53 protein-coding genes (1 of these 53 running past the window's edge) are annotated in these 57,671 nt (G+C 48.6%); 20 read left to right on the forward strand and 33 right to left on the reverse strand.

Features of this window, described 5'->3' with window-relative positions; all coding sequences use genetic code 11:
- Positions 1–423: carboxypeptidase-like regulatory domain-containing protein (locus ACYVFD_RS20530; RefSeq protein ID WP_461092376.1), on the reverse strand; the 423-nt coding region annotated here is incomplete at its 3' end.
- A 449-nt stretch (positions 424–872) separates the two neighbouring features.
- On the opposite strand from ACYVFD_RS20530, the gene ACYVFD_RS20535 reads away from it, so the two are divergent.
- Complete coding sequence (locus ACYVFD_RS20535) at positions 873–1,154, forward strand: hypothetical protein (RefSeq protein WP_461092377.1); 282 nt, start codon at positions 873–875, stop codon at positions 1,152–1,154.
- A gap of 184 nt (positions 1,155–1,338) precedes the next feature.
- Here ACYVFD_RS20535 and trxA read toward each other — a convergent pair whose 3' ends face one another.
- Together trxA and ACYVFD_RS20545 are read right to left on the reverse strand one after the other, a co-directional pair.
- On the reverse strand, positions 1,339–1,659 hold the full coding sequence (trxA, locus tag ACYVFD_RS20540) for a thioredoxin (protein WP_461092712.1): 321 nt from the start codon (positions 1,657–1,659) through the stop codon (positions 1,339–1,341).
- Positions 1,660–1,729: 70 nt separating this feature from the next.
- A complete protein-coding gene (locus tag ACYVFD_RS20545; protein WP_461092378.1) occupies positions 1,730–3,037 on the reverse strand; it encodes a bifunctional 3,4-dihydroxy-2-butanone-4-phosphate synthase/GTP cyclohydrolase II in 1,308 nt (435 codons plus the stop codon).
- 206 nt (positions 3,038–3,243) lie between these two features.
- On the opposite strand from ACYVFD_RS20545, the gene ACYVFD_RS20550 reads away from it, so the two are divergent.
- From ACYVFD_RS20550 to ACYVFD_RS20560, 3 genes are all read left to right on the forward strand, one after another.
- Positions 3,244–5,253 (forward strand): T9SS type B sorting domain-containing protein, encoded by a 2,010-nt coding sequence (locus ACYVFD_RS20550; protein WP_461092379.1) that lies wholly within the window; start codon positions 3,244–3,246, stop codon positions 5,251–5,253.
- Positions 5,254–5,330: 77 nt separating this feature from the next.
- Positions 5,331–5,660, forward strand: a complete 330-nt coding sequence (locus ACYVFD_RS20555; protein ID WP_461092713.1) for a YbaB/EbfC family nucleoid-associated protein — start codon at positions 5,331–5,333, stop codon at positions 5,658–5,660.
- An 88-nt stretch (positions 5,661–5,748) separates the two neighbouring features.
- On the forward strand, positions 5,749–6,801 hold the full coding sequence (locus tag ACYVFD_RS20560) for a glycosyltransferase family 2 protein (RefSeq protein ID WP_461092380.1): 1,053 nt from the start codon (positions 5,749–5,751) through the stop codon (positions 6,799–6,801).
- Between the two features lie 50 nt (positions 6,802–6,851).
- Here the strand turns inward: ACYVFD_RS20560 and ACYVFD_RS20565 are convergent, their stop codons facing one another.
- Complete coding sequence (locus ACYVFD_RS20565; RefSeq protein WP_461092381.1) at positions 6,852–7,073, reverse strand: PspC domain-containing protein; 222 nt, start codon at positions 7,071–7,073, stop codon at positions 6,852–6,854.
- A gap of 340 nt (positions 7,074–7,413) precedes the next feature.
- Between ACYVFD_RS20565 and ACYVFD_RS20570 the strand changes: the two genes are divergently transcribed.
- Positions 7,414–7,614: a cold-shock protein gene (locus tag ACYVFD_RS20570; protein ID WP_461092382.1), complete on the forward strand. Its 201-nt coding sequence runs from the start codon at positions 7,414–7,416 to the stop codon at positions 7,612–7,614.
- A 106-nt stretch (positions 7,615–7,720) separates the two neighbouring features.
- On the opposite strand, the gene lysS is transcribed toward ACYVFD_RS20570, so the two are convergent.
- From lysS to fucP, 5 genes are all read right to left on the reverse strand, one after another.
- Positions 7,721–9,475, reverse strand: coding sequence for a lysine--tRNA ligase (gene lysS, locus ACYVFD_RS20575; RefSeq protein WP_461092383.1), 1,755 nt, complete (start codon positions 9,473–9,475; stop codon positions 7,721–7,723).
- 223 nt (positions 9,476–9,698) lie between these two features.
- Positions 9,699–10,718 carry a zinc-binding alcohol dehydrogenase family protein gene (locus ACYVFD_RS20580; protein WP_461092384.1) on the reverse strand — a complete coding sequence of 340 codons (1,020 nt, stop codon included), beginning with the start codon at positions 10,716–10,718 and terminating at the stop codon, positions 9,699–9,701.
- 79 nt (positions 10,719–10,797) lie between these two features.
- Positions 10,798–11,589, reverse strand: a complete 792-nt coding sequence (locus ACYVFD_RS20585) for an SDR family oxidoreductase (RefSeq protein WP_461092385.1) — start codon at positions 11,587–11,589, stop codon at positions 10,798–10,800.
- Between the two features lie 208 nt (positions 11,590–11,797).
- On the reverse strand, positions 11,798–12,181 hold the full coding sequence (locus ACYVFD_RS20590; RefSeq protein WP_461092386.1) for a sugar 3,4-ketoisomerase: 384 nt from the start codon (positions 12,179–12,181) through the stop codon (positions 11,798–11,800).
- Positions 12,182–12,225: 44 nt separating this feature from the next.
- Positions 12,226–13,479, reverse strand: a complete 1,254-nt coding sequence (gene fucP / locus ACYVFD_RS20595) for an L-fucose:H+ symporter permease (RefSeq protein WP_461092387.1) — start codon at positions 13,477–13,479, stop codon at positions 12,226–12,228.
- Positions 13,480–13,805: 326 nt separating this feature from the next.
- Here fucP and ACYVFD_RS20600 point away from each other — a divergent pair, with 326 nt between their 5' ends.
- Both ACYVFD_RS20600 and ACYVFD_RS20605 read left to right on the forward strand, forming a co-directional pair.
- Positions 13,806–14,654, forward strand: a complete 849-nt coding sequence (locus tag ACYVFD_RS20600) for an SPFH domain-containing protein (RefSeq protein WP_461092388.1) — start codon at positions 13,806–13,808, stop codon at positions 14,652–14,654.
- Between the two features lie 102 nt (positions 14,655–14,756).
- Positions 14,757–14,948, forward strand: coding sequence for a type II toxin-antitoxin system antitoxin (locus tag ACYVFD_RS20605; protein WP_461092389.1), 192 nt, complete (start codon positions 14,757–14,759; stop codon positions 14,946–14,948).
- 34 nt (positions 14,949–14,982) lie between these two features.
- On the opposite strand, the gene ACYVFD_RS20610 is transcribed toward ACYVFD_RS20605, so the two are convergent.
- The 6 genes from ACYVFD_RS20610 to rpmH all read right to left on the reverse strand — a co-directional run bounded on the left by ACYVFD_RS20610 (position 14,983) and on the right by rpmH (position 20,122).
- A complete protein-coding gene (locus tag ACYVFD_RS20610) occupies positions 14,983–15,669 on the reverse strand; it encodes a hypothetical protein (protein ID WP_461092390.1) in 687 nt (228 codons plus the stop codon).
- 370 nt (positions 15,670–16,039) lie between these two features.
- Complete coding sequence (locus ACYVFD_RS20615; protein ID WP_461092714.1) at positions 16,040–16,822, reverse strand: type III pantothenate kinase; 783 nt, start codon at positions 16,820–16,822, stop codon at positions 16,040–16,042.
- 156 nt (positions 16,823–16,978) lie between these two features.
- Positions 16,979–17,668, reverse strand: a complete 690-nt coding sequence (gene tsaB / locus ACYVFD_RS20620) for a tRNA (adenosine(37)-N6)-threonylcarbamoyltransferase complex dimerization subunit type 1 TsaB (protein WP_461092391.1) — start codon at positions 17,666–17,668, stop codon at positions 16,979–16,981.
- A gap of 75 nt (positions 17,669–17,743) precedes the next feature.
- Complete coding sequence (locus ACYVFD_RS20625; RefSeq protein WP_461092392.1) at positions 17,744–19,405, reverse strand: S41 family peptidase; 1,662 nt, start codon at positions 19,403–19,405, stop codon at positions 17,744–17,746.
- A gap of 70 nt (positions 19,406–19,475) precedes the next feature.
- Complete coding sequence (locus ACYVFD_RS20630) at positions 19,476–19,889, reverse strand: ribonuclease P protein component (protein WP_461092393.1); 414 nt, start codon at positions 19,887–19,889, stop codon at positions 19,476–19,478.
- A 65-nt stretch (positions 19,890–19,954) separates the two neighbouring features.
- A complete protein-coding gene (gene rpmH, locus ACYVFD_RS20635) occupies positions 19,955–20,122 on the reverse strand; it encodes a 50S ribosomal protein L34 (protein ID WP_020600134.1) in 168 nt (55 codons plus the stop codon).
- Positions 20,123–20,321: 199 nt separating this feature from the next.
- On the opposite strand from rpmH, the gene ACYVFD_RS20640 reads away from it, so the two are divergent.
- Complete coding sequence (locus ACYVFD_RS20640; RefSeq protein WP_461092394.1) at positions 20,322–21,881, forward strand: M61 family metallopeptidase; 1,560 nt, start codon at positions 20,322–20,324, stop codon at positions 21,879–21,881.
- A 580-nt stretch (positions 21,882–22,461) separates the two neighbouring features.
- On the forward strand, positions 22,462–22,860 hold the full coding sequence (locus tag ACYVFD_RS20645; RefSeq protein WP_461092395.1) for a hypothetical protein: 399 nt from the start codon (positions 22,462–22,464) through the stop codon (positions 22,858–22,860).
- A 169-nt stretch (positions 22,861–23,029) separates the two neighbouring features.
- On the opposite strand, the gene ACYVFD_RS20650 is transcribed toward ACYVFD_RS20645, so the two are convergent.
- The 5 genes from ACYVFD_RS20650 to ACYVFD_RS20670 form a co-directional block, all read right to left on the reverse strand.
- Positions 23,030–23,350 (reverse strand): hypothetical protein, encoded by a 321-nt coding sequence (locus ACYVFD_RS20650; RefSeq protein ID WP_461092396.1) that lies wholly within the window; start codon positions 23,348–23,350, stop codon positions 23,030–23,032.
- Between the two features lie 274 nt (positions 23,351–23,624).
- Complete coding sequence (locus ACYVFD_RS20655; RefSeq protein ID WP_461092397.1) at positions 23,625–25,082, reverse strand: capsule assembly Wzi family protein; 1,458 nt, start codon at positions 25,080–25,082, stop codon at positions 23,625–23,627.
- A 147-nt stretch (positions 25,083–25,229) separates the two neighbouring features.
- Positions 25,230–25,580 (reverse strand): hypothetical protein, encoded by a 351-nt coding sequence (locus ACYVFD_RS20660; RefSeq protein ID WP_461092398.1) that lies wholly within the window; start codon positions 25,578–25,580, stop codon positions 25,230–25,232.
- A 31-nt stretch (positions 25,581–25,611) separates the two neighbouring features.
- A complete protein-coding gene (locus tag ACYVFD_RS20665) occupies positions 25,612–25,974 on the reverse strand; it encodes a LytR/AlgR family response regulator transcription factor (protein WP_461092399.1) in 363 nt (120 codons plus the stop codon).
- A gap of 251 nt (positions 25,975–26,225) precedes the next feature.
- Positions 26,226–26,642: a hypothetical protein gene (locus ACYVFD_RS20670; protein ID WP_461092400.1), complete on the reverse strand. Its 417-nt coding sequence runs from the start codon at positions 26,640–26,642 to the stop codon at positions 26,226–26,228.
- Between the two features lie 601 nt (positions 26,643–27,243).
- On the opposite strand from ACYVFD_RS20670, the gene ACYVFD_RS20675 reads away from it, so the two are divergent.
- A complete protein-coding gene (locus ACYVFD_RS20675; RefSeq protein WP_461092401.1) occupies positions 27,244–28,254 on the forward strand; it encodes an SMP-30/gluconolactonase/LRE family protein in 1,011 nt (336 codons plus the stop codon).
- A gap of 19 nt (positions 28,255–28,273) precedes the next feature.
- Here the strand turns inward: ACYVFD_RS20675 and ACYVFD_RS20680 are convergent, their stop codons facing one another.
- Complete coding sequence (locus ACYVFD_RS20680; RefSeq protein ID WP_461092402.1) at positions 28,274–29,038, reverse strand: cupin domain-containing protein; 765 nt, start codon at positions 29,036–29,038, stop codon at positions 28,274–28,276.
- Positions 29,039–29,184: 146 nt separating this feature from the next.
- Between ACYVFD_RS20680 and ACYVFD_RS20685 the strand changes: the two genes are divergently transcribed.
- From ACYVFD_RS20685 to ACYVFD_RS20700, 4 genes are all read left to right on the forward strand, one after another.
- Complete coding sequence (locus ACYVFD_RS20685; protein WP_461092403.1) at positions 29,185–29,712, forward strand: DinB family protein; 528 nt, start codon at positions 29,185–29,187, stop codon at positions 29,710–29,712.
- A 245-nt stretch (positions 29,713–29,957) separates the two neighbouring features.
- Entirely contained in the window at positions 29,958–30,320 is a 363-nt protein-coding gene (locus ACYVFD_RS20690) for a hypothetical protein (RefSeq protein ID WP_461092404.1), read from the forward strand.
- A gap of 6 nt (positions 30,321–30,326) precedes the next feature.
- Positions 30,327–31,160 carry a hypothetical protein gene (locus tag ACYVFD_RS20695; protein WP_461092405.1) on the forward strand — a complete coding sequence of 278 codons (834 nt, stop codon included), beginning with the start codon at positions 30,327–30,329 and terminating at the stop codon, positions 31,158–31,160.
- An 80-nt stretch (positions 31,161–31,240) separates the two neighbouring features.
- A complete protein-coding gene (locus ACYVFD_RS20700; RefSeq protein ID WP_461092715.1) occupies positions 31,241–32,272 on the forward strand; it encodes an SDR family NAD(P)-dependent oxidoreductase in 1,032 nt (343 codons plus the stop codon).
- Between the two features lie 92 nt (positions 32,273–32,364).
- On the opposite strand, the gene ACYVFD_RS20705 is transcribed toward ACYVFD_RS20700, so the two are convergent.
- Positions 32,365–32,622: a DUF6582 domain-containing protein gene (locus tag ACYVFD_RS20705; protein ID WP_461092406.1), complete on the reverse strand. Its 258-nt coding sequence runs from the start codon at positions 32,620–32,622 to the stop codon at positions 32,365–32,367.
- A 201-nt stretch (positions 32,623–32,823) separates the two neighbouring features.
- Between ACYVFD_RS20705 and namA the strand changes: the two genes are divergently transcribed.
- Positions 32,824–33,894, forward strand: coding sequence for an NADPH dehydrogenase NamA (gene namA / locus ACYVFD_RS20710; protein WP_461092407.1), 1,071 nt, complete (start codon positions 32,824–32,826; stop codon positions 33,892–33,894).
- 104 nt (positions 33,895–33,998) lie between these two features.
- Positions 33,999–34,841 (forward strand): KPN_02809 family neutral zinc metallopeptidase, encoded by an 843-nt coding sequence (gene ypfJ / locus ACYVFD_RS20715; protein ID WP_461092408.1) that lies wholly within the window; start codon positions 33,999–34,001, stop codon positions 34,839–34,841.
- Positions 34,842–35,040: 199 nt separating this feature from the next.
- Here the strand turns inward: ypfJ and ACYVFD_RS20720 are convergent, their stop codons facing one another.
- Both ACYVFD_RS20720 and ACYVFD_RS20725 read right to left on the reverse strand, forming a co-directional pair.
- The gene (locus ACYVFD_RS20720) at positions 35,041–35,952 is read right to left on the reverse strand and encodes a hypothetical protein (RefSeq protein ID WP_461092409.1); all 912 of its coding nucleotides are present in this window, start codon (positions 35,950–35,952) and stop codon (positions 35,041–35,043) included.
- Between the two features lie 94 nt (positions 35,953–36,046).
- Positions 36,047–39,754 (reverse strand): PAS domain S-box protein, encoded by a 3,708-nt coding sequence (locus ACYVFD_RS20725; RefSeq protein ID WP_461092410.1) that lies wholly within the window; start codon positions 39,752–39,754, stop codon positions 36,047–36,049.
- Between the two features lie 647 nt (positions 39,755–40,401).
- Between ACYVFD_RS20725 and ACYVFD_RS20730 the strand changes: the two genes are divergently transcribed.
- From ACYVFD_RS20730 to ACYVFD_RS20740, 3 genes are all read left to right on the forward strand, one after another.
- The gene (locus ACYVFD_RS20730; protein ID WP_461092411.1) at positions 40,402–40,737 is read left to right on the forward strand and encodes a PKD domain-containing protein; all 336 of its coding nucleotides are present in this window, start codon (positions 40,402–40,404) and stop codon (positions 40,735–40,737) included.
- A gap of 3 nt (positions 40,738–40,740) precedes the next feature.
- Positions 40,741–41,937 carry a hypothetical protein gene (locus tag ACYVFD_RS20735; RefSeq protein ID WP_461092412.1) on the forward strand — a complete coding sequence of 399 codons (1,197 nt, stop codon included), beginning with the start codon at positions 40,741–40,743 and terminating at the stop codon, positions 41,935–41,937.
- 113 nt (positions 41,938–42,050) lie between these two features.
- Positions 42,051–42,872, forward strand: a complete 822-nt coding sequence (locus tag ACYVFD_RS20740) for a hypothetical protein (RefSeq protein WP_461092413.1) — start codon at positions 42,051–42,053, stop codon at positions 42,870–42,872.
- Between the two features lie 4 nt (positions 42,873–42,876).
- Here ACYVFD_RS20740 and ACYVFD_RS20745 read toward each other — a convergent pair whose 3' ends face one another.
- From ACYVFD_RS20745 to ACYVFD_RS20775, 7 genes are all read right to left on the reverse strand, one after another.
- Entirely contained in the window at positions 42,877–44,307 is a 1,431-nt protein-coding gene (locus ACYVFD_RS20745; protein WP_461092414.1) for a WG repeat-containing protein, read from the reverse strand.
- A 207-nt stretch (positions 44,308–44,514) separates the two neighbouring features.
- Entirely contained in the window at positions 44,515–45,117 is a 603-nt protein-coding gene (locus tag ACYVFD_RS20750) for a retropepsin-like aspartic protease family protein (protein WP_461092415.1), read from the reverse strand.
- A 45-nt stretch (positions 45,118–45,162) separates the two neighbouring features.
- Entirely contained in the window at positions 45,163–46,734 is a 1,572-nt protein-coding gene (locus tag ACYVFD_RS20755; protein ID WP_461092416.1) for a hypothetical protein, read from the reverse strand.
- On the reverse strand, positions 46,731–47,579 hold the full coding sequence (locus ACYVFD_RS20760) for a hypothetical protein (protein WP_461092417.1): 849 nt from the start codon (positions 47,577–47,579) through the stop codon (positions 46,731–46,733). Before ACYVFD_RS20760 ends, ACYVFD_RS20755 begins: the two co-directional genes overlap by 4 nt.
- Before the next feature lie 128 nt (positions 47,580–47,707).
- Positions 47,708–48,991 (reverse strand): caspase family protein, encoded by a 1,284-nt coding sequence (locus tag ACYVFD_RS20765; protein WP_461092418.1) that lies wholly within the window; start codon positions 48,989–48,991, stop codon positions 47,708–47,710.
- Positions 48,988–50,628 carry a M48 family metalloprotease gene (locus tag ACYVFD_RS20770; protein WP_461092419.1) on the reverse strand — a complete coding sequence of 547 codons (1,641 nt, stop codon included), beginning with the start codon at positions 50,626–50,628 and terminating at the stop codon, positions 48,988–48,990. The genes ACYVFD_RS20765 and ACYVFD_RS20770 overlap by 4 nt, the downstream gene beginning before the upstream one ends.
- 20 nt (positions 50,629–50,648) lie before the next feature.
- Complete coding sequence (locus tag ACYVFD_RS20775) at positions 50,649–52,241, reverse strand: caspase family protein (RefSeq protein WP_461092420.1); 1,593 nt, start codon at positions 52,239–52,241, stop codon at positions 50,649–50,651.
- Positions 52,242–52,707: 466 nt separating this feature from the next.
- Here ACYVFD_RS20775 and ACYVFD_RS20780 point away from each other — a divergent pair, with 466 nt between their 5' ends.
- Positions 52,708–54,495 (forward strand): purple acid phosphatase family protein, encoded by a 1,788-nt coding sequence (locus tag ACYVFD_RS20780; RefSeq protein ID WP_461092421.1) that lies wholly within the window; start codon positions 52,708–52,710, stop codon positions 54,493–54,495.
- A 166-nt stretch (positions 54,496–54,661) separates the two neighbouring features.
- On the opposite strand, the gene ACYVFD_RS20785 is transcribed toward ACYVFD_RS20780, so the two are convergent.
- Together ACYVFD_RS20785 and ACYVFD_RS20790 are read right to left on the reverse strand one after the other, a co-directional pair.
- On the reverse strand, positions 54,662–56,014 hold the full coding sequence (locus ACYVFD_RS20785) for a hypothetical protein (RefSeq protein WP_461092422.1): 1,353 nt from the start codon (positions 56,012–56,014) through the stop codon (positions 54,662–54,664).
- 130 nt (positions 56,015–56,144) lie between these two features.
- A protein-coding gene (locus ACYVFD_RS20790) for a hypothetical protein (protein WP_461092423.1) crosses the window boundary here: on the reverse strand, positions 56,145–57,671 show its final stretch. The gene runs 1,908 nt beyond the window's last position; the window shows 1,527 of its 3,435 coding nt (coding positions 1,909–3,435); the start codon falls outside the window, past its right edge — the gene reads right to left on this strand; its stop codon occupies positions 56,145–56,147.

Raw genomic sequence — 57,671 nt, forward strand, 5'->3', positions numbered from 1 at the left:
GGTGGAGGGAACGACTTTTAACTGCGCCGGTTTAACGGTCGAGACGGCGCCGGTCACATCCCGTCGGTTTTCGGTAGAGTACCCGGTGACGACCACTTCGCTCAGGGCGGTGGCTTCGTCTTCGAGTCTGACTTCCAGGCTGGTTCGGTTGCCGATGGAGACTTCCTGGGTTTTGAAACCGATAGCGGAAATTACCAGTACGGGGTCTGTTCCTCTGATATTCAACGAAAAGTTACCATTAGCGTCGGAGGAGGTACCAACTTGGGTGCCTTTGAGGACGATGTTGGCTCCGGGTACGGCCCCATCCGAACCTGTGATTGTACCCGTCAATCGACGGTCTTGGGCTGAAGCGTGGAGGCTCCAAAGCAGTAGGACTGCACCCAGAAAAGCGGTCTGCAGAAACCTGTAGAGCGATGCTTTCATGAAATTTAGGTTGGTTTGAAAAAAATTGAGTAAGCACTTTACTATTAAAGTAAGCGCATCAATATTAAGTTGGTTAAATTATATTTCAAAAGGGGATCGTGATAATTCTATTTTAAAAAATGGAATAAAAAGTATTAATTATAAAAAAAATTAAATTAATACGAGATTAAAAGGCTGTTGTTCAATACTTTATGTGATAAATTATGTTAATAAAATTAAGTTTCTCTGAAAAAATTAAAGATAAATTAAATTTAATTTTAAGGGTAAAATATTTGCCTTATTTCTCTATAAATTAGTCCCCGGAAAACTAATTAAATTGACTTAAGAAAACGTAATTGAGTATATTTATTTTTACTGTAGTATTATTACTCAGTTAAATTACTTAGGCAAAATAAATTAAACTACTTAATAAAAATTGACTATTGTGAAACCATAACTCGACGTGAAAAATGGAGACCTATTATTTCTATGCGTACTACCGAAATCCCAAGGTTACTATTCATAAAGCGGCCTGTCGTTTTTGTAACCAGGGTAAAGGCATGCAGACCCACAAGTATGGGTGTTCGACAGGGCGTTGGCGGGGGAGCTTTTCGAGCTTCGAGTTGGCTTTAGGAGCCGCTCAGGAAATTGGTAAAGGATTAGGGGTAGAGCCAACGTATTGTCAGCGTTGTCTGTCGGAGGCAATGGAACTGACCACTAAGGAAGAGCTAAAGTTGGAATTGCTCGCTTGAGTAGTTTGGGCGAAGTGGCAGTATAGTATTTTGTTGACTATTCATGAAAACGTCCTGTTTGTCTGGATTGACCGCAAACAGGACGTTTTCATGTAACATGGGTAGAAACCCGAGATTTTAAACTATATAGCGCGGGTTTCCGCCCACGTTACATAGGTCTATTATATATAGGTACTGATAAGTACTAACTGGCAAACTGTTTCACTAAACCTTCCAGCGTATGTAAGGGCTGAACGCCCGATTGCCGCCAGACTATCTTCCCATCTTTGAACAAGATCATAGTCGGAATACTGCGAACCTGATATTGTTGTGCGGCAGCCTGTGCTTTGTCGACATCAATCTTAATAACACGGACCTTATCGCCCGCCCGGTCGGTGAGTTGTTTAAGGATAGGAGCCTGTTGCTTACAGGGACCACACCAGTCAGCATAGAAATCGACCAGTACGGGTTTGTCGCCGTTGATTAGGTCTTTAAACGATTGCTTATTCATAGTAGTTTGTTTCAGGTTTCATGTTTCAAGTTGGTTCAAGCAAGAAGAGTTCTCGTACCAGCTAACCTAAAACTTGAAACAGGTTTTATTGTTCCTCATTTACCGGTTCATTCAGAATGGTGTGACCCATTTTGTCCCGTTTGGTTTGGAGGTAGCGTTTGTTATGCGGATTGGATGGAATTTCAATGGGTACCGTATCGACAATTTCAAGTCCATACCCCATAAGCCCGGCCCGTTTTTTCGGATTATTGGAAATCAGCCGAAGTTTTCGAACGCCCAGGTCGCGCAGAATTTGAGCCCCAACCCCATAATCACGGGCGTCCATCGGCAGGCCAAGTTCCAGGTTCGCTTCCACGGTGTCGCGGCCCATTTCCTGAAGTTTATACGCTTTTAGCTTATTCATCAGGCCAATGCCGCGCCCTTCCTGAAACATGTATACCACAACACCTTTGCCCTCGGCCTCTACCATTTCCATAGCAGCATGGAGCTGAGGGCCGCAATCGCACCGGCAAGACCCAAAAATATCGCCCGTTACACAACTGGAATGGACACGAACCAGCACCGGTTCATTAGGCTCCCAGGTTCCTTTGATAAGGGCCAGGTGCGTATCGCCCGTGTTGCTTTGCTTATAGGCAATCAGATCGAAATGACCCCATTCGGTTGGTAAGTCAACACCAATTTCACGATGAATCAGTGTTTCAGTACGAAGTCGGTATTCGATCAGGTCCTGAATACTGACCAGTTTCATCCCGAAGCGGTCGGCCATCACGCGCAGTTGAGGCAGGCGGGCCATGGTTCCGTCTTCGTTCAGTACTTCGATAAGTACACCAGCGGGTGAAAGTCCTGCCAGCCGTGCCAAATCGATAGCTGCTTCGGTATGGCCCGACCGCCGGATGACTCCGCCTTCGGCTGCTCGTAACGGAAATATATGCCCAGGTCGGCCCAGGTCATCAGGGGTTATGGTTGGGTCAACCAGTGCCTGAATAGTTTTGGATCGGTCGGAAGCCGAGATACCCGTCGTACAGCCATGCCCTAACAAATCGACCGATACGGTAAAAGGCGTTGTATGCACCGATGTGTTGCTGGTCACCATCATATCCAGCCCCAGCTCAGTGCAGCGCTCCTGCGTGAGCGGAACGCACATAAGCCCACGGGCTTCACGGACCATGAAATTGACCATTTCGGGCGTAACCATTTCGGCTGCGCAGATCATGTCGCCTTCATTTTCGCGGTCTTCGTCATCGACAACAATCACAATTTTACCCGCCTTGATATCGGCAACAGCTTCTTCAATACTGTCGAGCCGGATAGGGGCTGTGCCGGACGGGGGTAACTCATGGCCAGGGGTGATTTGTTGCCCGGTGGCGTCAGAGTTGGTACTATTATTGCTCATCTTTTTTGGTCTATGCGTGTCAGTGAAACTATCTTTGGTAGTGAATTACCGATTGACTAACTTTTCGGTACGGTAAAGCAGAGTTCCGTTTACGTGGAAAACTGAATTTTAGAAAGATACGTTTCGCTGGATGCGAAATTGTCCGTTAATCCGTTTTTAAGCATAGACGCAATAATTATAAAAGAACGCTAAAAAAGTTACCCTCTGTGCGAATTTTACGATTGTGGCTGATGGAATTTGGGGTGAAAACCAATGGATTAGTTCGTTGGAAGAAGCTGGCTTTACCTTTACTGTCGATATGCTGTAGCGCCCCGTTCGTACAAGGCCAGAATGTTTGTCAAAACCCAAGATTTCCCGGTGATTTTTCGGTCGATAAGGTTAAAGTGTGCGTTGGTTCACCGGTTAATGTTGTAGGAGTACCACCTAATTTAATAAGTGCTCAGTATAACTTTGAGTATGACGGTAAAAGTACGATCGACAAAGTAGCCCTTTCGCCGACCAAAGCGCATACGTATTCGACTCCCGGTTCATATACTATTATTCAGAGCGGTACCGGTAATGGAGCAGGTACCGGTACGATATTCTGTAAAGAAGTGACGGTAGTGCCGGTCGATCAGGTAAAATTTACGGTAAATGTTTGTTCAGGCCGCCGAGCCATTGTTGTGCCTGATGGCTCAACCTTGGGGCAGTATGACAGCTACGAGATTAGATGGGGTGATGGAACGGTTGAACGGAAAACTCGGGCTGAATTAACGAATCAGCCATCACATACATACGGTAACGCTGGGAATTTGGTCTATACCATCACCCTTCAGGGCGTTTATAATCCGCCTGCCGATTGCAAGTCGACCGTATCGCAGTCGACGCCAATCAGCCTGATCGGAACGCCGACCCAGCCTACTATTTCGGCGTTGAAAACAGTCGATGATAAAACGATCACGATTGACTATCAGGTTAATACAGGAATTACGGTCCAACTGTATCAGAAAATCAACGGTACATACTCGCCAATCGGTAAAACCAGTAACGGAGGAGGTACGTTTACGGTGCCAACGGATGCCAAACAGGTGCAGTGTTTTCAGGTGGTTACGCAGGACGCCTGCAACAGTGCGCCCGTAAAGTCAGACGAAGTGTGTAGTCTGGTGCTTGATGCAAAGGCGGAAAATAAACAAAATACCCTGAGCTGGCAACCTTATGCTGGAACCGCCACGCAGTTTCGCTTTTATCGTATTCGTAGAAATAATGCTGTAAACGGTCAGGTAACGAGTCGGACCACAGCGACCTACACCGACGCCAACAATATTGTTTGTGGAACGCAGTACTGTTACACGCTCGAAGCGACCGTTGGGCCGACAACCATTACCTCACAACAGACGTGTGTATCAGGTATTAATGACGGCACACCCGGTGATATTGAAGGGGTCGTTGTGTCCATTGAAAATAATCGGCCTCGTGTGGTGGCTAGCCTACCTGCCGCCAGTGGCTCGTCTACGTATACATTGGTGGTGAGTCGTGCCAGTGGGTCCTCGGGGACGTATCAACCGGTGGGTACCCTGGTCAACCAGAATTCGTTTGTGGACGACAGTGCCGACCCATCGGCAGGTTCGTATTGCTATCAGGTAAGTTATCAGAGCGCCTGCGGGCTAGCATCAAAACCCTCAGAACCAGTCTGTACGGTATTCCTGACATCGGAGTCGCCCAAGGGGATTGACTGGTCGGCTAATTCGCCATTTACCCCATCAAAGGTCGCCGAATATATCGTTGAAGTGATTGATTCGGTCAATAATACAAAACGGGAAATTCGGGTGAGTTCGAATACGCACCTTGATCTGACCGATGCCGATCTGGAATCGCAAACCCAAAAATATCGAATTATTACAGCATCGTCTGACGGAACGGTTAGTTATTCAAATTTCTACACCTTCCGAAGCGAAGCTAAAATATGGATTCCTGATGCCTTTACCCCCGATGGTGACGGCGTAAACGAAGTGTTTTTGGCGAAAGGTATTTACTTTGACCAGTTCCGAATGACCATTTTTGATCGATGGGGTGAAGTGGTCTTTACAACGACCAATAAACAGGAGGGCTGGGATGGTAACGTAAATGGTCAGCGTGCTCTTGAAGGACAATATATGTACCGGATTGAGGTAATCGACCAAACCGGCATGAAAACCGTACGGACGGGAGGATTGTTACTCATTCGAAGCAGGCGATAGCATCGTGGAAGGAACGTAATTGGCAGTACAACCGTATACGTTCATAATGATCCCTATAACTAACTAACTCAGGAATGATGAATATGATGGATATGTTCGGGAAGATGAAAGAGGTTCAGTCCCGAATGAAAGATGCTCAGGAAACGCTCGGTACGATCACCGAAGTGGGCGAATCGGGAGCAGGCTTGGTAAAAGTGACTGTAAATGGGCTGAAGAATGTCCTGAAAATAGAGATCGACCCCGATCTGATTAAGCCCGACGACCGCGAAATGCTACAGGACCTGATCGTAGCGGCTACCAACAAAGCAATGGCCAATATCGAATCAAAGTCGCGCGAACACCTCCGAAAAGCAACGGAAGGCTTACTCCCTAATATTCCCGGTTTAAATCTGGACGGGCTTATGTAAGGAAGAGTTTGTAAATTTGTCGTTCGTAGTTTGATGTTGACGATAAAGCGTAAGACGGCAGGCTACGAACGACAAACTGCGAATAGATTTGGATAGTCTTGCCATTGTTATTTTGAATTACAACGGGCAACCGTTTTTAGCGAAGTTCCTGCCTACCGTATTAGCGCATGCCGAAGGCCACCCGGTTTATGTGGCCGATAGTGCTTCTTCCGATTCTTCCGTTTCCTTTCTACAAACAACGTTTCCTACGGTTCGGGTTATTGAGCTTCCTCGAAACGAAGGCTATGCTGGAGGCTATAACCTGGCACTTGAACAGGTGCGTGCGCAGTATGGTGGAGCTACCTATTATGTCCTCTTAAATTCGGATATTGACGTAACGCCCAACTGGCTGTCGCCGGTGGTAGCTTTATTCGAGGCAAACCCTAAACTAGCTGCCTGCCAGCCTAAAATCCGATCGTATAGCCAGCCCGAGTTGTTTGAACATGCGGGTGCTGCTGGTGGCTTTGTCGATTGGCTGGGTTATGTTTTCTGCCGGGGGCGTGTCTTTGCCACCTTCGAGGCTGATCAGGGCCAATACGACGATAACCGACCCGTGTTCTGGGCAACCGGAGCCTGCCTGTTTGTCCGCTCATCCGTGTTTCATCAAACGGGCGGGTTCGATGCTTCTTTCTTCGCCCACATGGAAGAGATTGACTGGTGCTGGCGCATTCAACGGCTTGGTTATGAAGTATGGGCCTGTGGTGAATCGACAGTATACCATGTAGGCGGGGGCACGCTCCACAAATCTAACCCGCACAAAACGTTTCTTAATTACCGCAACAGCCTGTTCATGCTCTATAAAAACTGGCCTGCCGATGGCTGGTTATGGCCTAAAGTGTTGCTACGATTGGTATTGGATGGCGTGTCGTCGTTATTATTTATGCGGGAAGGGGAGTGGTCCGATGTATGGGCTATTCTGCGGGCACACGTTGCATTCTACGCTAAACTGCCCACCTTACACCGTCAGCGTAGGCTATTAAAACAGCAGCAAACAAAAGCCGTTCGACTCTATCCCAAAAACATTGTGTGGCAATACTTTGCCAAAGGCAAAAAGACGTTTGGGGAGATATGTGATGTAGGATATAGGATGTATGATGTATGATATAGGCTATCTGTTCCTGATACATCATACATCCTATATCCTACATAAAATTATAGTTCCCAGATGGTAGGGTGAGCGTGTCGACGAAGATGTTTTTTCATTTCCATCCAGAAAGCCAGGATCAGATAAAGCACAACTGGCGATCCCAACGTCAGAAAAGAGGTATAAATAAAATATAAACGGATGCTGCTAGCCGAGATATTCATTTTCTCGCCCAACCGCGCACATACTCCAAATGCCTGATTTTCAATGAAATAACGTATCTTGTCCATTTTCTTATGTATGAAGTGCTTAAAGGATCTGGGCAATGATAAGACGAAGAACTAACTGCGTTTTTGGTAGAATGTTTGCTCTTTGAATAAAAAAGCAATATAAACTTAGTGAAATTAGCTAAAAAGTGGTGGCAAAGTCATTGAAGTAGGAACATTTTTGTTTTCTTTGTGTTGTAACGGCTGTGGCGGTGCGTAAGTGCCGTTTTTTGCTAATCCTTTAACAAAGTTCGTTGATTATCAACTAAGTACCCTGGCAACGGGATGGTCTGGTATCTGTGTCCTGAATCTTTGTTAATAACTGACCCTTTAAATGTTTTAATTGTTTAATTGTTTAAGTTTTATGCAAACAGGTGAAGTAAAATTCTTTAACGAGAGTAAAGGCTACGGATTTATCGTTGAAGACGGTACCAACAGAGACATTTTCGTTCACATTACTGGTCTAAACGGAATTACCATTCGCGAAAAAGACCGGGTACAGTTTGAAGTGATTGACGGCAAAAAAGGACTTAATGCCGTAAAAGTGCAGAAGATATCCGAATAGGTTGCCAGAGAAGACGGGAAGAAGAAAGAATAAACATGAACAAAAGGCACTCAGTAGCAAATGCCTGGTTTAGTTCATCTTTACTTTTTCTTCTTCCGTCTGTGAATTAGCTTTCTATCCAGCCACGAACATCCTCAATACGAGGCATCGCTACGTCCATTTTCAGCTTTTTGCGAACGCCACCAAGATCATTGAAGAGCTTGTTGGGGTTAGTTGCCTTAAGCTGTTCAACGGTTAGGATACCGAGCTTTTGTAAGGCAGGCACCCATTCGGCCGGCACACCGGCAGTCACAAAATCTCCTTCCTCCGATTGTTCTACTTTCTTTTCTGGTCGCATCTGTGGGAAAAACAGTACGTCCTGAATAGAAGGCTGGTTGGTCATTATCATGGTCAGCCGATCAATGCCCAGCCCGACACCGGCCGTAGGCGGCATGCCGTATTCCAACGCCCGCAAAAAGTCTTCGTCCAGCGCCATGGCTTCTTCGTCGCCCCGTTCGGCCAGACGAAGCTGATCCTCGAACCGTTCCCGCTGATCGATTGGATCGTTCAGCTCCGAATAGGCGTTGGCAATTTCTTTGCCGTTACAGATAGCCTCGAATCGCTCGACCAGACCCGGCTTGCTCCGGTGCTTTTTGGTTAGGGGCGACATCTCAACGGGGTAATCCGTAATGAATGTCGGCTGAATCAGGTTGGGTTCGCAGGCATCGCCAAATAGCTCGTCGATCAGTTTCGACTTGCCCATGGTACTATCCACTTCAATGCCCCGGCTTTGCGCTACCTGGCGCAACTCACCTTCCTCCATCTCCGACACATCGACACCGGTATATTCCTGAATGGCTTCGAACATGGTTAGTCGTTTCCAGGGCCGTTTGAAGTCGATCACATTGTCGCCAACTGTCACTTTAGTAGTGCCAGCTACATCCAGCGCTACTTTCTCGACCATTTCCTCGATGGTGTCCATCATCCAGATATAGTCTTTGTAGGCTACGTAAAACTCAACCTGCGTAAACTCCGGGTTGTGCGTACGGTCCATGCCTTCGTTGCGGAAGTCTTTGGCAAACTCAAACACGCCATCGTAGCCGCCCACAATCAATCGTTTGAGGTATAACTCATTAGCAATCCGCATGTAGAGCGTCATGTCGAGCGAGTTATGATGGGTGCGGAAGGGCCGGGCCGTAGCGCCACCGTGAATTGGCTGAAGGATGGGCGTTTCGACTTCCAGGTACCCTTTATTGCTCAAGTACTGCCGGATCGAGTTGACCAGTTTAGTACGTTTAATAAATACATCCCGTACCTGCGGATTCACGATCAGGTCGACGTAGCGTTGCCGATACCGTTGTTCGGGATCCGTAAACGCGTCGTAGGTTTCTTTCTCGCCCTGCTCATTGACGACTTCCTTTACCACCGGCAGAGGCCGCAATGATTTATTAAGAATCGTAAATTCCCGAACATAAACCGATAATTCGCCGGTTTTGGTCGAGAACACGTTCCCACGAACACCGATGATATCGCCGATGTCCAGCAGTTTTTTAAAGACGGTATTGTACAGGGTTTTATCCTCTCCGGGGCACAGGTCATCGCGTCGGAAATAGAGCTGCATCCGCCCGGTCGAATCCTGCATTTCGGCAAACGAAGCATTGCCCATGATGCGGAAACCCATCAGGCGACCGGCCAGTTGAATATTCCCCCAGCGGCTATCGCCCGAGAGGTCCTGTTCGGGGTCGATGGTTGGGAAAGCGGCCCGGATGTCGGCAATGGTAGCCGTTACGTCAAACAGGTCGGCCGGGTAGGGGTCGATCCCCATCCGCATTAATTCTTCGCGTTTTTGTCGGCGATTTATTTCTTGTTCACTCAGGAGCATGATCGTCAATGGTTGGCCAACTAGTCGTTGACCAGGATTTTAGCCCGCAAAAATAGTGAAAAGGATTGGCGTTTGCAGAGTTAGCGTTAGCCGGAGTTCGGTTTTCTGCTTACATGGGCTATTGGCCACCATCGATAGGGTTTTATGTCGGGCGAAAACGAAACGTGGCTGGATAGGATCAACGACATCCTATCCAGCCACGTGATAACTTTCTAAACCTTGCTTACCCTTCCAGCGCCACCATCGCTTTGATGACGCCATTGGCGGGATCGAGCCAACTGGCAAATTCGTCGCGTACCTGCCCAAAGGCCACCCGGTGCGTAATGTAGGTGGTAGGATCAACCAATCCGGCTTTCATCGACGAAATAACATGTTCAAAGTCGGCACGGGTGGCGTTTCGGCTGCTCATCAGCGTGCCTTCCCGTTTGTGGAATTCGGGATGACTAAGGCTAATGTCGCCTTTCTGCAGGCCAATCAGCACGTATCGGGCGCCGTGGGCCATGTATTGAAACGAGTTGTTAATGGCGCGTAAACTACCGGTTGCGTCGATCACGACTGTCGGCATATCGCCGTTGGTGATAGCGGATAGCTGCTCATACACATCCGATGCGGTTGCCTGCACTGTATGCGCTACCTTCAATCGATTTTTGCAGAAAGTCAGCCTGGATTCGTTAATGTCCAGCGCAATCACGTTTCCTCCGGCAATGCGGGCAAATTCCATTACACCCAACCCGATCGGGCCCGCGCCAACGACCAGCACCCACTCGCCGGGTTGTACTCCCGCCCGACGGACACCATGAGCACCAATGGCTAAGGGTTCCACCAGGGCCAGCTCATCGAAACTAAGTCCGTTTCCATGAACGAGCGAATAAGAAGGGACTTGATAATACTCGACCATGCCACCGTCAATATGAACCCCACAGGTTTGAAGCTGGACGCAGCAGTTGCTTTTTCCCGATCGGCAGGCAATGCAATGACCGCAATTGAAATAGGGAATAAACGTAACGGCTTCGCCCGGTTCAAAACCCGGAGCATTGTCGGCTTCGACTACTTCGCCCGCCAGTTCATGCCCCAATATTCGGGGATAATTGAAAAATGGCTGAGTACCTTCAAACGCATGGAGATCGGTGCCGCAGATACCGATCCGACGAATGCGCAGAATGGTATGATCGGGTTGTAAATCCGGTTTTTCGCCCTGCTGGTAATCCAATTGGCCCGGCGTTATACAGACTAATGTTTGCATAAAGAAATGAGGTTTTGCTACGACGTAACGCGGACATCCTGTCCGCAGTACCAGTAACTAAGCGGACGGGATGTCCGCGTTACATTGCGTTGGCTAAGGCCCGGTCGAGGTGGACGTAGCCGCCGTCGACATAGAGGAGTTGGCCGGTGGTATGACTTGAACGGGGCGACAACAGGAAGACGGTTGTATTGGCAATTTCTTCGGCGGTGGTCATCCGGTTTTCGAGCGGGATATTAGCGACTATAGCAGCCAGTTTCTCTTCAGGATTTGGTAAAGTTTGAATCCATCGCTCATATAGAGGTGTCCAGCATTCGGCGACGATAATGGCGTTGACACGGATGCCATATTTGAGCAGTTCAACAGCCCACTCGCGGGTTAGCGCATTACGTCCACCATTCGCGGCTGCATAAGCCGATGTACCACCCTGTCCCGTTTCGGCTGTTTTGGAACTGATGTTTACAATGGCTCCTTTTGATTCTTTCAGGGCAGGCAAAGCATGGTGAACGATCAGGTAGTAGTGTACCAGATTCTTGTGCAGGGAGGCCATAAAGGCATCATAATTGCCATGTTCGAGTCCAACCCCATCGTTAACCCCCGCATTATTGACAACTCCATCAATGCGGCCGAACTGCTGCATAACGGCTTTTACCGCTTTTTCAGACTCTTCGGGCTGCGTGAGTTCGGCGGCTACCTGAAAAGCCTGCTGACCGGCAGCTTCGAGTTCGGCTACCACTTTCTGATTGTCGGCTTCATTGCGGCCAATAATTACCGGGATAGCCCCTTCGGCTGCCAGTACTTTCACAATCCCTTCGCCTATACCTTTGGCACCACCCGTAACGATAATAACCTTGTTTTGCAGTTGTAAATCCATATGTTTTGTTCGATAAGAATTGTCGGTAAAGTTAATTCTGTAGTTTAATGTTTCAGGTTCAATCTTTCAAGTTAGCTGACCTATGAACTCTTCCCGCGTCAGCCAACCTGAAACATTGAACCTGAAACTATTTATAAAAAGAAAGTCCTCACACAAGTCGGTGGGACTTTTCCAGAAAACCAACCTATAAAAAAACGCTCAATGTGTTTCAAGCCGGTTGTAAACACATTCCATTGAATTCGTCCTCGTAGATGTAATCGGCAGGATCATAGAGTTCTGAAGCCGCTACCAGCAACACAGTATCTGTGGCGAATCGAATTTCTTTCCACAACATGGGCGGAATGTACACCGCCTGGCCTGATTCGGTCAAGCGAAGTCGGGTTGCTTCCCCTTCCGTATTTTTTAAATCGATGATGAGTTGCCCTTGTAACAAAATCAAATACTCCTGACAGATCCGATGGGCATGAGTACCCCGGATGGCATCGGTCGGAACACCATAAATCCAGTATATTCGTTTCACTGGGAACGGAGCCTTATCAAGTAACGAAAGAGCATCCTTATTCGTTAAGTCAAGTTTATCTGTTGTGAGCATTGCTTTGGGTTAGACAATCGTTACCGTATTCCGTTCATATGGCCCTAATGAGAAGCCGTCAGGGACACATTCTTTACAGTGAAGTTTCTTACAGCGAAGTACAAAATCGGTAAAAAACAACAGGCCGGTACCAGATAGGCCGTTTGCATGGTGGTCAGGTCCGAAACCCGACCCATAATAACTGGGAAGAACGCTCCTCCCGCAATAGCCATTATAACAAGCGAAGACCCCAACTTAGTTTTCGATCCTAACCCTCGTATGCTCAATGCGAAAATTGTTGGGAACATAATCGACATAAAAAACTCGACACCAATCAAGGCATAAACCGGAACCTGCCCATGACCCGTTACAGCAATCGCTAACAAACCAATGTTAAGCAGGCTATATAAAGCCAGCAAACGCGGTGGGGTTATGAACCGCATCAGGAACGTACCGAAGAAACGACCGATCATAAAGCCTAACAGCGCAATAGATAGCAATTCGGCCGCTGGTTTTTCACCAATATTCGACGCCTGCCCAACGAAACGGATAAAAAAGCTGCTTACACAAACCTGGGCTCCCACATAAAAGAACTGAGCAATAACGCCTAATATCAGATTCTTCTCGTTCAGGATCGATTCCTGAGTTGTAGCAGGTGAATCCTCTTCATCGTTAATCGTGGGGAGAGTAGTTCGACTAAATAAGAGCGCAACCAGCAAGACTACACCACCGATGATCAGAAATGGAACCTGTACCGACGAGGCTTCTTCTTTCAGATAGGTCACAAGCTGATCGGAAGACATGGCCTGTTTGTCGGCAACCGAGAGATTTTTGCCGGATAGAATAAACCGTCCGCCAGCCAGTGGCGCCAGAAATGCCGCTAACCCATTGAACGATTGGGCGAAATTGAGCCGTTGCGTACCTGTATCGGCGTCGCCGAGTACGGTAATATATGGATTGGCGGCTGTTTCGAGTAACGTTAAGCCACTGGCAATCACAAATAAAGCGATCAGAAACAGGCTGAACTGGAGAGATTCCGCAGCCGGATAAAACAGAAAAGCACCTCCAGCAAACAGAAGAAGCCCCAGGGTGATGCCCGCTTTATACCCATACCGTTTCATAAACAGCCCGGCCGGTATAGCCATCAGAAAATAGGCGATATACGAGGCCGAGTCGATAAACGCTGATTGAACGTCACTTAACTGGCAGGCTTTTTTCAGGTGTGGAATCAGGATGGGATTTAAATTCAAGGCAAATCCCCACAGAAAAAAAAGTGCCGTAATTAAGGCAACAGCAAAACGATTCGTAGGTTTAGACACGGTACTTTTGAGGCTTAGGTGTAAATCCAGTTAAGATTACGTTGCAAAGAAACTCTATTTATTAACCTACATTTTGTAGGAATTTATCCAGATAGTCAGCTATTTTAGCATAGCCCCTGCACCGCTCCTGGGCACAAGACATTTCCAATAAAGTCTACATACCGAGCATACCTACTTACTTCTTAGTTATTGTTTGCAATCTGCTACCCCAATCAGCCGTTGGTGGAGTGGCCTGACCGTTCCTCTAGTTTCTGAACAATCAGCCCGATTGTATACTATCATTGTGCTATCAAAATGATAGTATATCTGAACTTAATTTTACGGTCATGGAAGAGAAAAAACTTACCTCAGTTTCGGGCTATGTGTTTATATTGATTGGCCTGATCTGTTTTGGTGCGGCTGCCATTTCAGTGCGCTATAGCCCTATTCTGGGAGGATTCCTGTTTTTGTTGGGCGGTTTTATTCTAAAAGGTATTATCGTCATCTACCCAAACGAGGGAATTGCCGCTACTTTTTTCGGGGATTATGTAGGGACCATTAAAGAAACTGGTCTCCGCTGGGTTAACCCGCTGTATAGTAAAACCCGGATCAGTCTTCGGGCGCGTAACCTGAACGGGCAACAGCTTAAGGTGAACGATAAAATGGGTAACCCTATTGAAATTGCTGCTGTGGTTGTCTGGCAGGTAGCCGATACGGCCAAAGCCCTGTTCGACGTAGATAACTACGCCAACTTTGTCCAGATTCAATCCGAAGCGGCTGTGCGGTTTTTAGCCAGCTCTCATGCCTACGATAACATGGAAGATGAACACGAAGCCGTTACTTTGCGCGATAATACCGGCCAGATCAATAGATTTCTGGAGCAGGAGCTGGATGAACGTCTTGGACAGGCGGGTGTTCGGGTGATGGAAGCGCGTATCAGCCACTTGGCCTATGCGCCCGAAATTGCCGGTGCCATGCTTCAGCGTCAGCAGGCTACAGCCGTAGTTTCGGCCCGCAAGCAGATTGTGGAAGGTGCCGTTGGTATGGTTGAGATGGCTCTGGCCAGACTCGCTGAAAAAGATGTAGTTCAACTGGATGAAGAACGAAAAGCGGCTATGGTGAGTAACCTGCTGGTAGTGCTTTGTGGCGAAAAAGCAGTTAGCCCCGTTGTCAATGCGGGAACACTGTATAATTAAGTATTGGGAGCGAGGAGTGAGGAGTGAGAATGCTGGCGCAGCAAGATTTATATGCGCCAGCATTCTCACTCCTCGCTCCTCGCTCCTCACTCCTAAAAAGAGATGGCTGCTGAAAAAAAAGCGTTTGTTTTACGGATTCAACCGGAGACCCTGAAAGAACTGGAACGATGGGCGCAGGAAGAGTTCCGAAGTGTGAATGGGCAAATAGAATACCTGCTCAACGAAGCACTTCGGAAGCGGAAAAAACGCGCTCAGCCAACGCCCAATGAGGAATCTACTACGTCCGACGAATAAGCAATGAGTTGTCGGACGTAGTTGGTCTATACGGTTATTCTTCATGCCCGGCACCTAATCCTTTAGTTGAAGCCGTTTTGGCATCCTGCTCAATCATCAGGTTATATTGATTAATCAACAGTAGTCGTCCAAAAAGTAGTCGGTCGTTAATATTGTGTGTGTCGATATACTTTTGGAGCTGTTTGTCGTAACGCGTCATTAGGGGTGCATACACATCAGCATAAAAGCGGTCAAGTGCCCGTAAACGACTACCATCGTTAGCGAAATACTCGAAATAGTCAGGGTTCCCGGCCATTGCCGGATGGTCAGCATAGTAAGCCGGATGCGTAAACGCAATTTTTCGAAAGCCGCGTCGCGCTCTTAGCCGTCTGACAACAGCCAGTGAGCCATCCTGACAGACCTCAAAAAATGCCTGTTTACTCGGGGAACGATCATTCTCATTCGTTAAGGCCTGGAACTCCCGGTACTTATGTACGCTGAAGTCGAACCAGCCAAACTGGCTGACCTGATTTGTGGAATACGCCTGCACCCGTCCGTCCGAAGTGCGAAACAGTACCATTTCGGTTAACCAGTTATAGCAAATGTCGCCCTCTATACTTGTTCTGTCCCAAAAGACCAGTTTCCCACGTTGCCAGACGGGTTTGGGTACCGAAGCCCGGATAGGAAAAGATAGAAAAAATACAATTAGTGTGATCAGTGTAAATACGTAACGAAATTTCATGACCCCTGCTGTTTGGTGAGAAGTTGCTTTTGCTGAACCCCGCCAGATTTTGACTTACAGCTCGGCTAGGCCCATGGTTGAAATTAATTATTTTGCAAACAGCTTGTTTTGCCGGATAAAATAGTGCAATTGGTTGTTTTTAAATTATATGTAGGTACAATAGAACGGATAAGGGAAAAGATAAAGATTATTCTATTTTTCTATAATTTGATTCAATTAACGTTAGGAGATAGATTTATCGAATGGTCCTTTAATTTTTTATATGATTTATCTCGTCTTGGTATAGTACAAAATAATAAGTCGCCAAGTAGTCTGCTTTAGTTAACAGATCACTTGGCGACTTATGGAAAAGTCAGGTTATTGTAAGACTTTATGAGCGGTCTGTAGACGTAGTTACGAACTGGCCGATTAATCGAATACCTTCCAGGGTTAGCGAAGGAACCATATCCGTAAATACGTCTTTTAAGGATGGAATTCGTTGCGACAAACCGCCTGTAGCCACGGCAATACAGTCGCCAGCCAGTTCGGTTTGAATGCGATTGACTAGCGTACGAACGAGCCCTTCATAGCCCAGCACGACCCCTGCCTGAATCGCATGGGTTGTACTCGTACCAAGGGCGGAAGAAGGCACCTCGATCGGGACTTCGGGCAGTTGGGCGGTATTGGCAAAGAGTGAACGAATAGCCGTTTTCAGGCCGGGGGCAATGGCGACACCCAAAATTTTCCCCTCACCCGAAACGGTTGTAAAGGTGAGTGCTGTACCAAAGTCGACGACCACGCAATTGCGTTTATACTGCATGTGAGCTGCTAATGCATTGGCAACCAGGTCTGTGCCAATCTCGTGCGGACGCAGGATTTCGAGGGGCAATAAGGGATAAACGCCCGGTCCAACAACCACAGGAGCAAAACCAAACAGCTCGGTCAACATGACCCGCATAGTGGGTGTAAGATCGGGCACTACACTGCTTAGTACCGTGGTCTCGATGGCACTGAGTGGAATATCGGCTTCCAGTAACCAGAGCCTGAGCCGACTTTCATACGATTCAGCGGATTCATCTTTTCGGGCAGGAGTGCGCCAGATGGTGTGCCAGACGGCTTGGTTATATAGGCCAAAAACGGCGTCGGTATTACCAATATCAACAATAATCTGCACAGGATGGGAGATAGACGGTTGTCGGGACGAAATAAGGACAAAAACCGCACATTCCCGCACATTATCCCAGACCGTTTTCTGACAGGATTCACAGGATAGATAGGATTTTTCGACTGCCTTAATTCTATTCATCCTGTGAACCCTGTCAGAAAAGACTTACAGTACCATCTTTTTAGGCTGCGTTGTCATGAAATCTTTGAGGTAAAACGGCTCAAAGGTAGCTACATCCTCAAATTGACCGGAAGTATAAGCCTGAGCAGCTAACAGCCCAACGGTACGTGCTGAAGGAACAAGATGAATCGTTGGGAAAACGGCGTTTGGGTGGTCGTTTAACAGGTTCTTGCATTTAGCGGCTCCATCGCCAAAGAATACAACAGGCCCTTGTTCAAGCCAGCTGTCGAACGACGTACCGTCGATGATTTGAGCCGCTGTTGGCTGTCGTTCCTGCCCGTTGGTATCGTATAAAGCACAATATACTTCCATACGTCGGGCATCAATCATCGGGCAAAGAAGATAGTCCGCCGGGTAAAACGCCCGGATTTGCTCAGCCATAGCGCCTAATGTATTAATGGCCAGCAAAGGTTTGTCCAGCGCGAAGCACAACCCTTTTGCCGTAGAAACGGCGATGCGTAGACCGGTATAGGAGCCAGGACCTTTAGCAATGGCAATCGCGTCCAGATTTGCCAGTTCATGACCTGCCTGCTGAACAACGTTCTGAATCAGGGTAGTGAGCATGGCCGCCGACGTGCGTTTCGTAAACAACTCGTAGCAGCCCAGCAATTGTGTATCCTGATGAAGGGCAACCGAACAGGCAGCAGTGGACGTGTCGATAGAGAGGATGAGCATGTTTAATGATGAATGATAATTGATGAATGAGCATCTGCTGACAATCATTCATCATTTATCATTCTTAATTCATCATTATTTTGATCCTTTTAGGATGGTAGAGTACCGGCCCATGTCTTTAAACAGGTCGAGGGCGGCTTTTAGCTCTGGATCGGTGGCAAAAGAAGCTTCTTTTATCCCTTTCTGCAGGTAATAATGCCCCGCAATCTCCTGTTCCAGCAATGTACGGATTTCAGTTTTGAAGGTATTCAGGTCAGCGTCTTTGCTGTGCGACATTTTCGTTTTAAGCGACTTCAACTGATCCTGAATCTGATCGAAATATTTCTCTTTCTTAGCCGATGCTTCCAGGGTACCCAAATCTTTTTCAACCTGAGTGGTATAATCATACTCTTTATCGGCTACCCACTTCGTAAAGTCCGCGTACTCGGCATCCGTTAGGTGGAACTCACGGGCGGGCTTGATGCTGGGATGATCGTGGTGGTATTTGACAGCGTAATCGAAGATTAACCCCTTGTTGGTCAGGCTAAGAGCAATAGGCGTAGGCGTTTGCGCGTCAATCACTACGTCGGGAAGAACACCGCCACCATCGTACACCACACGTCCAGCTTTGGTTTTGAAGGCCGTTTTCAGTGAATCCGGGATTTTGCCCACGCTTCCGTCGGGATTGCGGTGACTATAGTCGATCGCCTGAATGCAACGCCCGCTGGGGATGTAGTATTTGGCCGTGGTAATCTTGAGCTTGGTGTTGAACGATAGCTCCCGGGTAGTTTGTACCAGTCCTTTACCGTAGGTACGCTGGCCGATCAATACCCCCCGGTCGTAGTCCTGAATAACCCCCGACACAATTTCGGCAGCGGATGCACTATGGCTGTTGGTCAGGACGATAATCGGAATTTCGAGGTCCAGTGGAGGATTCAGGGCCGTATAGGTTTTGTTCCATTCGGTCACTTTCCCTTTCGTGGTTACCACTTCCGAATCTTTCGGGATGAATGTATTACAGATGTCGATGGCCATGTTGAGCAGCCCACCGGGGTTTTCACGAACGTCGAGCACCAGTTTTTTCATCCCCTTGCCCTTCAGTTCCTGAAATGCCGATCGAACTTCCCGCGATGCCGTTGCCGTAAAATCTTTCAGATCGATATAGCCCACATCTTCAGAAATCATACCATAGTAGGGTACGTTGGTCATTTTGACAACATCCCGAACCACGCTCAGGTCGACAGGGTTTTTCTCACCATACCGCTGTACTGTCAGTTTTACGGCTGTATTGTTCTGCCCTTTCAATAACTTACCGGGGTCTGAATCTTTCAGATTCTTCAGTGTGAAACCGTCAATTTTAACAACTTCATCGCCAATGCGTAGTCCCGATTTTTCGGCTGGGGTACCTTCATACACCATCAGCACGATGTGCTTACCCTGACGTTGGCCAATCAATGCGCCAATGCCGTTGTAGCGCCCGGTGGTCATGGTCATGTAATCCTCAATTTCGTCTTCAGCAAAGAAGTTGGTATACGGGTCGAGGGCTTTCAGCATCGCGTCGATACTGGTTTTGACCATGCGGTTCGGATTTACCTCATCGACATAATATAAATTCAGCTCTTTGAAGAGTGTGGCGTATATATCGAGGTTGCGAGCAATTTCGAAAAACCGGTCATCGGTCTTGAAGGAGAAGAAGCCAATGCCACCCGCTACCAGCGCCGACGAGGCTAAAAGAGTAAGGCGTTTAGAAAAGCGCATATTGAGTGAAGAATGTATAATGGACAATGTGTAATGGACAATGCGGTCGAAAAGCCCGTTGGGGCATTATTCATTTGGCATTATTCACTATACATTTAGCTATTGCTAATTTCATACCTTTTTCTATCTCTTCAAACGAAATTATCTGTTTGGCGGTATAAAGAAAGGCAATATATGCCGGTATAGACTGACCGGTTGATGGATTTTCTAGCTGAAACAGATGTTTATTCAGGCGGTAGGCTTCCCGTACCCGTCGGCGAATCAGGTTACGGTCAACAGCGCGCTTGAAGGTTCGTTTCGGTACGGTAATGACAATGGCAGGAAGCGAAACGTTGCTTGAAGAAATAGATTCGGGTTGGGGGAGATAAAGTACCCGAAATGGAAAAAGGTAGAACGTCCTAACAGCCGCACTACCCTTCTTAAATAATTCGCCGAGAATTTTTTTGCTGCAAAGCCGTTCCGATTTGGTGAAGGTTTGCTGCATAGAGTCGTCAGTGGTTAGTCATCATATTGGACAGTCACTGTCGATTGATGACTAACCACTATTAACTATATTTTAAAGCGATCGCCTTTTTTCTCGTCCGATACGGTCAGTTTATGCCGACCTTTAGCCCGACGGGCTGCTAATACTTTGCGGCCGTTGGCAGTAGCCATACGCTCACGGAAACCGTGTTTGTTTTTCCGCTTCCGGTTCGATGGTTGGTACGTTCTTTTCATGATCTATGTAGCCTAAAACTCTTGTTTTCCAAATGAGTCCGCAAAGATAACAGAATTGCATTAGTTTACCAAGCCCTTGTTTTAGATTTGTAATTGGTTAGTTGTTGATTAGTTAATTGGTTGATTGGTTCAGTAGTTTGTATGCCAATTTATTAGTCAACCCATTAACCAATCAACCGCTCAATCAGTTAACAAAGCTATGCATTATCGTCTGTCTGCCGACCCAGTTGCTCCTCATTATATAGCCGTTGATGCCCGGCTGACGGCTATCAATACAACTGAGGTTGAATTACAGTTGCCCGCCTGGCGGCCAGGACGATACGAGTTGCAGCAGTTTGCCCGAAATATCCAGCGATTTACGATCGTTGACGGCGATGGTAACCCGCTACCGTTTCGCAAAATCACCAAAGATCGGTGGCTGGTGCAAATGAATGGCGCAACTGAACTGACTGTTCATTACAATTATTACGCGCTGCTGTCGACCCCAAATCAACTGAATGCAGGCAGCAGTTTTGTGAGCGAAAGCCTCCTGTACGTCAACCCGGTCAACCTTTGCCTGTATGCGGAGGGGCGTATCACCGACCCTTGTACTCTGGAACTGGATATACCCGATGGCTGGACAATTGCCTGTGGCATGGAGAGGATTGGCAATAAAACCCTTCGGGCGGCTGACTTTTACGAGCTGGTCGACAGTCCGATTATTGCAGCTCCGGCGCTTCAGCATATTCAGTATGCTATTGGCGAAACCTCGTTTCATGTCTGGATTCATGGCGGGCGTCGGACGGATGGTAAACTTACCTTCAATGCCGATCGGATTGTGCAGGATCTCAGTCGGTTTTCGCAAAAGCAAATCGATCTTTTCGGTGAGTTTCCAGAAAAAGACTACCATTTTCTGACGCTGGTGCTGACCGTACCCTATTATCATGGTGTAGAACACCGAAATTCTACCGTATTGGTGCTGGGTCCGAATGACGAAGGGGAAGGGCTTTATCAGGATTTATTGGGTGTATCATCGCATGAACTGTTTCATGCCTGGAATATCATCCGTATTCGGCCCGTTGAGTTACTGCCTTACGATTTTACAAAGGAAAACTATTTTTCGACCTGCTTTGTGGCCGAGGGGGTAACCACTTATTATGGCGATCTGATGCTTCGGCAATCCGGTGTTTTTTCGGATGAAGCCTATCTGAAAGAGTTACAGGTGTTATTCAAACGCCACTTTGAAGCGAACGGACGGGCCTTTCAGTCGCTAACCGAATCGTCGTGGGATTTGTGGCTCGATGGGTATGAAAAAGGCGTACCCGATCGGAAAGTATCCGTCTACCATAAAGGCTCGATTGCGGCTCTGATTCTGGACCTGCACATTCGCCAACTGACGGACCATACCCGTTCGCTGGATGATGTTATGCGCCTGATGTGGCAGCAATTTGGTAAGCCGTTCGTAGGCTATACACTTGATGACTATCGAAGGGCGACCGAACGAGTAGCTGGCGAATCGCTGGATTGGTATTATAACCTGTGCATTTTTGGCAATCAGCCGCTGGAAACAACGCTCAATTCGTATCTGGCCTGGGTGGGTTTACAGATCGTTTATGAGGAACCGACACTTGAGCATCCGGGTGGTATTCGACTACTGGAGCTGGATGATGAAGCCGCAGCGCAACAACGGGCGAAATGGTTTGGCGGCTGGCTGACAGAAGCGCCACACGACGACCTGATACCAGAAGACAAGCTCGGTAAAAAAGTTGTTGCGAAGTGACATAGGCTGGCAAAATAAACCTGGACGATAGTTTGTGTGACCACCTGTTGCTTTTGATGAAACAAGCAAGCAGGGTAGTATTAATATGATTATATAGTAGGTTTTCGGGTAATCGATAGGACCGCCTTCGGCGCATTGTTGACCTCGAACTTTCCCTTTCCGTAGTCCCACGCATATATACCATTTTTGTCGCAAAGTGTCATGTCAAAATGCCTTTTCAGCAACTAGGTGAGTAGTTCATCTCGCTTCAGGTTGTTAATTGCTGACGGTTCAAAGTCCTAGTAGACAGGCGTTTGAGGTTTATAAAACATCTCAAACGCCATACCTGCTGCCAAAATGAGCCCTCTCACGAAGACAGGCGTTTAAGGCGGCATTTCCACAGACTAAAGACAACAATCAGAGAGGTTATATTAAACCCTAGACACTATATGAAATCTATAGTGCTGATAGCCAATAGATGTTTCCCGATAAGGGTTTGTTGGGAAGGCATTCTAGAGGTTTGTACCGGGTAGCCCCGAAACTTGTACTAATTAAGCCATAACCATGCACTAAGTGAACACTGCGTGCAGCATCCCATTTAATGAATAAAACAGAGCCTAATTCAGGAAGTCAGAAACTTAACTATCACTTAGAGTTACCCGCGCAGTTCGCCAGTTGGAACCAATTTTATGATGAGTTGATCCGGTTGGGACTAATTCAGCCTGCTACGTCTGTCGTTCGCATCAAGGTCTTTCGGGCAACCGATCGCGTTCAGGATGGCGAAAGTGTTTCTGTCTATTTATATTATGAGCGTCAGTATATTGAGCGGATGTGTCTGGAAGAATTTCGTCAAGAACGATCAAGCCATTTGTTGACAGTTGAGGAGTTAGAGCGACTGATTCAGATCGTGAGCAACCAAGCCTCACAATTAAATGACTGGGATTTACTGATCAAACTCAAAGGGCTATTTCATAATAAGGAGCACCAGGAGAAAAAATAAGCAACAAGCATGCAGAACGACCTACTCGTGTAGCGTGTTGACTTAATCTCAAGAATCCCTCTATCGAAATAGAAGAGCCAATTCTTAATAGCACTGTTTTAATTACCCCATAAAAAACGCAGCTACCTGAATGGGGCTGCGTTTTTTATGAAATCTATGAAATACTTTCCTAATCAACCCCAGCGGCTTTTTTGGTCCGATCCTTAGCGGCTGCTTTTAATTCTTTCGCATCGCTTTTCAATTCTTTCTTATGAGCGTGTTTCATCTTCCGTTCGGCTTTCGCATTGCGTGTAGCAGGGTCAGAAATCCCAGCAACCTCGATGCCTCTACCGCTTCGCGCATTGGCGTTGAGCTCATGGGCTTTTGCCACTTTCTTTTCGGCTTTCTGTTCCTTTTTGTTAGCCTTGGCTTCCTGAACAGCCTGACCGAAACTGGTTTGCGTTAGGGTTAACATGGCTACCACGGATGCCCCTACAATGATTTTGTTCATAACGTTTCTGTTTGAGTGAAAGGTATGCCTACCAAATTGTTTAGTTGTTTATACTTAACTAGAAATACTCACCTTGGTTTTCGGTTGCGCTAAAATTTAATTTTGGTATTAAAGCAGTTTAAACTTTTGCGGGTAGGCTAAAAATGAGCGTTTTTGTCATGCTGACGAAGGAAGCATCTTAAGGACTCTCATCTCTCAGGTAAACAACCCTTAAGATGCTTCCTTCGTCAGCATGACAAAAAGCCGTAAACCAAAAGTTTAAACAACTTCATTGTTAAAAATTTCCTGTTCTACGAACGCCCAAATAAAAGCCCATGGAATTATCATAGAGGTCCCCCATATCGGTCGCAATTGATGCACGGGCAGTCACTCCTTTCATGATAGCCACCGGAGACGATAGAGTCAATAAGGAGGAAAACTGACGGATTGGTGTGAGAAACGGCATTTCATAGGTGCCTAGATTTTCACTGTATGACGCTTTTAGCTGGAATGAAAAGAAGTCCAGTACCTGGCCTGATAGCCCAAGATGCATAACGGCCACACGATTATTATTGGTGAACCCATATTGCGGTAATTCGCTGCGGCTAGTCGGCGAAGGACTAATAAAGGGTGTGCCAATGGTTTGCCCATAACGCGACCAGCCATCCTGGTATTGGGAATGGTTGAAATAATTATCCCGGCCCCGCTGCTTATCGATGGTATCGACAAACAGGGATCCACCCTGGCTCTGGGTATAAAGATACTCCAGCAGCAGGTCCTCAATCCGAATCCCGGAGAGATTACGGGGGCGCCGGTTGCGGATGCGTAGTCCGTTGAGCCCATCCTGAAGGTTGGTCAAATAAAATAAGGAACCATCCTCATAGATATTCTGCCGGTAAGCAAATATCGAAAAGGACTGGCCAGTATACTCAATGGCCAGATCGACCGTACCCAGATGATTGCCAATCCGATTCTCCTGATCGAAATGACTAATCCGATTGGTATCGATATTGCCCTGGGTGTTGAGCGAGCGAGCTAATACGACGTTGACATAATCGCTGAACTGATTAGGGAGCTGGTTATTTTTAATAGTTGAGTTATTCGATAAGCGGTCGGTCCTGCCGCCCCACATTACCTGGTGATTCATGCCTGCGTAGAGTTTCAAACGCCAGTTGGGTTTGCCAAATCGGGCATAAAGCGCTTTTTGGTGCAGCATGGCATTGTTGACAAATCGTCCTGACTCAAACCAGCCGTGGGCGTAAAACCCTTTGAAACCTATGAATCCTTTGCGGGGAATATAGTCCTGTACGGCTACTTGTACTTTGGTTAAAGGTAAAGCATTGTCCGACCAGGCATAGGAGCCCGAGCTTAACGTTGAATCGACCAGGCCGATGATTTCCCGTCGTCGGCCGGCCCAGACTTCCACACTCCGCCCCAGTTTGAGTTTCAGATAGGCTTCAGGGATTAGTAACTGATAGCTGTAGCCTGCATTGATGACCGCCTGCGCTCCCCAGCCGAAACCAATCTTACGCCTGATGGCTTTTAGGCTATCTGCATGAGATAAGGTAGTCCGATAGTCTTGGCCAACGGTCTGGCGGAGGGTCATAAACGGGGTCTCATCGGGCACGATTCCATATTGATTACTGCGTAACCAGAAGGGTGTTTTTGAGGTAGATGCCCCATAGAAGCCCACTTCAGTTTGATACCGCACATGGCGTACGCTTTGCGCCAAACTTGTTCGAACAACTATCATAAAAAGTAAGCAAACTAAACTACAGGTAGAGGAAGTGGGCATAGGCGAATACGGAGGAAGTTGGCGCTGAAGAAGACTTCAGCGCCAACGAGACAGTGAATGGTGAGAGTGGAATCTAAAAATGAGCTAATCCAATCTATGGGCTAGCTAATTAAATCGGTGCGGACGAGTTCGTAGCGCAAAGCCTGGCTTGTTGCGCCTGTTGGTTGTGAACGACTTACTAAACCAGCCTGTCGACTGAGGATGAGTCTTGGCTTTAGTTGCGTCTGACAGCGAATAATGGGTCGGCTGGGCAGTTTTTAGCTTGGATTGAATAAACCGAAAGGAAACGTAACAATAGGCGATAATAACGCCCGCTTCCACGATGGTATCTAAGGGCTCCCGCTCATAGCGGCCTAGTTTGATATCCTGATACAAGTCCAGAAGTATCCAGCAGTAGCCCATAAAACCCAGCAGACCGGCCAGGATAATACTCATCATTAACAAGGACTGTCTCATAATCGAATGGATTTATCGGTATACACATCGATCAGCTCAAGTGGTTGCGGTGCTGTTTTAGCTGGAGTAGCACCGAATCAATGCGACGACGTGATACCTTAACAATTTGCTTATTGGGCATACTTACTTCCAGCGTCGTGGAATTATAGGAATCATACTTTAAGACAAAGCTGGGATTGATCAGATCCGATTTATGCACCCGAACAAAACCGGGTATCATCTCTTCAAACCATTTCAGGTTTTTCGTGGTCAAAATCGGTTTGGGATGGGTTTGAAGATGAAGCCAGGTATAATTACTCTCCCCTTGCAAGCGAATAATCGAGTTCAACAAGACGGGCTTTTCAACGCCGGGGACTTTAATAGAGCGGATGGTAGTGCTAACAGTAGGAATCATAACGAGTGAAATTGAGGATGTAACGAAGAAGTAATACAGGCACAACGGCCACTTGAGCCAACGTACCAAACCGATGGACACACGGGTTGAGACAGGAAGAACTTCCTGTCGCTCAGGACGATTTAAGCCAATTAGAGCAAATGCTGGCTGAACTGGACCATACCGATCCAATTAGCTGACCGAAGATAGCGGGTCAGCAACCGGGCTACTACTAGCCGGAAACCGCAGAAATTAAGACAAATAAAAGTGGCTCATAGTCGCCAGACAGCATGGAGCACTTGCGGTCGCCTACGTTTCAGGCGACGATGTATAAGAGACGCAAAAAATTGCAAAAAAAGAACTATAAACCAGTTAGTCGGCCAGATGAGCGGATGTTGATGGGGCGCAATAGCCTGATTCTCAAGTAGGGTTTCCTGTGAGTCAACCGCTGTTGGGTTCGGCGATTGAATCGGAGTAGTATGCACATAAGTATCATACTCATCGCCAAAATCATCACCTATGTCGCCCAGGTCAACTTCCAGGACGGCACACGAAAAAAATAGCCCCACCAGCGCCACCGTCAATAGACGAATCCAGCTAACTGGCATAAACTCCTGCCTGATAAACTCATTTAGAATGATAAGCTTGTTCAGCGACTTGTAATCGTTTAACCAGGATGGCTTTTGCATTGATTGATTAGGCAACGGCATTCTCAATAATGGGTTGGGGGTCATTACTGATAGCGTCGTCTTTGTGATCATTTTGTCAGCTAAGCATCCCTGTCGCATACAAGTAAGCAAACGATTAAGGTAATTATGGACGTTAGAGTGGGGAAGGGGATCTGGATAGGCTTCCAATTGGCAAAAGGCTTGCCAATCAGATTTATCCGTGTAACTACCTAGGTAATTTCAGTATCATAATACATGAAACAATCAACGTATTGACTGTTTTTGATTAACTATCTCCGTTTTTTTTCAAATTAGGGATTCCCAATGTTATTGTCTTCGTAGTTAGTTCTATGCCACGATGAGGAATAAGTTCTACAGGGTTGAGGAAGTAGTAGGTCACTCTAAAAATCATATGTATTTTTAATCAGTCTAGATTAACGATAGTTATATACGTTAATGATCATAATATCCTTTTTTTGATCAAAAAGATCGCTTCATTTAATACGGGGTTTTACGTAAGTCAATTTATTTGGCAACGCAACTAGTGTAAGCCTTAACAGTAGTTAATAACTTCCTGAAGTTTTATTTTTCAGGTAGTTATCTTGTAAATCCTCGAACACCTATGTATTCTGTTCGCTCGCTCGTAAGCTATGCGTTTATAGCTGGACAAACAGTTTTTTCTGCTTTGGGGCAGGTGCAATCATCAGTCACTGAAGCCCATCGCAGTCAGGTCGCCTTTCAACTGCCCGAAACCGGACTGATTACGGAGGGGGTTGCGCATGACCCTAAGACTGGATCGTTTTATATAAGCAGCGTCCATGAGCGAAAAATCATCCGCTATTCCGCCAAACAGATGCCTGCTGATCTCTCACAGCCGAAGGATAGTCTTTGGGGTGTTTTCGGAATGAAAGTTGATGCCGAACGTCGATTGTTGTGGGCGTGTAGTTCGGCATTGCCGCAGGCGAAAGGCATTACAACTACGACAAATGGTCGTTCAGCCCTGGTTGTGTATGACCTGAAATCGAATCGGCTGAAACGTACATACCCAATTCCCGATGATGGAAAGGCGCATCTATTGGGCGACCTTACGCTGGCCAAAGACGGAACGGTTTATAGTACGGATAGTCGTACGCCCTGGATTTATCGGCTGAAGGCAGGGACAACAACCGTAACTCCCTTTCTGACCGATACGTTATTTCGATCATTGCAAGGCTTGGCCTTGTCGGACGATGAGAAAACGTTGTTCGTTGCTGATTACCGACGTGGCCTGCTGGCGGTTGATCTGGCAACCAGACAGGTAAGGTGTTTGTCCTGCACACAATCGACAGACCTGAGCGGGATAGATGGGCTGTACTATTACCCAAATAGCCTAATTGCTATTCAAAATCGGCGTAAACCATATCGGATTTCCAGGGTTCGGCTAGCAGAACATGCACTGGCGATTGAGCAGGTCGATACGCTGGATAGCGACCATCCGCTTGCGAGCGAGCCTACACTGGGTGTTATCGTGGGAAATCAGTTTTACTACATCGCCAATAGCCAGTGGGATGCATTTGATGAGACAGGTAAACCCGTACCTGATTTCCCTGCCCAAAAACCGACTATTCTGGTGCTTCTACTAGATTCGAAATAATAAATACTGCTGCCGATTCTTATTCAAACTGAAAAGCAAAATACATACAGTTGCCCTGGCTCATATTCTGAAGGGCGTGGGGAACATTCGATTCCAGGAAGATCAGGTCGCCTTTGGTAGATGGGTACAATTTACTATTGATACTTTCCTGCGCATTGTTATCAACCATCAGCAGGATTTCGGCAGCTCGGTGTGTATGGGGCGCATGACTCCATAACCCTTCGCGTAGCGTGGTTACGTGCATCTCGAATCGTTTGGTCATCCCCGTAGCGCGGTCGAACATGCGTCGGATTCCACCTTTGTCGTGCGGTTGAAACGGAACCTCATTCCAGTCGATCCAGAAGGAGCCGCCCGCTTTTCGGCCCCGCTCCAGATCAACGGGTTGTCTGGACGTATATCGCATAACGTAATAGGTCGCCGGTACATCTTCTCTGTTGTCGAAACCGTGTTCGTCGCCGGGCATGATCAGGGCAATACTACCGGCTCCCAGCGTTTTTGATTTACCCTCAATAGTGATGGTCAGTTTGCCTTCTTTGATGATAATTAACTCCTCATCGTCATGTTTATGGGCAGGGTGTGGTGCCTGATGGGCTGGCAGCGTTGTCGCGTGAACTTCGAGATGGCTGAAATCCGTCGTATTTCCCTCTAGAATAGGCCGTTGTTCCACTCCTGCTTTTTTTACGACAGGGGCTTCTGCCCAGGCATACACCTTTGAGTCGATGGATTGACCCATGGCCTGATAAAAGCTGATGGCGAAGAAAACGAACGTGACAACTGATTTCATGGAGAGTGCTGATTGCTCATTACAAAAAGCCATGTTGTACAGCCGATTACTCGTACAGGTAAATAAATCCGTCGGTTGAGAATGGCTACTGACATAGGGCTGTCATAGGGAGGCTGTTACTTTGTACGTATAAAAACAAGCCGGATATGACATCGATAATCGAAGAAAAAACGCCCGTTACAGTAGCATCGCTGGTGCATGATTATGCCGCTTATAATGCATGGGCCAATAAGCGACTCGTTGATTGGCTCCAAACAAAACCAGCCGATCTGATGGAACAGGAAGTGCCGTCCAGCTTTCCAACGCTGAGAGAAACGCTGGTGCACATCTGGGATACTCAGCGTTTTTGGCTGGCGGTTGTACAGCAGGTGCCCATGCCAACCTCATTCCGACTGGAAGGCTTCCATGGTACACTGGACGATGTGTTTATAGGCCTTGTTACGCAATCGAACCAATTCGCTGAATATGTCAGGCGTCTGACCGAAGCGGAACTGGAGCAGGAAGTGTATTTCACAACGCCCTGGGTCGATGGCGTTCAAACGCGCCTATCGTTTATCCAGCATTGCCTGAACCATAGTACATATCATCGTGGACAGGTCGTAACCATCGGGCGCATGGTTGGCCTGACCGACGCTCCCATGACCGACTATAGCTTCTTCCGGCTCATCGGCTAGTTGTATTAAACACAGAGACGCAGAGTTCACAGAGAAATTTTAATATTTTTTGCTCTGTGAACTCTGTGCCTCTGTGTTTAATCTATTTTAAGCGAACCACAGTCTGAATGCGTAAACCGACTACTTATTCACCCATTTCCACCAGTTGTTAATTCTCCCGTTGACGGACATATTCTTTCGCATTGTTTTGTACGCACAAGTTGGTTAGTCCTTACTTGACCAGACCAGTAACCAGCAACAAGACAATGGCAAACGAAAAAACGATTATCGACGAGTGGGCAGTTAGAGACCTGGAAGATGGCTCTTCTCTGAAAGTTACGGTTATGAGCTGTTCAGAGCTGGGCAATCAATCCCTGCCCGGTATTCAGGTATGGTACCTGGGGTATATCGTCAACTACGAACCGCTGATTGTGGAGCGTTGGGCGTATCAGGCATCAAAAGCAGGTGTAGATGAATACCTGCTGGAAGATCAGTCGTGGATGGTACACGAAGACCAGTTTATAAAAAACTACCTGGTGCTGGGTTCTCCACTAAAAGCCAAAGTAGAAGTAAAATCGCGCACCTCTAAAGTGATTGCCAAAGAATACGAGCTGCCTTTTGAGGTTTAAATAGCTATGACTCCCCTGCTTCGTACGGTTCTGCACATTTTGTTCTTTCCGATTAGCCTGCTTTTCGTCCGGTGTGGCAACTCATCACTGTCGACGGGGCCGGTCGTAGATCCATCACTCCTTCGGGTGAATGTAAATTTCTATCGGTCGATGGATGAAGATGGGGATTTTACGGAGAGCGTTGACGCTTATGTAAAAGATGCCAAAGATAAATCTGTCGCCAATCCAGACATTCAGGTGAAAGTAGATGGCCATCCGATGAGGCTGACGACCGGATCGACCAATTACTACAGTACCTATGCCTACTATATGCTGGTGGATTCTACGTGGCATATGGAAGCTGATAAAGCGTATCCGGTCACACTCGTGCTGACCGATGGGAAGGAATATAGCCTGGGTACCATGCAGGTTCAGCCCGAGATGACAGCGGCATTGTTTTCGCCCCCTAAAAAACACAGTCGACGCCAGGCATTGACCTTGTACTGGCAGGATGTAGAACCAAACAACTGGTTTGTGCGGCTCTGGAGAGGCTGGCATGGCGAAACCTCCAAAACCGAGTTAAGCGTTTCGAAAAGCTACCGGACCGTCGATGAATGGAATAATGTGTATTACGAAGGTCAAAGTACGGAAGAAGCCGATTACCTGATAACGGAGATAGGGTCGGGTAAGGGCGCCTTTACCATTCCGGGAACCTATTTTCAACGCCCCCAGAAACCGTTTAATGATCTCTCCCTGATGATGAATTCAGAGAAGCAGGTAACCATTGATGGCCCTTTTCTGAAAGGAAGCGCCCTCAATAGTAGGCGCAGGGCACTTTACCGGATCGCCATAACAGATTAGTACACAAGGGTAGCCCGTTGGTAGCTATAACCTTTCTGATTATCGACAGTTATCTCTGTTCAATAAGTTGAACAATGATGATGACTGTCTCAACACAAACAAAAGCCATCCTCTGGGGCTTGGCGGGAGTAGGAGCCTGGGCGGCTATTAAGGCTGGACTGGCCAAACAGCGCAAAATCAATTTTCAGGGGAAAACGGTTGTGATTACGGGTGGCTCGCGTGGGCTCGGGCTCGAAATGGCCCGTATACTGGCCCAGGAGGGAGCAAACCTGGCTCTCTGCGCCCGCGATTCGGGCGAGCTCGACACCGCCCGAACCGAGTTACTTACCTACGGAGGAAAGGTGTACACCCAAACCTGTGATCTGACGGATAAGCACCAGATTAGCGACTTTATTGACGACGTCCGGCAGGTATTCGGGCCCGTGGATGTGTTGATCAATAATGCCGGAACGATTTTGGTGACCCCCTCCGCACACACCACCGAAGCTGATTTCCGAGAGTCGATGGATACGAACTTCTGGTCGGCTTTTCATACCATCAATGCTGTTTTGCCGCATATGTTGCCCCGAAAAGCAGGTCGTATTGTGAACGTAACCTCGTTTGGTGGTAAAGTGTCAGTCCCGCACTTACTGACCTATTCAACCAGCAAATTTGCGTTTGTCGGTTATTCGGAAGGACTGCGACCTGAACTACAGAAAGAAGGCATTTATGTAACAACCATCTGTCCGGGCCTGATTCGAACGGGAAGTCCGCGAAATGCGTATTTCAAAGGGCAGAATGAAAAAGAATATGCCGCGTTCAAAATTGCGGGATCACTCCCCTTTTTCACCATCGACTCTACCGATTGCGCCCGAGAGATCGTAGAGGCCTGCCGGTATGGAGAAGCCGAACGAATAATTGGGCTGCCGGCTAAAATAGGTGCTTCGATTCAGGGGCTGGCTCCCAATCTGCTAGCCGAAGTAATGGGTATTGTGTCCCGACTATTACCCAACCCTGGCGGCATTGAAGAACAGCGGACAAAAGGGAAAAACAGCGAAACGGCCCTATCCGAATCCTTTCTGACCACGCTCACCGACCAGGCTGCTCTACGAAATAATGAAATGCGTGGGTAAACTGGACTGGTAAAAATAAAGAGTGAAAGAGCGAAAGAGCGAAAAACCATCCGGTAGAAATTCGCTCTTTCACTCATTCACTCTTTCGCTCTTTATTCCTCCTCAATGTTTACATCGTGTTTTTTCGCGGCTTTTTTGATGCGCTCTTTGATGCTATCAACCTCATCGGCATCGTATTTGGCTGCGTTGTCCTTATGGTTGATGTAACTCCAGGCTGCCCGAACGTGCTCAGGCGTATCGATCGGATATTTTTTATTAGTTCGGTCGGCGAATTCAACGTCTCCGTATTTATGTTCGCCTTCGGTCGGTCGAACATCGTCGCGCCGACTGATTTTTGAGTCATTTGCCATAACCGTTGAGTGTAAGTTTTGAATCCGTGAAATACTTGGCGAAACGGTTGCCAGGTAACCGTTATCACTAAAAATTCCACAGAACCTAAAATTGTTTCTAGTTTATCAACGATCCTATTTCATCGAATGTTTAGCGGATTATCAGCCATCATAATTACCGGTGATTGGCCAATGAATTAACCATCACATAAACACTAAATAATGTCTATTCTTTTTTCGCCACTTGCTCTCCGAAGTATTCAGCTTAAAAATCGCATTGTCGTTTCGCCCATGTGTCAATACTCCAGCGTGGACGGTTTTGCCAACGACTGGCACTTGATTCATCTGGGTAGTAGAGCCGTAGGCGGAGCGGGACTGATTTTTACTGAGGCAACGGCTATCTCGCCTGAAGGTCGCATCTCGCCCGATGATCTGGGTATATGGAGCGACGAGCATATTGACGGACTGAAACGCATTACGCAGTTTATTCAGCAGAATGGATCGGTGGCAGGTATTCAACTGGCTCATGCGGGCCGTAAAGCCAGCCACCGTCGGCCGTGGGAAGGAGGTACATTGATCAACCCAACGGAAAAACGGGGTTGGCGGACGGTAGCCCCCAGCGCGATTCCATTTCAGGAAGGTGAACATCCACCTTTGGCACTGACGGAAGAAGGTATTGCGCAGGTGTTAATAGATTTCGAAGAAGCAACCAAACGAGCCATAGAGGCCGGTTTTCAGGTAGTTGAAATCCATGCCGCCCACGGGTATCTGTTGCATCAATTTTTATCTCCTGTAAGTAATCATCGGACGGATCGCTACGGTGGATTGTTCGAAAATCGGATTCGCTTGTTACTGGACGTCATTGCCCGCGTCCAAAGCGTGTGGCCGGAAGATCTGCCGCTATTTGTGCGTATCTCTACGACCGAATGGACAGAAGGGGGCTGGACAATTGACGATTCGGTGGCGTTAGCCGGAATTCTAACTGAAATAGGGGTCGATGTGGTCGACTGTTCGACAGGGGGTAATGTAGCGGGTGCAAAAATTCCGGTTGGGCCAGGGTATCAGGTCCCATTTGCCGGGCAGATCAGACACGAAACCGGGATCAAAACGGCGGCTGTGGGCCTGATCACGTCGGCTGAGCAGGCGGAGGCTATTCTGGCAAACGGCCAGGCGGATCTGATCCTGCTAGCCCGTGAGCTTTTGCGTGATCCGTATTTTCCGCTACATGCGGCCCATTCGTTAGGTGATTCCATCAACTGGCCAGTACAGTACGAACGCGCCAGACCCCGCTGAAAATTCGGTTGAGTATAAACAATTTACCAGCGGAAAGAGTAATCTTGCCAGCAGAAAGTAAAGAACCAGTTGTGTAATCACCATTTATTAACTCAGAAAAAATCATGCGTTGGTTAGGAGGACGTGAAAGTGGTAATGTCGAAGACCGCCGGGGAAGCGGTGGGGGTGGACTGCTCGTTGGCGGGGGCATTGGTACCGTTGTAATCGCCATCATCGTTACCCTGTTAGGGGGCGATCCGTCAGAAATTCTAAACCAGTCGTCCCAGTCATCCGCTCCGGTCAATCAGCAGGCCGATGACCAGGCCGCTTCGTTCACCCGGAAAGTACTGGCTAGTACGGAGGATGTCTGGACAAAAATTTTTGCCGAACAAGGGGCACAGTATCGCAAACCTGTACTGGTCATGTATCGGGGAGTAACCTCGTCGGGCTGTGGTACGGCGCAGGAAGCTATGGGCCCATTCTATTGCCCTGCCGATCAGAAAGTGTATATCGACCTGTCGTTCTATGACGAACTGGCTGAACGCTTTCAGGCACCGGGCGAATTTGCCATGTCATATGTCATTGCGCATGAGATAGGCCACCATATTCAGAAAGAACTGGGCATTATGGACAAGGTGGATCGATTGCGGCAGCAGCTAAGCGAACGGGAATACAACCGGGTCTCGGTACGGCTGGAGCTACAGGCCGATTTCTTTGCCGGTGTCTGGGCGAATCATGCCCAGGGGCAGAGCATTTCGATCGATGAAAACGATGTCGAATCAGCCCTGACAGCCGCTAATGCCATTGGCGACGATAAAATTCAGGAGCAAACCCAGGGGCGTGTAGTACCCGATGCCTTCACACACGGCAGTTCGGCCCAGCGGGTGTACTGGTTCAAAAAAGGGCTTAAAACCGGCGACCTGAACCAGGGCGATACCTTCAATAGCCGCGAAGACGCCAATTTGTAGTAGGGTTTGTTTTAGGCGCAACCAGGAGTCATTCCGAATTCTTTGTATAATTAGTCTTAGAGGGGCAAGCGACGTTTTGCCCTTCCAAGACTATGACTTTGTTGGACGAGTTCTCTAGGTTGCCCGATCGTTTCCTTTAGATTTTGGGATGGCTCTTTTTGTATGGTAAAGGTGGTGTCAATAAACAGATTTGTAGGCATTAATCAAGGGGGATACTTCTGAATTCACCTATCTCATAGAGATAATCCTTCACGTCACTTATACACCTTAGCCAGCTCTGTTCAGCTATATAAGCGGTGCAGGGCCCATAGCTGAAAAGTCTAATCGGTCTATTCCATGATATCGCCTGCAGCTTGTCTAACACATCTTGCAGAAGCCGACCTTCAAAAGGGGTATACAAGAAGAAAACGGTTCCATCCGAATAATTGGCTGTTCGAGCGTCTTCACAAATGAATGCAACATCCAATAGGTTGAGGTCAGTTGCGCAGCACGCTGCATAGTTGCAATAAACAGGCTCCACCTCTATACCTTTGGTCGTAGTTCCAGTTAGTAGATTCACTAAAACACAAACGTGCCCTAAGCCAGATCCCAGATCATAAAAAATGTCTTGGTTTGTTAGATTAGCTTTCGCTACTAACTGGAGAATTATTCGAGTTGGCGTTTTCTGATAAAAGACCATCTCGGGTTCTCTTTCCTGGGTGGCTATTGGGAGAGCCTGAAGGGGGAAAAGACCATTCGTGAACACATCAAGGTTATCATAGCCGACAACTGGATTGTTTGACTGGACACTTAGTAAGTCGCTGCCAGCATATAGGCTCATCAAATCCAGGAGAGTTCTACCTTGATTATGTCCGCTCTGAATAGCTACCCGCAGTCGCTCAAACAAAACCAGATTGATGGCCTCTAATTCACGTTTTATCGTTTGGGCAGACTGTTTTAATAGGAGCAGTTCCACTGATGGCTTATTCAATTGGAGCAAAGCGTCAATCTGCTCAATGGCGAATTCCAGATCGTCTAAGGCCCCAATTCGACTCTCAAAATTTAGTTCATTCCACAGCGAAGTATTTTTCTGGATGGTCTCAATGTCAGTTTGTAGATCTCTCCTAATCACTTCTGCTTATTTTCGTGTATGGGATTATCAACCAATAAAGCGGTGTTAGCCTGCACTAGCACCGCTTTAGTAGTTATGAGCGGCAGTATTTACCTTACTTCTTCCACTCAATCAGAAACTCGTTGAATGATTTTTCCAGCGCCTGCAATGCCTCGGCCAGTCCACTGGTATCATTCACTTTGAGCTTGCCTTCGGCTGTTCGGGCAATATCAGCTACCCGTGATACACCGATGGTTCCGGCGCTTCCTTTCAGGGTGTGCAGATGGCTTTTTACCGTTGGAATATCGCCCAGTGCGTAGGCTGAAATCGAACCGTTGACCAGTTCAGTGGCCTCGGTCACAAACTCCTCCATGATACTGTCGACCAGGTCCTGTCCGCCAATGTCGCGAAGTTGCCCAACGATCTCTTCGTCAATAATCGGTAGCGTCGGCTGAGGGGCTACCGCAGCCAGTTTAACGGGTTCGGGGGTAGTCTCTGATTTGGCTCGGTTAGCATCCGAAATCTCTTTCACTTTTGCCACCAGACTCTGGGCACGAATAGGCTTGGCAATGTAGTCGTCGAGGCCCTGGCTGATAAAGCGCTCCCGATCTTCCTTCATTGAATAGGCAGTCATGGCCACCACCGTGGGCAAAGTTTTGCCAAATTGTTCGCGGAGCCGACGAGTGGTTTCAACCCCATCCATATCCGGCATCTGAATGTCCATGAAAATGACATCGAAGGGAAAAAGGGAGCCTTGCTCCATGCCCTCTGCTCCATGCCCCTTACCCGCTGCTCTTTCCGTCACTGCCTGAATGGCCGCTGGGCCACTATCGGCGGTGGTGACAATACAGCCCGCTTTGCGGAGAATTTCGCTGGCTACTTTTCGGTTTACAGCATTGTCGTCCACCAGGAGTACATCCGGGTGATAGGTACTGAAGAAGTTGGCCAGCGCAATTTCGGCCACTTCGGTCGTTTGTTGAATCGGGCTGATGGCCGTTTCTTTCAGTTCGATGATGAACCAGAATGTACTGCCCATGCCGACAGTCGACTCAACGCCAACTTCGCCTTTCATCAGATGGGCCAGCTCTTTCGAGATGGCAAGTCCGAGCCCAGTGCCGCCAAAAGATTTCCGCGATGACGTATCGACCTGACTGAATGAGTTGAACAACAAGTTGATATTCTGGGGTGAAATACCAATACCCGAGTCTTTTACGGCTACCCGAATCCGGTTGAATTTGCCTCGTTTGCTGATCAGTGCCGCTTCAACTTCAATGGTGCCATTTTCGGTGAATTTGATGGCGTTGGACGTCAGATTCGACAGGATTTGCAGCAGTCGTGTCTGGTCGGCAATTACAAACGTGGGCAGATCTGGAGCCAGCTTGTACGTCAACTGGTTATTTTTTGAATTGGCCTGTTGCCCAAAGAGCGCAATCAGTTTCTCGAAAATCTCCTTAAAGGCAATCGGTGCTTCGTGGAGGACCATCTTGCCCGCTTCGATTTTCGACAGGTCCAGAATGTCGTTCAGGATATTGAGCAGCGTTTCCGACGATCGTTTGACGGTTTTGACGTAGCTCCGCTGTTCTTCATCCAATTGTGTGTCGTTTAGCAGGTCGATCATCCCAATCACACCGTTCATGGGCGTGCGGATTTCGTGGCTCATATTGGCCAGAAACTGTTCCTTCACTTTCAGCGAACGTTCGGCTTCATCTTTGGCTTTTTCCAGTTCGGCCGATTGTCGCTTTAATTCGGTAATATCACGAGCCAGCACTGCCACGACCGAGCCCGTGCTTGGGTCGTCATTCAACATCAGCATGTTGAACATATACTGCCGTTCGCTACCGTCTTTCCGACGCATACTGGCTTCAAAATTCCGCAGGCTTCGGTTCCTGCCTACTTTGAACATGGCCCGTCGAATGGCACTCTTATCGATGAAAAACTGGCTTATCTCATGTCCCAGTACTTCGTCGGGGGTGTAGCCCATCCGCTTAAATACCGACGGGCTGATCATCGTAATTCGACCTTTCCGATCGACACGGGCGTAGATGTCCTGTAAGTTTTCGAAAATACCCCGGAATTTCTCCTCACTCTGGCGGGTCGTAATTTCGGCCCGTCGGCGATTGGTGATATTCCGGGCAATACCCGACACTTCTTCAATAACGCCCCCTGCCAGCAGAATCGGATTGAGGTGAAATTCGAAAAACGTTTCGCCACTGGTCGTTGTGAAGTGTAATTCGAAGTTCTGCGGATGTCCGTGGAAAGCCTGCCTGTATCGTTCTTCCAGCCGTTTCAGGTTTTCATCGCCAATCATACGCCAGCCCAGGTTAGGCATATTGGCCTTATTGGAAGGCATTTCCTGCTCCTGATAGTCGATGAGCCGAGCGTAGTTTTTATTGAATGAGGTTAATTGCAGGGCTTTGTTGACAGACCAGATCAGGTAGGTGCTGCTGTCGAAAATAGCGTTTAAGCGGGCATTTTGTTTGTCGAGTCGGGCCTCCGACTGCTTACGGGCAATAGCCAGCGCCACCTGCCCCGAAATGAACTCCAGTAGTTCCAGATCACGCGGGCCGTAGGTTTGCGCATCATCGTACGATTTCACGCCAATAATCCCTGTAATCTCCTCTCCAATCCGCAGGGGTGCCGTTAGCATTACCTGGGGTTGTCGCTGGCCATACAGATCGATATGATGTTGTTTCTCTAATTGGCGAATGTCGCGTTCATACAGAAACAAAGGCTTGTTGGCCTGGATCGTGTACTCGATAATTCCATTGCCCAATTTCCGTTTGGTAAACCGCATGGTACTTCCGAAATACTCGTCAACGTAGTAGGGGAAGGACAAAAAGGTTTTGGTTGCGTCGTACAGGGCGATGAAGAAATTGCGGGCGTCAATAATATTCCCAAGCTCCTCATGGATTTTATGATACAGTTCGCCGAGGTTGGGGGTGTTGATCGTCCAGTTGGCAATGCTGTAGTACAGCTTCTGTGACTTTTCGGCGCGGATTTTACCGGTTGTATCGTGCAGGATACAGCGAAAGGTTGTCGGGCGACCATTGTCAAAACGACAGTTTACGCTTCCTGACAAAAAAAGTGTTTTGCCAGCCTTACTCCGAAAAACGGTTTCGACGTATGGCAGTTTGTCGCCTTCCTGAATCCGTTTGAGTAATCCAAGTGTGCTTTCGGCGTAGTCGGGATGGAGTACATCGCGTAAGTTGAGAGCCGAAATCTCTTCTGAATTGTAGCCTAAAGCTTCGCGCCAGGCCCGGTTTACAAATATGAACTTACCGTCGAGTGTCAGAAGCTGAATCAGGTCGGAGGTATTGTCGACCAGATCCTGCAACTGCGCGTTGGTATTCGATAAGGCCGAAGCTACGCGCCGTTTGTTGGTCACGTCTTCGCCGATCACGGTAAATGAATACACGTGATCATCTTTACTGTTGGTAATGACCGAGTTGATCTGTACACTGCGAAGAGCACCACTACGGGCGAGCAACGTGATTTCGCGAAGGTCGGGAAAGCTGTCTTTTACTAACGACTCCTCAAAATCGATTTCAAGTTTTGCCCGATCGGCTGGAGGAATCAGAACATCGAAGAAGTTTTGACCAATAATATCATCGGGTTGCCAGGCTGTCACCCGGTAGGTGTACGGATTGGCATAGCTAAGGGTTCCGTCGCGCTGGATGGTCAGACCCACTAAATTAAGTTGATCAACCGTCTGGCGGACATCGAATATAGGTTGGGTATCGGTCAGTGGTTGACCGTCGCGTTCATGGTGGAGCCGTTGGATTTCAGCCACTAACTCGTCTTTGGTTTTTGCAGACCAGCGCATGTGGGTAAGGAAGTTGATATGTCGTCTGACTTGTTAAATTTACAAAAAAAGTGGCTTTTTGACTGCTACTGACGGACCGGTAAGAGATGCCGCATGTATAGGACCTGCCTTTGGTCAATTCGTCATCATTACATCTGCAACGTTTTAGTCAATACATTTTGTCAATGTGAACGCGAAGTCTGATAAATTTTATCAACGACTATGAAAATGGTCCCCGAATTAAATCCTCCGCTTCAATATACTATCCAAAAATCCAAATGGCATGGAGGTAGACATCCCAGCGCTGAATTTATATGGAAACAAATCAGTAGTAGAGTTCGGGTAAACTTTATCTCTAGTCTGAAGCAACAGGCATTAAACGGAATTTCGCAAACGGCGGTCCTGACGCTTGTGGCTGTTTCGGGCCAAGATACAGATTATGGAACAGTTGTTGCGTATAATGCAAATAGAGGTTGACACCTGGCAGAGTCGATTATATTGCCAACAACGATGCTGATCGATTCTTATGTCGCTGTTTTACAGGTTGTTAGAGTGAAAAAAGTAGTATTTTCTAATAGTGAGCCTTATGACCGAATTAGTAATGTAAAATAACCAATATCATTCATTGCGTAAGTATTATTTACTTTGCCATGTTTTAGTGACTATCTATGCGACATCGCTTTATCTGTTTGCTGGTTTGCCTGATCACCGTAGCCTGCGAGCCCTTTGATCTGGCCAAAAAGAATTTCCCGGTATGTGCCAAACCAACAGCCTCAATTGGCTATACGGCTGGTACCTTGGATGTTACATTGTTTCTGGAAAATCCACAGGGCGACATTGGGGCTGTGGGCTGGGACCCCGGCGATAATAAAGGAAAAAGCCGGGTTGGCACGCGAGTAACTTATACCTACGACAAACCCGGCACCTATACTGTGACACTCACACTCGCGAACTCGTGCGATGATCAGTTTTCAACTACCCGACAAATAACCGTCAGCAATTAACCTATGATCCGCCTATTTCTCCTTCTCTGCTTCACGTGTTTGCTGGGTTTGTCGGGCCAGGCACAGGAGCGCGTTCGCAATGTTCGGGTGCGGGTGGTCGATTCGACCCAGCTCGAAATTCATTATGACCTTATTAATGCCAAACCCGGCGATTCTGTCTACCTTGAGATGCGTAGTCGATTGCGTGGGACGTTGCGTATCCTGCCGGAATTTTTACGTGGCGATTGGGGCCCAAATATCCCGGCTGGAACCGACCGACGAATTATTTGGGATGCGTTGGCCAATGGCTATTCGCTCAATGAAGAAGTACAGGCCAGAGTCTTCGTTCGGACCAATACGGGTTCTGCCGTAACGCCTACACAGGCTGATCCAACGCCAACGGTTGTAACGCAGACGCCACCCGCTACCAGTCCAGCGCCAGCATCAATACCGCCCAAACCGGCATCGACAACTCCCGTTACAAGGTCGGAACCGAAACCAGAAATAACGCCCCCTATTTCTGTAACGTCGAGCCCTGTATCCTCAAGGAGACCTAAACGGACCACTCCACCCAAGCGATCCATTTTTGCTGCGGATAGCGTTCAGGCTGAAGCAACAACACCAACAGCAACAACCCCTGCTCCTCAGCCCCCCGCACCACAAACGCCGGTGGTGACGCAGCGTGTGGAACCAGTCAGAACAGAGCCCGCAATAGTTGAACCGGCAAAGATTGAATCGAATACGGTAGCGACCAATCCGGTAGCGTCTGCAACGGATACCACACATCGACCCAAAACGCGTTATGCAGGCCCTGCCTGGGCGTTGCTATCGGCCTTGGCACCGGGTGTTGGAAATATTTTTGTACAAACGCCAAAACCCAAAATAGGCCTTCGCCCGTTACTGGCTGTAGGTTGTTATGGATTAGTGGCGTATGGGTTGATGGAACGGCAAAAATCGCGGGATGAGTATGCGATTTACGAGCAACAGAAAAACGTAAAAGATGGTGATCCGTATTATCAGACCGCCAACGAGCATTATCATCGGTATTGGCTGGCCACACGGGGAGCTGCAGTGGTAGCCGCAGCCGATGTGATCCTGACGGTTATCAGAGGTGTTCGAAACAATCGTATCCAGAAAGAAGCTCAGCGTATGCAAAGTTTTACGATCAGACCCGGACTTCAGGCCGGACAACCCATAGCCGTGGTGCGGTACAAGTTTTAATGAGTGAAAGGGCGAAAGAGTGAATGAGCGAAATGCTGACGCACTCCATTTCGCTCCGCTTCGGCGCTCCGATTTCACTCATTCGCTCATTCACTCTTTCGCTCTTTATACGTATGCGTTTGGTTTTAACAATAAGCCTTCTGACCCTTGTGTCCATTGGCAGTCTGGCGCAGTCGACAGGACGGCGGCAGAAATCGATCACCTATTCGGCTGCCAGCGAGTGGCAAAAAGTGACGCTCAAGCCCACAGCTCGGTTGAGCGCTAATCCATCCGTTAGTCCGTCAGCACCAACAGCCCGGACGACGAAGGAGCGCGAACGTATCGAATCAGCCGCTACGCAGCCATCATCATCCGACGGTTCGGACTTTCGGCCAGCTTTTACGGGCGACTTTGCCACGAACCGGAATGGCTGGCGCGCGGGCAATCTGGGCGATTATTATTACCAGATTGGCCTGGGGCGCTACAGCATTCGTAAGCGCAACATGAATACGCAAAAAGCTTCGTACAGCGCTGTTGAACTACCCGCTACTATTAACTTGAATAAGGCTGACAATTTCACCATTAAAGTCGATGTATTGGCCGACTCGGGACGGGTGCCGACGGGAGGAATACTGTTTGGCGTGAAAGATTCGCTGAACTATTCGGCGTTTACCTTAAACGGTAAAGGCGAAATCTCTATTATGCGCATTGCAAACGGGCAGACATTCAGTGATTATATGCCAGGCGATTTTTTTATGCCGGGCGTGACCGTCGATAAAAATCGGAATCGACTGACCGTTCGGCGAAAAGGTGACACCCTTCATTTTTACGTCAACGAACAGGAGGTGCGCAGTAGTCCGTATACCTTTAAGATGCTCCCCGGAAACGGTATTGGTCTGACATCATCCGGCTACTGGACATCATTCCAGAAGTTAATTGTCACGCTGGGAATGTAGTTGACTAATTCCTGACTTGCTCTCCGTTTCGATTGATAGTCAGGAGCTGGCCGTTGAGGAATACAGAAGCGGTATTTCCTCGAAACGGGGTAACCGCTTCATATTCGGGTCTGATTACCCATTCGTCATCTTCATTGATATAACCCCAGCGTCCGTGGCTTCGGGCTCGTCGCCAGCCCCGTTCGTCCGTGCCTAGTTCTACTTTATCGAAAGGTTTATCGCCAAAAGCTTCTTCGTATTTTCCCTGTCGGGCATCGGAAGGGGTAGCAGGCGGTGACACAGGCTCCGACGGGTTCATATCGGCATCTGTGGGTCTACTGATCGGCTTATTGGTCGTTTGAGTTACCTGATTAGCTGCCACCGTCGGCTCAGTAGTAGGGGTTTCGGCTGGCGTATCGGTAACTTCGGTTGCGACGGCTTCCTTTTCAGGTTCTTGTGTGTCTGTCGCTGAGCTGGTTTCGGACGGGCCATCGTCGGGAATGGATGTCGTACGTTTTTCCGTTTTCGACTTTGGACGAGGTTCGTCAGGTTGCGAATTACTGCTTTTGATAAACCAGTAGATAATTGCCAGTAGCACCAGGGCAAACAAAACGCCATAAATGCCACTACGGTCGCGGGGAATAACATCGACCCTGACCGTACTCAACGGGTTATTATTGGCATCGAAAAGGGTGTAATCCGTGGTTTTTGAGGGTTTTACCCAACCCCGATTTTTGGGCGATAGCCCTTCGCCCAGATCATCGATGGTAACGGCCAACAGGTTCTCGACTTCCCATTCCAGCGTTACGGCCTGTCCCTGACGGATGCGGGCGGGGGTTGCCATAAACGACCGGACAATGGGTTCCGGTTCGGTTTGAGTCGATGTCGGTTGATATACAGGAGGTTCAACCACAACAGGTGGTGGCGGAACGGGTTTAGCGATAACCGGCTCTGAAACAGTTGGCTGAAAGGAAATCGGTTCAATCACTTTCGGCTCAATTACAACGGGCTCCCGATTGATCAGTTGATCAAACTCGTTCGACGTTTCTGGAGGAGCTACACTGACCGGTTGCGACGGAGCAACCTGTTCAACTGGCCTGGGTGTGGGTTCAGGGGCTGGAGCTATCCGCTTTATTACTGTCGGTACCCACCGATTTTTGACGAAGTCGGGAGATAGTTTCAGGGAGGTAGCCGCGTTGACAATCTGGGCCAGGTCCTGTTCGTAAAAGTGGCTTCGCGAAGGCTGTGCCATCCGGGCAATACGAGCCTGTATGTTCTGAAATAGTAGACTATTGTTTGCTACTTCCTGGCTGATTTCTGCGGCTTTTTTTTGCGCATCAGCCAGCGATAGGCCTGCCCGTTGGGCATCCTGAAGGTAGCCATTGGTTCGCCAAACATCAGGGCCGTCGAGCACAATGGCTTCTCGAAGTCGGTCTATCAGTTCGGATTCTATCATTTTAAGTGAATTTTGTCAGGAATGGTTAGGTGGTTGTCAGAAGTTGTCAAGTCTGGTCAACTAATAGTCAGATGGTTGTCAGGTATGGTCAGGCGATTGTCTGAAGTCGTTAGATACTAGCGAACCATTTGACAACTTCTGACCATACTTGACCATTCCTGACTATTAATTGACAACTTCTGACTATTTACGTTAAAACAACAAAATTCAGTCGAACGTCACGACATTCCGACGATAATCCACAGAAATTTTTCCAAATTTCGACAGGGCCGACTGGCCAAGCAACAAAGGCGCCTTCGTACTACGGACCACATTGGCATTGACATTTTCGAGTACCCGGTCGCCAATCTGGACAGATTTCAGCCGAATAATGTCGCCGGGCGATATATCGCCATTGGCATCTTCAAAGCGTGAATGCCCCACAATATCGTCTTCCGAAATCGTGCCCTGCTTGGCCATAAACTCCGCTTCGGTCGATGAAATGGAGATGAGACTGGCGCCCGTATCCAGAATAAATTTCATGGGGTGGCCATTGACCAAAACCTGTACCTTATACACACCCTTTTCTTTGACCATAGGTACCTCAGTAGGGCCCGTACCCACCTGAGTCAGTGTAGGTTTGGTGGCCGTGATCGATGCTGGTGCCGTTGTGCTGCTGGGTTGACTGGCCGTAGTATGCCTGGCCCGACGCGGCTGGTGACTACCCGACCTCGAACAGCCAGAGCAAGCCGATACGTAGAGGGCTATAAACAGGACTAAGCTACCCGCCAGAAGCTGAGTAGCCAGTTGATTAACAGTTGTTTTTCTCATTCGGTTGTGCCAAACTAAAGGTCTGGATTTGTCCAGAACGGTTCGTTATGCGTGCGTATTGTCCGCAGAACCCGATTGAGGTCGTTTGTGCTTTTTTCTGTGTTCATGCCTGGCGTGATACAGTTTTTCAAACACCTCTGTTACTGTAACGATATAAACGCCAATAATGATCAGATTAATCAAATGATTGAAAAACGCGATCGCACCCAGCAGCACCAGAAAGGCGAATAAATACGCTCGTTTTTCGACCACATACGCCCGAAGCCGATAGCCCATTTCGCGAATCGAATCCCATATAACCACCCAGCGTCCCGGCCTTTCAGAAGGGATATGCTCTTCCAGCAGGTGGGGTTCATGAACCAGTAGGTAGCCAACACCCCAGAAACCGATCAGTAAGTACAGCAGATACCCAAACCCGATCAGATGACTACCCGCCAGTAGGTTCATAAACATATTCAGAAGCAGAACCGACCCGTGCATGGAACCAACCAGGGTTTGGTGCATGTCGCGCTCAGGATCTTCGAACAGGCCGATAAACACGATATTTTGCTTGCAATGGTTGTAGTTGTCACGGAGCTGTTCCCGAAAGGCGGTTCGTCCACCGAATTCCGACGTATCGGTATCCGTCACCTGGCCAAGGTAGAAAAAATTATCGCGAAGGCGACCGCTGGCTTCCTGCAAACCCTCTTCCGGTGCATGCGCAAACAGCCTGGCCAGCCGAAGCCACCAGCTATGCGATTTTTCAAGCTCTCCTTCGGTTTCGCGGCTTACATCCTCATTGTCGATCCAGAAATCGGGCACAAAAGAGGCTGATGTCCACAAACCGGATGGTCGTTTTCGAAGGGTAGGAGGGCAAGTGGAATGGGCGACAGGAGGGCGTTTTTGCAGGCTGTCGTAGAGTACATAGGCCAGACTGGGCAGCGAGTCGGGTTTTTCTTCGTAAAGCTTATAGTGGAAAAATTTGCCTTCGTAATATTTCGTAATGTCGACCGAGCCGCCCGCCATGGCATCGGTATTAATGCTTAAGGCTCCTTTGACGGATCGATTACCCGCCAGTTCACTTTTGGCGATCAGTAACTTGCCTTCGGCATTGAGGGTGTTTAACGCACTCTGTAAGGCTTTGTCCTGAGTGGGTTCTGTCGAAAAATCACCAAAGGTCAGATCGCACACGACCATACTGACAAACTGCCGGGCAGAATCCTGATTCAGTGAGGTCAGAAACTGTGTCAATTTTTGGCGGTCGGTAATGAGCTGATTAGTTCGCCAACTGGCATTCAGCGACGAATCGGGAACCAGCGCCAGATCGTGTGATACATCGACCAGAAGCAGCCGATTCTCGCCCAGCAACGCGTTGATGGATTGGTTTTGATGCAGTTGGCTATGGAAATGATGTAAGCCCGAAAACAGAACGGCCTGTTCGCCCAACAGCAACGGAAACTGCCCCGAGCAACCGACTGTGAATGCGGTGAGTAATAGCGAATTGACGATGGGGAAAAGCCACCGAAATGTTTTGTGGGAGACGGATTTCAAGAGTACATAAACGGCTGCGAAGATGGCCAGAAACAGAGCGCTTTCTAGCAGCCATCCATGTTCGGCTTCAAGCTCCAGAATATTCATGGGGTGCAGTTGATGTGTTCGGTACGAAGTAGATTACGGACTACCTGACGTTGAGCTGAGTTATATAGGGCTGAGCTAATGCACTGTTTACCACCCCAATTGCGGGTCAGAAACGCAACCAGCCGGTCTGGGAGATCTGAACAGAGTGGCTGTTCGTCTGCCGTCCAGTCGTGAAGGGAGCGAACCAATTGGGCCCGGTCGTCGGGGGAGAGAAAATAGAAGGTGACCGGATAGCTTTCAGCATCGATGCTAACCGTTGCGGACTGATAATGACCCGGTATTGCGTTGGGCAGCATACCCGCATAGAGCAGTAATTCGGTACGCTCGGTATTTAACGGCAGAGGATATGGCTTCTGATTGACGACAAGGGTGAACTTTGTTTGGGGACTGAAATCGCCTAGTCGGATGCGGAGCGTATCGAGTACGACGGTCGTATCCTGAAAAAAGCATCGTTGATTATCGCCCGGTTTCATGGCGGTATCCAGTCCGCCACGGCCAGCCGCAGCACTAACGGATTCGTTAAAAAACGTACCCGCTTCCCCCGCCGACGACTGCCAGAACCGCACTTTTTTGTCGGGGTAGTGGATGGCTACCTGATAGCGTTTCAGCTTCTCGGCCCGAACCCATTCGGTCAGGTATTTTTTCAACAGTTCCTCATTCTTCCTGACCAGTTCGTTGTACTGGCTGGTGTTGGGTTGCGCTACGGGCAGGGAGGCTACCTGTTTGGCCAAAGTCAGATAACCCGCTTGTGAACCAGGGCATAAACCCACCCGATATTTCGCCTGACCGTATACGGTTATCGTTGTCAGGCAGGCAAGGACAAAGACAAGATTCAGGGTTCGCATGGTTGAATTTTAATTGTCATTGATAGTCATTGGTGGTCATTAGGTAGTCATTCAAAGTCATTGATTGAAGCAGCCCTTGTACACCATAAATGACAATAAATGACCACCAATGACTATCAAATGACGTTTCATTTGTCAAACTTTTCCAAAATCTCTTCGAGCCGACGGATGATCGAGGGTAAGTCGCTGCGGGCCTGCTGGACGAGAAGATTGGGCCGTTGGGCGTACTTCTGAATAATCTGATACCGTTCGTTCACCTCGTCGGTACTGGCTTTGACCCACTTTGTATCGTTGTCGAGTTGCTGCTGACAACGAGAAGGCAGGTCACTGATTCGATTGAATAAAATACGGTTCAGGCTTTCGTAAAACGGTCGCTGGTTTTTGTAAAACTTCGTGAACGATGCCGCATACGCTTCAGCATTGTCGCTCGTAATGGAATTATTCATGTCACGCAACAAGGGCATGTCTTCCCGAATCCCGGCCAGGGCCACTTCATTGACGAACTGATCGAGCGACGGACAAGGTGAATCAGGAGGACGTGAATACGTTAGCGATCGACTGACGGTCGTAGGCTGTGTAGGTTGCGAAACGCTAAAGGCTGTCAGTTCCTGTTCGAACTGAGGAATCTGCGCCTGTCGATTCTGACGAGCCATTGCATCGGTTCGGTGTATCACATCATCGAGCAATAGTTTCCAGCTAAGCGGCCCTTTTCGACTAGCCGAGCACCAGTCCATCAGTACATTTTGAAACGATACGCTCATCCAGCCACCTTTAGGATCGCTGTGCGAAAACTGATTTCGCTGTGAACTACTCATCAGAAAACCGCCCTGCCAGTTGCGAAACAGGCTTTTAATCCGATCGGGGCTTATATTGGTCGGTGGCATCACATCAATCGGTCGGCTGCTGGTAATGGGCGAAGGTGGGTCAGTCCGCTCTTTGTTGCAGGCATCTCCAATCACAATGGTCAGCCGGGGCTTTTTCGCCCGGATGCGGGCATATAGCTCACGAAGGTTACGCGACGACGCATCGATGGTGGCCAGATCGGCAGTCGCTTTGCCAAAAATCAGCGATGGATAGGCATTCTGGCGGCTGTTGAACCCATGCCCGATGAAGTAAAAAAAGACCACATCATCTTTGCCGGGAGCCAGTTCGGCCAGTATTTTATCAACCTCCATTGCCTGACAGCGAGGGCCATAAAAACCGGCCATGTTCAAGGTTAAGCCGCTGTATTGGGCAATGGTCTGGGCCAGCCCGCCATTGCCCGTCAGCGAACTGTAGGTTTTCATGTCGTTGCCACCGATGCTCGGATCGTCAGTATCGGCAAACGCAATGAAGTGAAGCGTCTGACTTTGAGCAGCCGGACTTACGATCAGCAACGCCAGCAAAAGACGGAAAAACAACCGATAGTTCATGGCCTGGGACCTTTTGCAGTGGACGGACGGGTACGGCTGGGTTTATCCGTCTTGGAAGGGACCGGACTACCTGAACTTGATTTATAGGTTCTGAGCAGGCTAAGCATCCGCTGATGAAGCTCGGCATCGACAACTTTCGTGCTCAAATCGGCGTTCGCGTAGGCGGTTGAGAGCAGAAAACTAACGTGGTTGAACCGGTCCCGCGATTTCGGATGCGACGCATAAATAGACTCGCGCTTTTCGGGCGGTACGGGTTTCCCAGATGTTTCTTTGGCTTTGGTGGGTTCGTCCATCATCTGCATCATCATGTTTGTGGCCGCCACATCGCGTTTGGCGTCGGTTTCGTCCTGCGACAGTTTTTTCCAGATGTTGGCGGCTTCGCGCGGGTCGAAACCGGCATCATACATGTAACGCAGCCCAATCCGGTCGGCCTGCATTTCCTGCGAACGACTGTACTCACTGACGTACATCTCCGAAAGAATAGTCAGAAAGGCGATGGGTAGGCTGCCCGTTGTGGTAATTGATGGCTGCCCGCGTTGGTTCGTAGGCGTACGGGTCATCTGATTCGATCGGCTATTCTGGGACGTTGACGCAGTTCCGCCAACGGTGGTAGCTACCGCCAGCACATCGGTAATCGTTTTCCAGCTTTTGCGATTTCGGTAGTTCTTAGCCTGGTGCTTTTGGGTAACGTGGGCGATCTCATGGCCTAAAACCGATGCCAATTGTGCCTCGTTGCTGATGTTTTTGAGCAGACCTGTATGAATTACAACCGTTCCGTTTGGGAAAGCCGATGCGTTCATGGATTCGTCATTGACCAGATAAAACTTAAAATCGATATGGTCGGGGTGGTCGATGGGCAGTGATCGGATGTATTGCGGTACCAGCTTACGGCCCAGACTGTTGACGTAATCCTGAAGCGTATTGTCGGTGATGAATGTTTTAGTGAATGTTTTGCCGATGGCGAGCCGGTTTTTATCCACTTTCATACCCAGGTCGACGGCCCGGCGCATCATCAGATCGTCGGTGTTTTCTTCAACGGGCCGGGCTGTACCCCGCGATACGTAAATGATGCCGTCTGTCTCGCGTTTACCATGCAAGGTCACTTCGCAACCCAATTGTAGCTCGCTGAACGAGTTGAATTTTTTGTCTTTCCACTCATGCTGGCCTTTGATTTCGGCACCTTTCTCCAGGATGACCAGTTGCCCATCGACGGATGCTTTTTGCCCCTCGAAAAACTCAAACAGACCCGTCAACGTCACTGAGCCGTAGTAATCGTCGGATAGTACAATTTCTTTGGCAATGTTCTTCAGGCTACGTTGGTAATGATCGATGTAGAGGTCTACTTTCATGCCAGGAACAACGGCTGAAGGCTGAATTTTATCGTCGGGCTTTACTTTGTCGAGCTTACGGAATTTCTTTAGGAAAAGGGTGCTGTTGTTGATGCTAATGGTCGAATAGCGCGCATCGGGGTCATCTTCCAGATATACACCCATCGTCAGGTAAGGCGGTTTAAACGTTAGAACGGTGGCATTCGTGAATTTTTTGTCGAGTGGCACTTCATTCATAGGCATCTGCGCTAGGGTGCGAAACACCAGTAACAGCAGCGTAGATAGGAGAGGAAAGAAAGTGCTTTTCATCGTTCGGGTTCGGATAAACGTCAAAAGATCAGATCGTCGGCAGTCTGGTTCAGAAACTCAGGGCGCTGGAGCGCTCCGGCTTTCTGGGAGGTTTCGAGCACGTCGCTTCGTACGTTTTTCAACGCCTGTTCTAAGTTAGCGCCTTTTTTCAGATACCGAAGCAAAGCCTCTGTGTAGCAGCCATTTCGTCCTGATCCGTTCCAGGCCCGGCTACCTGCTGTAGTGGCCTGTGCCACACAGCAATTGCGGATAAAGTTCTCGACCACAATGGGCGAAAACGGGGGAGGAGTAAACCGGGAGAGATTGTCGATGGCCTCCGTAGATGCCGACGGAGCGTTTTTAAGCGCTTTCAAGGGGTCTTCCCGGCAGGCATCCAGCACAATGACGCAGAATCGGGGGTTTTTCTTTTGCAACTGCTCAATGAGCGTCGTGATCAGAAAGGCATGTTTAGTCAGATCGTCGTCATACCGTTTCGGAATGGTCGGGTGTACCTCAATATCGGTGGGCAGTAAATAATTGGCCCCGTTGTACTGGAGTCCATGACCGGCGAAGTAAAAAAAGACGACATCGGCAGCAGCGGCTTCCTCGTAAAACGTGGCCAGTTTTTTCCGAAGTATTGTTTCTTCCGCATTCGTTTCGAGAGTTGTCGAAAAGCCCAATTCCTTCAGCCGACTTTCTATCGCTTTTGCATCGTTGACAGGTTGCTCCTGCAATGGTGGGCCAATATTTATATACTCGGAATTACCAACCACCAGCGCCACTCGTTTGCCCGTAAAGGTTGAAGCTAAGCCAGTAGTATTGCCTGAATTAGACGGCCGCGAACCGGTTTTGGACGGAATCAACCCTTGCCGGATCAGCCCTTGCTGGCGGACTTCGGCATCGGCATAACCTGGTTTCATGGTCAGGGCTCTGCTGTAAAAATCAGCCGCGTGGAGGTAGTCTTTTTTGCGTTCGTAGGCTTCGCCCAGATCGGTCAGAACGCGGTAGGCTTCTCCATGTTTACGTTCGAGACTCCGTTGGAAATCGGCAATCGCTTCATCGACTTTGCCACTATAGAGCTGCGCCCGGCCCCGGTTTCGATACGAATAGGGCGATGCCGGATTCAGGTTGATGCCTTGTTGGGCGGTACGTAAGGCTTCGGCCAGTCGGTTTTGCTTGACCCGGCAATAGCTTAGCCCACTGTAAAAATTAGCCTCTTTGGGTTTGAGCTGGATAGCCCGTTCATAGTCGGCAGCGGCCCGGTCATATTCGCTGATTTGGACCAGCAGATAGCCACGTTGGGCATAATACCGAGCCGATGTATCGACCAGCGCAATGGCAGCCGTGGCATCGGCAATAGCGTCGGGATAGCGCCCGAGCCGACCACGAACAATGGCACGGGCCAGCCGAACCGCATCGGCATTGGGGAGTAGTTGCAGGGCTTCAGTATAAAGGGCTTCGGCTTTGGCTGGGTCTGGTTCTTTATCAGCCAGTGCAGTCAATTGATGCACTTTTTGCTCCGTCACCGATTGCGCGAAGACTAAGGTGGGGAGCGAAAAGCCAACGAGTATCCACCCGAAAAACATCCATCGAGTAACCAGAAGGTAACCAGAGACGTAAACAGGCCTTGCCATTTCGCCAGATGATGTTTAATTGGATACTGGAACCGTTAATCCGCTTGACTGTCAGCTTGGTAAGGGGATAAATATAAGTGAGTTCGTTGACAATTCAATAGTAGTCCCCAGATCAGAACCGGTACGTTCCTTTTAATTCAGACTCTGCCTTATCGGGCACACCGTTCCATTATCCCGATGCGAAGACAACTCATAAAAACGAAGGCGAAGAAACTAGCTAATAAAAAAGGATCAGTTGTGGATGGGCGCTTCATAACGTGGCTGGATTCTAGTTCAACAATTGTCGTGCAATGTAACAGGCAAGCCTATTAGTCATACAATAGTTAGTCCTAACTACTTTTACATAGCCTGTAAGCAACAAAAACGACCCGTCTCTGTAGTACTTCCTATGCGTCGGGAAGTAGTATAGTCAACAACTACTTTCCCTGCCGTATCATCCATTCGTGAATGGATACGGACTAATTTTATGAACTTTCGTTGGCTTTGCTTCGGTATACTCATTTGGATTACTGCTGGTTTTTGGGCTTGTAAAACGGGCCAGCAATCGACCCCAATAGCTGTTAAAGACGTGATGGATAAAGCGGTCAGCCGGCTTTATGAAACGCACAAACCAGAACAACTGGATACGATCAGCCATAACTATATCCTTCAGTTCCTGAGTGAATCGGAGAAGGATGTACTGGCTACGCAATACCTGACGTTCGAAGTGGATGTGCCCGCCGTGGTTTCGTTAATGCGGGATCAGAACCAGAAAGTAGTACCCTTCTGGCTGACAGAAAGTGGCTTTCAAAAAACGGCTCTGGTTGTAAAAAATGAAGAATACACCTATGAGGTGTGGCAAAAGGCTGTTCAGCCGGGGACGGTGCAGCTTGGTATCAACGGCTTCGACAAACATCGTCCGGTGTATTTTATCAGTGTTGGGGCACAAAAGCCGGGCAGTAAGGTCAACATTACAAATGTGTTTCCGGCCAATCAAACACTCGATACACTACGGGTAGGTGCATTTACGTACCATGATTGGAGCGACCTGACGCTTACCGAAGTGCCGGAGTCGTTGCGGGGTCAGGTGTTGTTTCAGACCATTCGCGGTCGGGCGAGGGAAGCGCATCTGGTAGGTGCTTTTCGAAAAACCGTCTCTCCGTCGCAGGAGCGTCCCGATCAACTTTTGCTAACATGGAGTGGAGACCCCACTACGACGCAGGACATTCAATGGCGAACGGCCCCTTCGGTTAAAGACGGCTGGGTCCAATACTGGTTAACAGGTACAACGGATACGCTGTTGAAACCAGCTACGGCTTTTCGGATGGAAGATCGGTTGTTGCAGAATGATCGGTACGTCAATCGGTTTACGGCGCAACTTTCCGGGCTGAAAGCGGGCAAAACGTATGGGTATTGTGTTGGTTCTAAAACGAGAAACTGGTCGGTTCCGGCCACCTTCCGCACACAGTCGGCAACGCCCGATGGGTTTTCATTCATCTGGTTTGGCGATACGCATAAGTCGCCGGACTGGGGGACTATGGCCCGGAAAACGCTGGAGCTTCATCCCGAAATCGCCTTTTACTCCATTGCAGGTGATCTGGTCAGTACAGGCTTGCATCGGGACGAATGGGATGAACTGTGGCAGCATTCGGGGGAGATGTTTCGCTATAAGCCGCTGATGCCGATTCCCGGAAACCACGATAGTCAGGATGGATTAGGGGCCTGGATGTATCAGGAGATGTTCAGTCTGCCCAAAAATGGTCCAGCCCATAAGGAGGTGCCTACCGAACAAACCTACGCCTTCACGTATCAGAATGCGCTCTTTCTGATGATCGACGCCACATCGCCCATTGAGACCCAAACTGCCTGGATACAAGAGCAACTGGCTAGTTCGAAAGCCGACTGGAAATTCGCCTTTTTCCACTTTCCTCCCTATAATTTTGAGGAAGATTACGCTGATATTCGCCGAGAGTGGTGCCGGTTATTTGATCAGTACCACGTCGATATGGTCATGAGTGGCCATGTGCATTACTACCAGCGGACAAAACCCATGTTTGCCGAGAAACCGGTTGCTTCGCCAGCGCAGGGGACCATCTATACCATCTCGATTGGAATACCCAGTGAGCATGAGGTTTGGCCAGCCGCCGATTATGCGGAGATTCGATATAAGAGCGGCCCGTTTTATCAGCACATGAAGATCAACGGCAAAACGCTAACCTACACCGTGTATGACAAAGACGGGCGCGAAGTGGATGAACTGAAGATTGTGAAATAACGCCGTAGGCTAGATCGAATAAGCACAGCGTAAAGTAAGTTTTCTGTTATCTTTTTTGTCATTCCGACGCAGGAGGAATCTCCGGGTGAGAAAAAACTATACTTACCCGAAGATTCCTCCTGCGTCGGAATGACAGAAAACTTTTATGACAGTATAATAAACCAGTTTACTCGTAGCGAATCAACGCCTTTGTTTTCACCCGCCAGACACCGTTTTCGAGTACAGCCTCACCATCCCGACGCATGGTGATTCGGGTATGGCTGGCGCTATAACTGTTCTCACTGTCGCAGGCGGGTTCGATCATGTAATTCCGGTAGGTCATGAACCTTGCAACCCGACCCGGATCGGCTTCAAATCGGAACGTTGCTACGGTCGGATTGTCGGCGTTTACACTGAAGCGGTATGCTGATTCTGGAGACAGTACGGGTGATTTTTGACCCAGATCGAATTGCCCGGATGGGTCGGGTGGCGGAAAATAAAAAACTTCTGATCGGCTCAACGGGGGCAACGGTTCGAGCGGGGGTAGTGGCGGCAGGGAGGGCTGTACCTGTGCTGGCTCCGGTTCGACGGGTACGCTGGTAGTCGGTTCAACCAGAGGTTCGCCCGTGCGCATGGTGGGCCGATTTTCCGGTTTTTTCTGACTCGTTTGTTGCTTTAATTGCCGAATGGCCGTCAACGGGTTTTCGCCACCCAGTTCGGCAACAATGGCATCATATTGGGCTGCTTTCTGACGATCAGCCGACCGGACCGTATTGACATCGGGACCGGATTTAGTCCGTTGGGCGGTTTCCAACGAGTTTCGTAATCGGTTATTCTCGTCCTGTAATGCATTGATTTCAGCTTGTGCAGACCGGTAAAGCAGTAAGTAAACGGCTCCGCCCCCCAGTATCAAACCACCTAATGCAGTTAGTATCATCATCCAAAGGTTATTTTCTTCTTTCTCTTTCAGTTGCCGCTCTAACTGACCCATTCGGTAAAGCGTTGGATCGACACTCGCACTATCACCTTCAACGATTTGATCGGTAGATTCATCTGTCGGTGCCGGATTAGCGGTAGCAGCCGGTTCAGTCGATTCGGCAGCGGGCGGTAGCAACGCATCGATTTTTTGAATAATACCCAGTTGCACAGACGGACTTAAGGGCTTGCCGTAGTTGTTATCGCTTTTGTAGCGGCTGTAAAACTGAATCAACTGCTTCCGAATGGCGTCATTAGCCTCGGCCGATGACATGGCGTTGAACTTTGCCGTATTTTTTAACTCGCTCAGCTCCTGCATCTTTACACCCACAGCATCCCATCCGCCAACCGTTCGGATAACATTCTGAGGGTCGCAACCATCGCCACAGGCGATAAGTCTGGCGTAAATTTCCTGCGCTTTTGTCTGGCCTCGATCCTGACTTATTGTGCTAAACACTGCTTTGGCGACTTCCTTCGTCAGCGTATCGACGGCCGCCTGGTTGGTGGTCTGGGCGAAGGTTGTGGTGGTAATCAGGCCAAGTATGAAAAAAAATAGTTTTCGCATAAAAGGTGATAGCTTGTCGATTTTGCTAGTACACAGCGTTTCACGGAGAGCAAAGAGATTCACAGAGAATAGAAATAGCTCTGTGAATCTCTTTGCTCTCCGTGAAACGCTGTGTAACAACTTTCAAACATTACGCGAGTGCATTTGCCAGTTTATTGATTGCCCCGATCAATGGGTAGAAAAACAGCGTTTCTTCGATGGGAGCGCCCAGTGCGTCGGTCATGCCACTGTATTCGGCCATCAGATCGCCTTCTTTCCGCTGAATGCCATCCATAAGTGAGGTGTCCAGATGCGTCCGCAATTCCTGCTGAGCCACAACCAGCGAGCGAGCCGAGACGTTCAGGTTTCGAACGAAGCTGAATTGCTGATTGATCGCAAAGAAGAAATCAATGAACTCGTTGGTTTCTTTCAATAGCGAGTCGATCACTTCGGGTTTGCGCAGATCGGCATAGGTCAGCTCTGGGTATTGGTCGTTGAACGTAGCCGGATACACATAGCTGATGGCTTCCGTATCGACCGGACGGTTATTGGCCGGTTGCATCAGGGCACCTTTGCAGGTTACCTCTTTGGGGCCTTTACGTTCGTAAAAGAGTGTCAGCCCACTGGTATCATAAGCCTGGTCGTAGACCTTTTCGAAAATGACCCGCGCTAGTTTACCCAGCATCTGATCGTCGGAACTGATGATGGTCAGGAGTTTGGAACCCGTACCGCTGAAGGTAATGGCGCCCGGCAGGTTGATGCCCTTATGCTTCATCAATCGGGCGATGTGGTAGAGTAGCGCTGTGTAGAACAGCACAAACACCACTTTCAGGTCTTCATCTTTGGCCAGCATCCCGTTGAACGATAGCATACTTTTGGCTTTTACGTCGTTACTTTTCTCAATCGAGAACCAGAACGCCATAATATCCTCCGATCGGTTCGTGTCCAGAATCCGCCGGTTGTTGTCGCTAAGGTTGCCCAAGCTCTGGCTGTCCAGCAAGGTCTGAATCCGATCGGCATATTTGCGGATGAATCCGTTATGGCTGGCGGCTCCGTACTCGCTGAAGGCATCGCCGTAGATGGCATTCCCGGCAAATCGGAACGAGGTCAGCAGCTTAGGTTCGTTACGTTCGTATACGACCACATCCGATGTACCTCCGCCAATATCGACGTTGATCACGGGCCGGGCCGATGCGCTGAGGGTTGGGTTTTGCTTGTAATAATAGAATGGGGCTACCGATTCTGAAACCTCCCGCAGTCGGCCAGGGGCACCGCCGATGTAACGGTCATACAGCGTTTGCCAGTCGGCCCGAAGCTGACTTACGCGACCGGGTGTCATACTGGCTGGGAAGAACCAGTACACCGTCGTTTGGGCTAGATTTCCGCCTTCGGTCAACACTTTGTTTTTGATAAGCATCAGCAACTCTTCCAGAAACGCTTCGACACGCCGTTCGGTCTGGTCGCTGTTTTTGGCCCATTTCAGGTTAGTCGTGATGCGGTTGGAGCCCGCCGGTTGGCGCTCCACGTAGAACGGAATGTTGAAATCGGCCAATGCCTGCGTTTGCTGATTGTAGCTCAGGTTCATTGGCTCGGCAATTGCAGTGCGCGTCGGGAAGTTGTCGGGTTTGCCGGGGCCAATGGTTGGCGGTACAAACTCCAGATCGTAGAGCAGGAACAA

Source organism: Spirosoma gilvum (genome assembly GCF_054776815.1).

Bases quoted from the DNA above. Each gene is read 5' to 3' on its own strand.
- ACYVFD_RS20535 (WP_461092377.1), top strand. From the start codon at position 873: ATGGAGACCTATTATTTCTATGCGTACTACCGAAATCCCAAGGTTACT.
- ACYVFD_RS20700 (WP_461092715.1), top strand. From the start codon at position 31,241: ATGACTGTCTCAACACAAACAAAAGCCATCCTCTGGGGCTTGGCGGGA.
- ACYVFD_RS20590 (WP_461092386.1), bottom strand. From the start codon at position 12,181: ATGCTCACAACAGATAAACTTGACTTAACGAATAAGGATGCTCTTTCG.
- ACYVFD_RS20685 (WP_461092403.1), top strand. From the start codon at position 29,185: ATGACATCGATAATCGAAGAAAAAACGCCCGTTACAGTAGCATCGCTG.
- ACYVFD_RS20545 (WP_461092378.1), bottom strand. From the start codon at position 3,037: ATGAGCAATAATAGTACCAACTCTGACGCCACCGGGCAACAAATCACC.
- ACYVFD_RS20735 (WP_461092412.1), top strand. From the start codon at position 40,741: ATGATCCGCCTATTTCTCCTTCTCTGCTTCACGTGTTTGCTGGGTTTG.
- ACYVFD_RS20755 (WP_461092416.1), bottom strand. From the start codon at position 46,734: ATGAATATTCTGGAGCTTGAAGCCGAACATGGATGGCTGCTAGAAAGC.
- ACYVFD_RS20625 (WP_461092392.1), bottom strand. From the start codon at position 19,405: ATGCGCTTTTCTAAACGCCTTACTCTTTTAGCCTCGTCGGCGCTGGTA.
- lysS (WP_461092383.1), bottom strand. From the start codon at position 9,475: ATGCTCCTGAGTGAACAAGAAATAAATCGCCGACAAAAACGCGAAGAA.
- ACYVFD_RS20745 (WP_461092414.1), bottom strand. From the start codon at position 44,307: ATGATAGAATCCGAACTGATAGACCGACTTCGAGAAGCCATTGTGCTC.
- ACYVFD_RS20695 (WP_461092405.1), top strand. From the start codon at position 30,327: ATGACTCCCCTGCTTCGTACGGTTCTGCACATTTTGTTCTTTCCGATT.
- ACYVFD_RS20690 (WP_461092404.1), top strand. From the start codon at position 29,958: ATGGCAAACGAAAAAACGATTATCGACGAGTGGGCAGTTAGAGACCTG.
- tsaB (WP_461092391.1), bottom strand. From the start codon at position 17,668: ATGCTCATCCTCTCTATCGACACGTCCACTGCTGCCTGTTCGGTTGCC.
- ACYVFD_RS20605 (WP_461092389.1), top strand. From the start codon at position 14,757: ATGGCTGCTGAAAAAAAAGCGTTTGTTTTACGGATTCAACCGGAGACC.
- ACYVFD_RS20675 (WP_461092401.1), top strand. From the start codon at position 27,244: ATGTATTCTGTTCGCTCGCTCGTAAGCTATGCGTTTATAGCTGGACAA.
- ACYVFD_RS20705 (WP_461092406.1), bottom strand. From the start codon at position 32,622: ATGGCAAATGACTCAAAAATCAGTCGGCGCGACGATGTTCGACCGACC.
- ACYVFD_RS20555 (WP_461092713.1), top strand. From the start codon at position 5,331: ATGAATATGATGGATATGTTCGGGAAGATGAAAGAGGTTCAGTCCCGA.
- ACYVFD_RS20730 (WP_461092411.1), top strand. From the start codon at position 40,402: ATGCGACATCGCTTTATCTGTTTGCTGGTTTGCCTGATCACCGTAGCC.
- ACYVFD_RS20660 (WP_461092398.1), bottom strand. From the start codon at position 25,580: ATGAGACAGTCCTTGTTAATGATGAGTATTATCCTGGCCGGTCTGCTG.
- ACYVFD_RS20785 (WP_461092422.1), bottom strand. From the start codon at position 56,014: ATGCGAAAACTATTTTTTTTCATACTTGGCCTGATTACCACCACAACC.
- ACYVFD_RS20680 (WP_461092402.1), bottom strand. From the start codon at position 29,038: ATGAAATCAGTTGTCACGTTCGTTTTCTTCGCCATCAGCTTTTATCAG.
- ACYVFD_RS20585 (WP_461092385.1), bottom strand. From the start codon at position 11,589: ATGGATTTACAACTGCAAAACAAGGTTATTATCGTTACGGGTGGTGCC.
- ACYVFD_RS20655 (WP_461092397.1), bottom strand. From the start codon at position 25,082: ATGATAGTTGTTCGAACAAGTTTGGCGCAAAGCGTACGCCATGTGCGG.
- ACYVFD_RS20765 (WP_461092418.1), bottom strand. From the start codon at position 48,991: ATGAACTATCGGTTGTTTTTCCGTCTTTTGCTGGCGTTGCTGATCGTA.
- ypfJ (WP_461092408.1), top strand. From the start codon at position 33,999: ATGCGTTGGTTAGGAGGACGTGAAAGTGGTAATGTCGAAGACCGCCGG.
- ACYVFD_RS20640 (WP_461092394.1), top strand. From the start codon at position 20,322: ATGCATTATCGTCTGTCTGCCGACCCAGTTGCTCCTCATTATATAGCC.
- ACYVFD_RS20630 (WP_461092393.1), bottom strand. From the start codon at position 19,889: ATGCAGCAAACCTTCACCAAATCGGAACGGCTTTGCAGCAAAAAAATT.
- ACYVFD_RS20740 (WP_461092413.1), top strand. From the start codon at position 42,051: ATGCGTTTGGTTTTAACAATAAGCCTTCTGACCCTTGTGTCCATTGGC.
- ACYVFD_RS20770 (WP_461092419.1), bottom strand. From the start codon at position 50,628: ATGAAAAGCACTTTCTTTCCTCTCCTATCTACGCTGCTGTTACTGGTG.
- ACYVFD_RS20580 (WP_461092384.1), bottom strand. From the start codon at position 10,718: ATGCAAACATTAGTCTGTATAACGCCGGGCCAATTGGATTACCAGCAG.
- rpmH (WP_020600134.1), bottom strand. From the start codon at position 20,122: ATGAAAAGAACGTACCAACCATCGAACCGGAAGCGGAAAAACAAACAC.
- namA (WP_461092407.1), top strand. From the start codon at position 32,824: ATGTCTATTCTTTTTTCGCCACTTGCTCTCCGAAGTATTCAGCTTAAA.
- ACYVFD_RS20725 (WP_461092410.1), bottom strand. From the start codon at position 39,754: ATGCGCTGGTCTGCAAAAACCAAAGACGAGTTAGTGGCTGAAATCCAA.
- ACYVFD_RS20665 (WP_461092399.1), bottom strand. From the start codon at position 25,974: ATGATTCCTACTGTTAGCACTACCATCCGCTCTATTAAAGTCCCCGGC.
- ACYVFD_RS20565 (WP_461092381.1), bottom strand. From the start codon at position 7,073: ATGGACAAGATACGTTATTTCATTGAAAATCAGGCATTTGGAGTATGT.
- ACYVFD_RS20775 (WP_461092420.1), bottom strand. From the start codon at position 52,241: ATGGCAAGGCCTGTTTACGTCTCTGGTTACCTTCTGGTTACTCGATGG.
- ACYVFD_RS20780 (WP_461092421.1), top strand. From the start codon at position 52,708: ATGAACTTTCGTTGGCTTTGCTTCGGTATACTCATTTGGATTACTGCT.
- ACYVFD_RS20650 (WP_461092396.1), bottom strand. From the start codon at position 23,350: ATGAACAAAATCATTGTAGGGGCATCCGTGGTAGCCATGTTAACCCTA.
- ACYVFD_RS20600 (WP_461092388.1), top strand. From the start codon at position 13,806: ATGGAAGAGAAAAAACTTACCTCAGTTTCGGGCTATGTGTTTATATTG.
- ACYVFD_RS20670 (WP_461092400.1), bottom strand. From the start codon at position 26,642: ATGCAAAAGCCATCCTGGTTAAACGATTACAAGTCGCTGAACAAGCTT.
- ACYVFD_RS20645 (WP_461092395.1), top strand. From the start codon at position 22,462: ATGAATAAAACAGAGCCTAATTCAGGAAGTCAGAAACTTAACTATCAC.
- ACYVFD_RS20750 (WP_461092415.1), bottom strand. From the start codon at position 45,117: ATGAGAAAAACAACTGTTAATCAACTGGCTACTCAGCTTCTGGCGGGT.
- ACYVFD_RS20610 (WP_461092390.1), bottom strand. From the start codon at position 15,669: ATGAAATTTCGTTACGTATTTACACTGATCACACTAATTGTATTTTTT.
- ACYVFD_RS20760 (WP_461092417.1), bottom strand. From the start codon at position 47,579: ATGCGAACCCTGAATCTTGTCTTTGTCCTTGCCTGCCTGACAACGATA.
- ACYVFD_RS20570 (WP_461092382.1), top strand. From the start codon at position 7,414: ATGCAAACAGGTGAAGTAAAATTCTTTAACGAGAGTAAAGGCTACGGA.